The organism is Enterobacter cloacae complex sp. SHL012 (genome assembly GCF_049237505.1).
GTDB lineage: Bacteria > Pseudomonadota > Gammaproteobacteria > Enterobacterales > Enterobacteriaceae > Enterobacter > Enterobacter kobei.
In genome coordinates this window covers 512,227-569,897 of the sequence record NZ_JBMKIZ010000002.1, presented here as the reverse complement: position 1 = coordinate 569,897, position 57,671 = coordinate 512,227, and the positions used below count along the sequence as shown (strand labels likewise).

Sequence of the window (57,671 nt, the reverse complement as noted above, 5' to 3'; positions counted from 1 at the left end):
TGATCATCTCTGGATCGAGTGCCGATGTTGGCTCATCAAACAGCATTGCCACCGGATCCATACACAGCGCGCGGGCGATCGCGACACGCTGCTGCTGACCACCCGAAAGCTGCGCCGGGAACTTATCGGCATGTGCAGAAAGCCCAACGCGCTCCAGAAGCTTAAGGCCTTTCTCACGCGATGCTTTTTTATCGCGCTTAAGCACTTTCACCTGCGCTAGCGTCAGGTTCTCGATGATGGAGAGGTGAGGGAACAGCTCAAAGTGCTGGAACACCATACCAACGTGAGAGCGAAGCTGGGCAAGGTTGGTTTTTTTGTCGTTTACTTTGGTGCCGTTAACAACAATTTCGCCCTGCTGCACAGGTTCCAGACCATTAACGGTTTTGATCAGCGTGGACTTACCGGAACCGGACGGGCCGCACACCACCACCACGTCGCCTTTTTTCACTTCCGTGGAGCAGTCGGTCAGCACCTGAAAGTGCCCATACCATTTAGAAACATTTTTCAGGGAAATCATTATACCGTCCTTTTCTTCAGCCAGCTGACCAACAGCGACGCGCTTAAACTAATCACAAAATAGACCGCGCCCGCGAAGAGCACCATCTCGACCTGCGTACCATCACGTTCACCGATGGTTGACGCGGTACGGAAGAAGTCTGCCAGACTCAGGACATACACCAGCGAGGTATCCTGGAACAGCACAATGCCCTGGGTCAGCAGGAGCGGAACCATGGCGCGAAACGCCTGCGGCAGAATAATCAGCTGCATGGACTGCCAGTGCGTCATCCCCAGCGCCAGCGCGGCGCTGGATTGCCCGCGGGAGATGCTCTGAATGCCCGCGCGGATAATCTCTGAGTAGTAAGCGGCCTCAAACATCGAGAACGCCACCATCGCCGAGATCAGGCGGATATCGGTTTTTGGTGACAGCCCCAGGACGTTTTGCAGAAAGCCGGGAACAATCAGGTAAAACCACAGCAGCACCATCACCAGCGGGATGGAGCGGAAAACGTTAACGTAGGCGGTCGCAAACCAGGCGAGCGGCTTAAAGCTCGACAGGCGCATCACCGCCAGCAGGGTGCCCCAGACGATACCAATGATGATGGCAATAACGGTGATTTTTAAGGTAATCACCAGGCCATCCAGCAGGTAAGGCATGGAAGGAACGATAGAACTCCAGTCAAATTCGTACATTATTTGCCCCCCAGATTGCCCGGCAGGCGTACTTTGCGTTCAACCAGGTTCATCACCAGCATGATGAAAGCGTTAATCAGAACATACGCGAGCGTGATCGCGGTGAAGGATTCCCACGCGTGAGCGGAGTAATCCAGCAGCTTGCCCGCCTGGGCCGCCATATCGACCAGGCCGATAGTGGAGGCGATGGCCGAGTTTTTCACCAGGTTCATCATCTCCGAGGTCATCGGTGGCACGATAACGCGGTAGGCATTAGGCAGCAGCACGTAGCGGTAGGTTTGCGGCAGGGTCAGACCCATCGCCAGACCCGCATTTTTTTGTCCGCGGGGTAATGACTGAATGGCGGCACGCACCTGCTCACAAACGCGCGCAGCGGTAAACAGCCCCAGACACATCATGGAGGAGACAAAGAACTGCACATTTGGATCCAGCTCCGACTTGAACCACATGCCAATATTTTCCGGCAGCAGTTCCGGGATAACCAGATACCAGGTAAAGAATTGCACGATGAGCGGAACGTTACGGAACAGTTCCACATAGAGCGTGCCCAGTGTTGAAAGAAAACGGTTAGGGACGGTGCGCAGAATACCGAACAGCGAACCGACAAGAAACGCGATAATCCACGCTGTTATCGATAGTGCCACGGTGACCTGGAAGCCGCTCCACAGCCAGCCAAGATAGGTGGTGTTGCCGAACGGGGCTTGTTGCAGGAATATGCCCCAGTTCCAGTCTATTGACATAATAAACTCCAGAAAAAAAAGGGTAGCAGCGCTACCCTCGAAGATTGGTGAGAAGCTCATTTTTCGCGCTGAGTGGGGAACGACCACTCAACGTATAGTCTGTCCATGCTTCCCGACAATCGAGAGGGCAGGAGATCCCGCCCCTGTTGTTCTAATTAGTTAAGAGCCTTGTCATTTGGAGATTTGAACAGCGCTTTCATGTCATCAGACAGTTCAAAGTTCATGTTGAGATTTTTTGGTGGAATCGGGTTCTTGAACCATTTGTCGAACCATTTTTCCGCTTCGCCGGAAGTCTGTACCTGGGCGATAGTGTCATCGATCAGCTTCTTGAACTGCGGATCGTCTTTACGCAGCATGCAGCCGTAAGCTTCTTTTGACTGCGCGGTGCCGACGATATCCCAGTTGTCTGGTTTTTTCGCTTTCGCACGCTCACCCGCCAGCAGGGCATCATCCATCATAAACGCGACGGCACGGCCACTTTCCAGGGTGCGGAAGGAGTCGCCATGGTCTTTCGCGCTGATGATGCGCATATCCATTTTCTTCTCGTCGTTCAGCTTGTGCAGCAGCACTTCTGAGGTGGTACCGGACGTTACGACGACCGCTTTGCCTTTCAGGTCAGCAAAATCTTTGATATCACCGCCTTTCTTCGTCAGCAGACGGGTGCCCACGACGAAGATGGTGTCAGAGAAAGCGGCCTGTTTCTGGCGCTCGAGGTTGTTGGTGGTCGAGCCACACTCAAAATCAAAGGTGCCGTTTTGCAGCAGTGGAATACGGTTCTGTGAAGTTATTGGGATCAGCTTCACCTGCAGGTCAGGTTTGTTCAGCTTTTTCTTCACAGCTTCAACGATGGCGTTGGAGTAATCCTGTGAATAGCCCACGACTTTTTGCGTGTTGTCGTAGTAAGAGAACGGGACGGAAGATTCACGGTGGCCGACCACGATGACGCCGTTTTTGGCAATCTTGTCGAGAGTACTGCCTGCTGCTGGAGCATCTTCAGCGTGAACCACGCCGGCAGACATTCCCATAACCAGCATTGCTGTGGCCAGTTTACGTAATTGCATACCCAACTCCTTTCTTATCAGCGCCAGTGACGCATTGATACCCATTGTGATGTTGTTATATCTCGCGCGATGCGAGTGCAGTGTTATGCAAGCTTGTTAACATTTAGTCTGGCTTAATGTAAAGATTTTGCTGCGTTATTGTTTATTTTTGCGAAGCGCGCCGCACCATTCAGAGGCAAATATCTCCCATTGCACCGTTTCGGTGCTACCGATGATCTACGCTGGTGCGACAAGGTTGCACGTTAAGCCAAACTGCGTTTGCGTGAATATACAAAGCAACTGGCGTGCCAGATTTGGCACTGGAAGGAATTTGTCGGGTGGCGGCTACGCCTTACGCGACCTACAGGAGTCAAAATGTAGGCCGGGTAAGCGTTAGCGCCACCCGGCAACAGAAGGTAAGATTAGCGACGACGCTGACGCAGGCTCATCAGCACGGCACCGAAACCGAACAGCGCGGTCAGGATCCACAGCGGCCAGTTACCGGTGCGTGCATACGGCGTCAGGCCGGTGGTTGGTGTGACTTTTGTGGTCAACACCTCACGGGTGAACTGCGGGATCATGGCCTGGATTTCACCCTGTGGACCAATCACGGCGGTGATGCCGTTGTTGGTGCTGCGCAGCAATGGGCGCGCCAGCTCCAGAGAACGCATACGCGCCATCTGGAAATGCTGCCACGGGCCGATAGATTTACCGAACCACGCATCGTTGGAGATGGTCAGCAGGTAGTCGGTATCCGGGCGGAAGTTATCGCGAACCTGCTCGCCGAGAATGATTTCGTAGCAGATGGCCGCCGTCAGGGCAAGGCCGTGCGCATGCAGCTGGGGCTGTACGTACGGGCCACGGCTGAAGGAGGACATCGGCAGATCAAAGAACGGCGCCAGCGGGCGCAGAATCGACTCCAGCGGAACAAATTCACCAAACGGCACCAGGTGGTTCTTGTTGTACCGATCCGTGGAGTTGTAGCTGTATTCGCTGTCTTTGCCGAGCGTAATGATGGTGTTGTAGGTGTCATAACGGTTCTGCTGATTCAGACGCGCATCGACAATCCCGGTAATCAGCGTGCTGCCGCGAGCCAGCAGCAAGTCGTTCATCATGTTCAGGAACGGCTGCTGATTGATCTCCAGATCGGGAATGGCGGATTCCGGCCAGATGATCAGCTGCGATTTACCCATCACCTCTTCGGTGGCGTTGGCGTAGATCTTCAGCGTGTTCAGCAGCTCTTTTTCATCCCACTTCATAGATTGCGGGATATTTCCCTGTACCATAGAAACCTGCATGGTGCGCTCAGGCTCAGGCGTGAACCACTGGATATACCGCAGCGGGAAGGGCAGGGCAAACAGCACCAGCGCCACGGCCAGCGGTTTCCAGCAACGCGTGACCAGCGCCAGGATCAGCAGGCCGCTCACCACCATCAGCAGGAAGTTGATTGTCTCAACGCCCATGACCGGGGCCAGGCCTTTCAGCGGGCCATCAATCTGGCTGTAGCCGAACTGCAGCCACGGGAAGCCGGTCAGCACCCAACCGCGCAGGAATTCGGTGATCTGCCAGACCACCGGCGCGGCAATGGCGACGCGCAGCCAGGTGGTTTTAGGCCACAGGCGGGAAAGGATCCCTGCGAACAGACCAGTATACAGTGAGAGATATGCCGCGAGCAGGACGACCAGGAAGACGTTAACCGGGCCCGGCATACCGCCAAACTGGGCGATGCTGACGTAGACCCAGTTAATGCCGGAGCCAAAGAGCCCCAGTCCCCAGAAGTAACCGATGGCGGCAGCCTGTACCGGACGCCGGTTCAGGGTCAGACCCTGAAGCCCCATCAGGGAGAGAATAGCCGCAGGCCAGATATCGTAAGGAGAAAAAGCCAGCGTACCGCTGGCTCCGAGTAACAGCGCCAGCAGCAAACGGACGCGCTGGCGTTCAAGTAATGGGGCAAATGCCATTTACATTAATCTTCCAGTTTTGGCACCGGTGAGTCGTCCGGCGTTCTGACATGAACCTGTATAATACGGCGGCTGTCGGCCATTGCCACTTTGAACTGGTAACCGTCGATGTCAACGGTTTCACCGCGCGCCGGAAGGTGGCCAAAGGCCTGCATCACCAGCCCGCCAATGGTATCGACCTCTTCATCACTGAAGTGAGTGCCGAAAGCGTCGTTGAAGTCCTCGATCGAGGCCAGCGCGCGCACGGTCCAGGTGTGGCGGCTGAGCTGACGGAAGTCGATATCTTCCTCTTCGTCATACTCATCTTCGATTTCACCCACGATCAGCTCAAGAATATCCTCGATCGTGACCAGTCCGGAAACGCCGCCAAATTCATCAATAACAATCGCCATGTGGTAACGCTGAGAGCGAAACTCTTTCAGCATCCGGTCCACACGTTTACTTTCCGGCACAACCACGGCCTGGCGTAACACTTTTTCCATGCTGAAGGCTTCGGCATCACTGCGCATAAACGGCAGCAGATCTTTCGCCATCAAAATCCCTTCGATGTGATCTTTATCTTCGCTGATGACCGGGAAACGCGAGTGGGCGGATTCGATGATCACATCGAGGCACTCGTCCAGGGTCTGGTTACGTTTCAGGGTGATCATCTGCGAGCGGGGGATCATGATATCGCGAACACGCTGGTCAGCAATGTCCATCACCCCTTCGAGCATTTCGCGCGTATCTTCGTCGATAAGGTCGTTTTGCCCGGAATCACGAATCAGCTCCAGCAGTTCATCACGGTTCTTGGGTTCGCCGTGGAAAAGCTGGTTCAGAATGAGGGAGAAAAATCCCTTTTTAGTGTTTGTCGTGTCGCTACTGTGTGAATTGTCGTCGCTCATGGCGTTTGTTAAGGGTTCTCTTGTTAGTTCAACATTTACCGCCACGCGAATTCCCTGCGCGGCGGCATAGTCGTCAGTAAGTTAACTGACTATTCTTTCTCGGCAATGTACGGATCCTCATAGCCCAGAGCAAGCATTATCTCTGTCTCGAGGGACTCCATCTCTTCCGCTTCGTCATCTTCAATATGATCGTAGCCAAGCAGATGCAGGCTGCCATGCACCACCATATGCGCCCAGTGGGCTTCCAGCGGCTTTTGCTGCTCTTTGGCTTCCTGTTCAACCACCTGACGGCAGATGATCAGATCCCCCAGCAGCGGCATCTCGATACCCGGCGGGGCTTCGAACGGGAAAGAGAGCACGTTGGTTGGCTTATCTTTCCCACGGTAAGTCAGGTTAAGCTCATGGCTTTCTGCCTCATCCACCAGGCGAATCGTCACTTCTGATTCTTCCTGAAACTGGGGGATAACGGCATCCAGCCATTTCTGAAACTGTGCCTCATCTGGCATACCGGAATTGTCTTCACAGGCCAGCTGTAAATCGAGGATCACCTGACTCATTTCTGTTCTTGCTCCTGCGCGTCGCGCTTACGTTCTGCGGCCAGTTCGGCCCTGCGTTTTTGATCCGCCTCTTCCCAGGCTTCATAGGCGTTAACGATGCGCGCAACCACCGGATGGCGTACCACGTCTTCACTGTGGAAGAAGTTAAAGCTGATTTCATCGACTTCGGCCAGCACTTCAATGGCGTGGCGCAGGCCCGATTTGGTGCTGCGCGGCAGGTCGATCTGGGTAACGTCACCGGTGATGACCGCTTTCGAGTTAAAGCCAATACGCGTCAGGAACATCTTCATCTGTTCGATGGTGGTGTTCTGGCTTTCATCAAGAATGATGAACGCGTCGTTTAACGTGCGACCACGCATGTAGGCGAGTGGGGCCACTTCAATCACGTTACGCTCAATCAGCTTTTCGACCTTCTCAAAGCCGAGCATCTCGAACAGCGCATCGTATAAAGGACGCAGATACGGGTCGACCTTCTGACTCAGGTCGCCCGGCAGGAAGCCCAGTTTTTCACCCGCTTCCACCGCCGGACGGGTCAGCAGGATACGGCGGATTTCCTGACGTTCAAGCGCATCCACCGCCGCGGCAACGGCCAGATAGGTTTTACCCGTACCCGCCGGCCCCACGCCGAAGGTGATGTCGTGGTCGAGAATATTGGCGATGTACTGCGCCTGGTTTGGCGTACGCGGCTTAATGACGCCACGCTTGGTCTTGATGTTGATGGCCTTACCGTAGTCCGGCACACTTTCCGCGCTCTGCTCAAGCACGCGCGCCTCTTTAATGGCGAGGTGAATTTGTTCCGGTTCGATATCCTGAATTTCGCCGCGCATCGGGGCGGTATCGACATACAGGCTGCGCAGGATATCTGCAGCCGCATTGACGCAGATAGGGCGTCCGGTAAGTTTGAAGTGATTATCGCGACGATTGATTTCGATACCCAGACGTCGCTCCAGTTGTTTGATGTTGTCATCAAACGGTCCGCACAGGCTCAGCAGGCGAGCGTTGTCTGCGGGCGTTAGGCTGATTTCACGCGTATCTATGTTCAAACTGTTCCTCTTTGATTGGTTAGCTGACCCGCTGCCACCCGGCGTAATAAAACGGTCATTACCGAAATTATTCACGCCATAGAATAAAGGCGCAAGCATTGCAGATGATATTGGGGACGATGAGAGGAAATACAAGGCCTGCCGAAGCGGCAGGCCCGAAGGATTAAGGCTGGTAAATCCCCACGCCAGAATCGTTTTCTTTGCGGGTACGCGAAATGACGGATTCCGGTGACTCGGCAATACGCAGGCCCATTTCGTCTTCAGTGCGGACCACTTTCGCACGCAGTGAGTTGGTGAGCACTTCGACAATCTCAACGTCCACAAATTTACCGATCATATCCGGGGTGCCTTCAAAGTTCACCACGCGGTTGTTTTCTGTACGACCGGAGAGTTCCATAATGCTCTTGCGCGAGGTGCCTTCTACCAGTATGCGCTGGACGGTGCCGAGCATACGGCGGCTCCAGGCGTTGGCCTGCTGGTTGATGCGCTCCTGCAGAATATACAGACGCTGCTTTTTCTCTTCTTCCGGCACATCGTCAACCATATCGGCCGCAGGGGTTCCAGGACGCGCGGAGAAGATGAAGCTGTAGCTGACGTCAAAATTCACTTCACCAATGAGCTTCATGGTGCGCTCGAAGTCATCCGCGGTTTCACCAGGGAAGCCGACAATAAAGTCGGAGCTTATCTGGATATCCGGACGCGCTTCACGCAGCTTACGGATGGTGGATTTGTACTCCAGAACCGTATGCGGACGGCCCATCAGGTTCAGAACGCGGTCAGAGCCGCACTGAATCGGCAGATGCAGGAAGCTCACCAGCTCTGGCGTATCGCGATAGACATCAATGATGTCATCGGTGAATTCCATCGGATGGCTGGTGGTAAAGCGAATACGGTCGATACCGTCAATCGCGGCCACCAGGCGCAGCAGTTCAGCAAAGGTGCCGGTGGTGCCGTCGTAGTTTTCCCCACGCCAGGCGTTAACGTTCTGGCCCAGCAGGTTCACTTCGCGAACGCCCTGCGCGGCAAGCTGCGCGATTTCAAACAGAATATCGTCTGCCGGGCGGCTGACTTCTTCACCACGGGTGTAAGGCACCACACAGTAAGTGCAGTATTTGTTGCAGCCTTCCATGATGGAAACGAAAGCGGTCGGGCCATCTGCGCGCGGTTCTGGCAGACGGTCAAATTTCTCGATCTCCGGGAAGCTGACGTCAACGACCGGGCTACGATTACCGCGAACCTGGTTGATCATCTCCGGCAGGCGGTGCAGGGTCTGCGGGCCAAAGACGATATCCACATAGGGGGCTCTCTGGCGGATCAGCTTACCTTCCTGTGATGCGACGCAACCGCCCACGCCGATGATCAGGTCCGGATTTTTTCGTTTGAGAAGTTTCCAGCGGCCTAACACGTGGAAGACTTTTTCCTGCGCTTTTTCACGAATTGAACAGGTGTTCAGCAGCAACACGTCGGCTTCTTTCGGATTTTCAGTCAGCTGGTATCCGTGGGTGGTGTCCAGCAGATCGGCCATCTTGGATGAATCGTATTCGTTCATCTGACAGCCCCAGGTTTTTATATGGAGTTTTTTAGTCATCGACTTGCTCAGCTCAGGATTGCAAGCCGCGTATTGTAATGCTTTGGTGGGGTTGTGACCAGTATGAAGGTTATGTGTCTCAGGACTGCAAAAATCCGGTAAACTTAAGGGATTCTCCAATAAGGAAAAATGACCATGACACTCCAACACACCGAAGTTGCCGTTGTCGGCGGCGGTATGGTCGGCGGCGCACTGGCGCTGGGGCTGGCGCAGCAGGGATTTGAGGTAACGGTAATTGAACAGGCTGCACCGCCGGCATTCGATCCCGCCAGCAAGCCGGATGTGCGCATTTCTGCTATCAGCGCGGCGTCGGTCGATCTGCTGCGCGGTCTGGGCGTCTGGGAAACGGTGCAGGCGATGCGTGCGCATCCCTACAGCCGTCTTGAAACCTGGGAGTGGGAAAATGCCCACGTTGCGTTTGATGCTGCGGAGCTGAAGCTGCCGCGCCTGGGCTACATGGTGGAAAACAATGTGCTCCAGCTGGCGCTCTGGCAGGCCCTGGAGGCGCACCCGAAGGTGACGCTGCGTGTTCCTGCGTCACTTAAGGCACTTCATACTCACGAAAGCGGCTATTTGCTGACGCTCGACAGCGGTGATGAGCTGGCTGTGAAGCTGGTCGTCGGGGCGGATGGTGCCAATTCTCAGGTCAGACAGATGGCAGGTATTGGGGTACATGCCTGGCAGTATGAGCAGTCTTGTATGCTGATTACCGTCCAGTGTGAGAATTCGCCGGGTGAGAGCACCTGGCAGCACTTTACGCCGAATGGCCCGCATGCCTTTTTACCGCTATTTGATCATTGGGCGTCACTGGTGTGGTACGACAAACCGGCGCGCATTCGCCAGCTACAAGGGCTTTCAATGGAACAACTGCAGCGCGAGATCCTGCTGCACTTCCCGAGCCGTCTGGGGCATATCACGCCAGTCGCCGCTGGCGCATTCCCGCTCACGCGACGTCACGCTTTGCAGTATGCCCGTGACGGGCTGGCGCTGGTGGGGGATGCGGCACACACCATACACCCGCTGGCCGGGCAGGGGGTAAATCTTGGGTATCGTGACGTTGACGCGTTACTGGACGTTTTAAGTCATGCGCGCGGGCATGCGGAAGCGTGGTCCAGCCATCAGGTACTGAAGCGTTACCAGACGCGACGTATGGCGGATAATTTTATTATGCAGTCGGGAATGGATCTGTTCTATGCCGGGTTCAGCAATGACTTAGCGCCAGTACGTATTCTGCGTAACATTGGCCTCATGGCGGCGGAACGTGCCGGTGGGTTGAAACGTCAGGCCCTGAAATACGCTCTCGGACTTTAATCGCTGCTTCGACTATTCCCTCGCCCCTTTGGGGAGAGGGGTAGGGTGAGGGGGCATCAGGCCGCACAAACAACAAAAACAAAAAAGCCCGCAGAGCGGGCTTATTTGTTTTTAAGTGGCTGGGGTGCAGGGATTCGAACCCCGGAATGCTGGTATCAGAAACCAGAGCCTTACCGCTTGGCGACACCCCAATTGCGTTAAACAAACTGCTTAACGACTTTTTAAATTGGCTGGGGTACGAGGATTCGAACCTCGGAATGCCGGAATCAGAATCCGGTGCCTTACCGCTTGGCGATACCCCAACAATTTGTCTTGATTACCGAAAAATCGACAATCTTAATTTGGTGGCTACGACGGGATTCGAACCTGTGACCCCATCATTATGAGTGATGTGCTCTAACCAACTGAGCTACGTAGCCAGTACTGCAATCTTCGATGGCTGGGGTACCTGGATTCGAACCAGGGAATGCCGGTATCAAAAACCGGTGCCTTACCGCTTGGCGATACCCCAATACCGCGGAGAACCGCAAAATCGAAGAAATATGGCTGGGGTACCTGGATTCGAACCAGGGAATGCCGGTATCAAAAACCGGTGCCTTACCGCTTGGCGATACCCCATCCGTGCAACGCTTACCTGGGAATGGTGCGGGAGGCGAGACTTGAACTCGCACACCTTGCGGCGCCAGAACCTAAATCTGGTGCGTCTACCAATTTCGCCACTCCCGCAAAAAAGATGGTGGCTACGACGGGATTCGAACCTGTGACCCCATCATTATGAGTGATGTGCTCTAACCAACTGAGCTACGTAGCCATCTTTTTTCGCGTTACCTTATCGGCGTTGCGGGGCGCATTATGCGTATAGACCCTTGCAGCGTCAACACCTTTTTCAACGAAAATAGCCGGAATGTGACTGTTTGGTTAGGTTGCGAACAGCGTGACCGAATATTCGGCAATTATTGGTTATTAATCGTTTTTCGAGAGTGAAATGCAAGGCAAAAAAAAGGCCCCAGAGGGGCCTGATTAGAATCGTCGCGATTATTTGTAGGCAGACTGGTGAACGCCTACCGCGCGGCCTGATGGATCGTTCATCGCTTTGAAAGATTCATCCCATTCAATCGCTTTAGCAGACGAGCAGGCGACGGATGGGCCACCCGGAACACACTCTGCCGCACTCGGCACCGGGAACAGCTCTTCAAAGATTTCACGGTACAGATACGCTTCTTTAGAGCCCGGCGTGTTGTACGGGAAGCGGAAGCTTGCCGTTTCCAGTTGCTGGTCGGAAATCTGTTTTGCTGCCACCTCTTTCAGGGTGTCGATCCAGCTGTAACCTACACCATCAGAGAACTGCTCTTTCTGACGCCACGCCACGCTCGCGGGCAGGTATGATTCAAAACATTCGCGCAGGATATGTTTTTCCATTTTACCGTTGCCGCACATTTTGTCCTGCGGGTTGATACGCATCGCCACGTCGAGGAATTTCTTATCCAGGAACGGGACACGCGCTTCTACTCCCCATGCCGACATTGCTTTGTTGGCACGTGCACAGTCAAACATATGCAGTGCCTGCAATTTACGCACGGTCTCTTCATGCAGTTCTTTGGCGTTTGGCGCTTTATGGAAGTACAGGTAGCCGCCAAACACTTCGTCAGAACCTTCACCGGACAGCACCATCTTGATGCCCATCGCTTTAATCTTACGCGACATCAGGTACATCGGCGTGGAGGCACGAATGGTAGTAACATCATAAGTTTCAATGTGATAGATCACATCGCGGATTGCATCCAGGCCTTCCTGCACGGTGAAGTGAATTTCATGGTGCACGGTGCCCAGATGGTTTGCCACTTCCTGCGCAGCTTTCAGGTCAGGTGCCCCTTCAAGACCCACGGCAAAGGAGTGCAGCTGCGGCCACCAGGCTTCGGAGCGCTCCTGATCTTCCACGCGGCGAGCGGCGAATTTCTTGGTGATCGCGGAGATCACGGAGGAGTCCAGACCGCCGGAGAGCAGCACGCCATAAGGTACGTCTGACATCAGGTGGCTTTTCACGGAATCTTCCAGCGCCTGACGCAGCTCGGCTTTATCCGTCACGTTGTCTTTAACCGCGTCATAATCGAACCAGTCGCGCTGGTAGTACGGACGGATCACACCGTCTTTACTCCACAGATAGCTGCCTGCCGGGAACTCTTTAATGGTGCGGCAGACCGGTACCAGAGCTTTCATTTCAGAGGCAACATAGAAGTTGCCGTGTTCATCGTGGCCCATGTACAGCGGGATAATGCCGATATGGTCGCGGCCAATCAGATACGCGTCTTTTTCGCTATCGTACAGGGCGAAGGCAAACATACCCTGCAGGTCGTCCAGGAATTCCGGACCTTTCTCCTGATAGAGCGCCAGAATCACTTCACAGTCAGACCCGGTCTGGAAGGCGTAGCGGTCGCCGTACTCGGCGCGCAGTGCCTGATGGTTATAGATTTCACCGTTAACAGCCAGCGCGTGCGTTTTTTTCTCGTTATACAGCGGCTGTGCACCGGCGTTGACGTCTACGATAGACAGACGTTCGTGAGCCAGAATCGCTTTATCACTGGCGTAAACGCCTGACCAGTCCGGGCCGCGATGGCGCATCAGGCGGGACAGTTCGAGTGCTTTTTTACGCAGTTCGCCCGCGTCAGTTTTAATATCCAGTACGCCAAAAATTGAACACATAACCTTCTCCGTTAACCCTGTTGCTTTGTAATGTTGCTTGCTTATGAAAATGCCGCAAAGGGAGAAGGGGCGCAAGAGATTTACGGGCGAAAACGGAAATAGTGCAATGGTGATTGCGGAATAGTGAAAAAAGAGTACGTCACGGACGCTTTTATTGATGATTATGCAATAAAGTGCACTTTTTGTTAGATATGGTTTTATTTGTAAGGGCTAAAAATGAAAAACCACGCCCTGAGCGTGGTTTGGTATCAGATAATGTCAATTTCATCGACGGAGGGGTAAATCCAGCTTGGTCGGAACGGCATCGAATCAATGTCATCAAGCTGCGAGACGCCGGACAGCACCAGAATGGTTTCCAGACCCGCCTGGAAGCCGGCCAGAATATCCGTACGCAGGTTATCGCCGACAATAACCGTTTCTTCCGAGTGGGCCTGCATTTTATTGAGCGCGGCGCGGATGATCCACGGGCTTGGTTTGCCGACATAGAATGGCTTGCGCCCGGAGATTTTTTCAATACCGGCACACAGCGCGCCACAGGCCGGATAAAAACCTCGACCGTGGGTATCCGGGTTGGTGGCAATGAAGCGCGCGCCGTTGGCAACGAAGAACGAGGCTTTATGCATCATCTCCCAGTTATAGGAGCGCGTTTCACCCACAATCACGAAGTCCGGATTGACATCGGTAATCGTAAAGCCCGCTTTATACAGCTCGTGGATCAGCGCGCCTTCGCCGACCACGTACGCTTTTTTGCCTTCCTGACGTTTCAGAAAATCCGCCGTTGCCATCGCCGAGGTGTAAAACACACTGTCCGGGACGTCGACGCCCGCCGTCGCAAAGCGGTTTGCCAGATCCTGACCGGTCTGAGAAGGGTAGTTCGTGAGAAGAACCAGAGGCATTCCTTTGTCGATGATGCGGTGAAGAAACTCCGCAGCACCTGGTACGGCAACGTTGTCGTGCATCAGCACGCCGTCGATATCACAAATTACATTCTTAATGGTCATGGACGTTCCGACATCAAAAAAAGAAGGCGTTACTATAAGGTCCGATCAACTTTCCAGCAAATGCTGCAGCAGAATACCGTTGAGCATGGCGCGTTTCACCAGCGCAAAAGCGCCAATTGCCGAGCGATGGTCAAGTTTTGAACGAACCACAGGGAGATTCTGGCGGAATGCTTTCAGCGCCTGGGTGTTAATACAGCCTTCAATCGCGGGGAGCAGCACCTTTTCCGCTTCAACAATTTCTCCGGCTATCACCACTTTCTGTGGGTTAAACAGGTTAATGGCGATGGCGATAGTTTTCCCCAGATGGCGCCCAACCTGCTCGATCACCTCACAGGCCAGCGCGTCGCCTTTATTGGCGGCTTTGCAGATGGTGCCTATCTTGCAATCAGCCAGCGTGACGCGACTCTGGTAACCTTGTTCAAGCAGATGGCGAACGCGCTGCTCAATGGCCGTGTTGGCGGCAATGGTTTCAAGGCAGCCGAAGTTACCGCAGTGGCAGCGTTCGCCCAGCGGCTCGACCTGAATGTGGCCGATCTCGCCGACGTTACCGTTGCGACCAATAAAAATCCGACCGTTAGAAATAATACCTGCGCCTGTCCCGCGGTGGACACGCACCAGAATAGAGTCTTCGCAGTCCTGACTCGCACCAAAGTAGTGCTCTGCCAGTGCCAGAGAACGAATATCGTGGCCGACAAAACAGGTCACTTTAAAGCGTTTTTCCAGCGCATCGACCAGCGCCCAGTTTTCCACCTGAATGTGCGGCATGTAGCGAATCACGCCGCTTTCCGGGTCGACCAGTCCGGGTAAAATCACTGAAATTGCAATGAGCTCGCGGATCTTACGCTGACAGCTCTCAATAAAGTGCGCGATGGTATTCAGCAGCGCGTGCTCCAGCGTCTCCTGGGTGCGCTCGGGAAGGGGATAGTGCTCTTCCGCAATTGCTTTGCTGCTCAGATCGTAGAGCGTGAGCGTGGTGTCATGACGGCCGAGCCGAACGCCAATCGCCTGAAAATTGCGGGTTTCGGTAATAATGGAGATAGCGCGGCGGCCCCCGGTAGAGGCCTGCTGATCGACTTCTTTGATCAAACCGCGCTCAATAAGCTGGCGGGTAATTTTTGTCACGCTGGCGGGAGCAAGCTGGCTTTGTTCGGCTATCTGAATTCGAGAGATTGGCCCGTGTTGGTCAATCAGGCGATATACCGCCGCACTGTTAAGTTGTTTAACGAGATCGACATTACCGATTTGAGCTTGTCCGCCTGGTGTCATACTTTTACTTACTCAGTGACGACCTCGTTACCATTAACGATGGTCTTAATAATTTTATAATCGTGTGTGAATGCCGTCAGGTTTGCAACCATACCCGGTGCAATTCCGCCAAGCTGTTTATCCACGCCGATTGCGCGAGCCGGATAAAGGGTAGCCATACGCAGGACTTCATCAAGCGCAATCCCACAGTGCTCAACCAGGTTACGCACCCCTTCAATCATGGTTAAAGAGGAACCGCTCAGCGTACCGTTTTCATCCACACACAGTCCATTGCGGTAGTATATTGTTTTACCGGCAAAAATGAACTGCTCAATATTTGCACCTGCTGGTGCAGTGGCATCGGTAACCAGGCAAAGCTTGTCACCTTTCAGGCGCTTGGCATTACGAATGTTGGTATAATCCACGTGCATACCATCAGCAATAATGCCGCAGTAGACGTCTGGCTCGTCCAAAATCGCCCCGACCAGACCCGGTTCGCGACCGGTGATATAAGGCATGGCGTTGTAAAGGTGCGTGGCGAAGGTAATGCCCGCGCGGAAGCCCGCTTTGGCTTCTTTCAGCGTGGCGTTTGAGTGTCCTGCTGAAACCACAATCCCGGCGGCAGCCAGTTTGCTGATCACGTCAGTGCCGGTCATCTCTGGTGCCAGCGTCACTTTTGCGATCACATCGGCGTTCGCACACATGTAGTCGACCAGTTCAGCGTCAGGCTTGCGCACGTAATCCGGGTTATGGGTGCCTTTTTTCACGATATTCAGCCATGGCCCTTCCAGGTGCAGACCGAGCGCCTGATTAGGATGTTTGGCGAGGTATTCGCGCATCACGCGGATACCCTGTTTCATCAGGTCATCACTGCTGGTGATGAGCGTTGGCAGATAGCTGGTGCAGCCCGATTTCTCGTTGGCTTTCTGCATGATTTCCAGCGTTTCAACCGTCACCGCCTCGGCAGTGTCATTGAATTGCACACCGCCGCAGCCGTTCAGCTGTACGTCGATGAAACCGGGGGAGATTACTGCTCCATTGAGTGAGCGCTGTTCAATCCCTGGCGGCAGCTCTGCCAGCGGACAAACACGTTCAATCAGGCCATTGGCGATAACAATCGCATGGTCATCCAGAATTTCGTGGCCGGTATAAATCCGACCGTGGGTTAAAGCGTACATAACGACCCCCGGTTAAAAAAAGCGGCCGCCTCTTAGAGAAGAGGCGGTTAATCAATTACAGACCTTTGATGTTCTCGGCTTCTAACTCGTTGAAGTATTTCAGCGTTTTCACTTTCAGCTCCATCGTGGACGGTTCGTCGCAGACGATGACTGATTTTGGATGCAGCTGCAGGCAGCTGATGGTCCACATGTGGTTAACGTTGCCTTCAACGGCAGCCTGGAGTGCCTGCGCTTTCACGCCACCCAGCACCAGAATCATCACTTCTTCGGCATCCAGCAGGGTGCCTACGCCAACGGTCAGGGCGTATTTTGGAACCTGGTTCACATCACCGTCAAAGAAGCGGGAGTTTGCCACGCGGGTGTCATGGGTCAGCGTTTTAATACGCGTGCGGGAAGCCAGGGACGATGCCGGCTCGTTAAACGCGATATGACCATCGTTGCCCACGCCGCCCATAAACAGGTGGATTTTACCGTAAGAACGGATTTTTTCTTCGTACTGACGGCATTCTGCGTCAATATCAGGCGCATTTCCATTCAGCAGGTTAATATTTTCCGCTGGGATATCAACGTGATCAAAGAAATTCCGGTGCATAAAGCTATGGTAGCTTTCCGGGTGGTCTTTTGGCAGGCCGACATATTCATCCATATTGAAGGTCACAACATGTTTGAAGCTAACCTGGCCCGCTTTGTGCATTTCAACCAGGGCTTTATACGCCGTCAGCGGAGTACCGCCGGTTGGCAGGCCAAGAACGAAAGGACGATCGGCGGTAGGCTTGAAGGCATTAATGCGGTTAACGATATGGCGAGCGGCCCATTTACCGACTTGTTCAGCAGTTGCCAGGGGAATCAGTCTCATTGTTCACCTCAAGAGTTAAAGTAGAAGAGTGGGCGGATGGCTACCGGAACCTGATACTTAAGCGTAACCTGGAACCTTTCAGGCTGGATCAATCCGTCTTGATTTTTTGAATGATAAAATAAGTTTTCGCTGTTAGCCAGTGAAAGGGAGGGCTTAATACGATATTTGGTGACAAAAATCACAAAAAATGGGTGTTTAATTTGCGATACGAATTAATTTTTCACACACTCACACTGCCAGTGAATTATCGACGGTACTTATCGTTAGCAACACAATAAAAACATAGTTAATGCGCGAGCCTGGAAAGGGTCTCGTAGGGGGAATAGGATGAATATTTTAGGTTTTTTCCAGCGCCTCGGTAGGGCTTTGCAGCTCCCTATCGCCGTGCTACCGGTTGCAGCGCTGCTGCTGCGATTCGGGCAACCCGATCTTCTCAACGTGCCGTTTATCGCCCAGGCTGGCGGCGCAATCTTTGACAACCTGGCGCTGATTTTCGCCATCGGCGTTGCTTCCAGCTGGTCTAAAGACAGTGCAGGGGCCGCAGCGCTGGCAGGGGCGGTTGGTTACTTCATCCTGACGAAAGCGATGGTAACGATTAACCCGGAAATCAACATGGGCGTACTGGCGGGTATCATTACCGGTCTGGTCGGCGGTGCGGTATATAACCGCTGGGCAAACATCAAGCTGCCAGACTTCCTCAGCTTCTTTGGTGGCAAACGCTTCGTGCCAATCGCGACCGGCTTCTTCTGTCTGGTTCTCGCCGCGATCTTTGGCTACGTCTGGCCGCCAGTGCAGCATGCTATCCATGCGGGCGGCGAGTGGATCGTCTCTGCGGGTGCGATGGGTGCGGGCATCTTCGGCTTCATTAACCGTCTGTTGATCCCAACCGGTCTGCATCAGGTTCTGAACACCATCGCCTGGTTCCAGATTGGTGAGTTTACCAATGCGGCGGGTACCGTTTTCCACGGCGACATTAACCGCTTCTACGCGGGTGATGGCACCGCGGGCATGTTTATGTCCGGCTTCTTCCCAATCATGATGTTTGGTCTGCCGGGCGCTGCGCTGGCCATGTACCTGGCTGCGCCGAAAGCGCGTCGTCCAATGGTCGGCGGTATGCTGCTGTCAGTCGCCATTACCGCATTCCTGACCGGTGTGACCGAGCCTCTGGAATTCCTGTTCATGTTCCTGGCTCCGCTGCTGTACCTGATGCACGCGGTGTTAACCGGTATCAGCCTGTTCGTGGCGACTCTGCTGGGCATCCATGCGGGCTTCTCCTTCTCTGCAGGCGCGATCGACTACGTGCTGATGTACAACCTGCCAGCGGCAAGCAAGAACGTCTGGATGCTGGTGGTGATGGGGGCGGCCTTCTTCGTTATCTACTTCGTTCTGTTCAGCGCGGTTATTCGTATGTTTAACCTCAAAACGCCGGGCCGCGAAGATACCACTGATGACGTCGTGACCAGTGAAGCCAACAGCAATACCGAAGAAGGTTTAACTCAGCTGGCAACCAGCTACATTGCCGCAGTCGGCGGTACCGACAACCTGAAAGCCATTGATGCCTGTATTACCCGTCTGCGTCTGACCGTGGGTGACTCCGCTCGCGTAAGCGATGCAATGTGTAAACGCCTTGGCGCATCTGGCGTCGTTAAACTAAACAAACAAACTATCCAGGTTATCGTGGGCGCCAAAGCGGAATCCATCGGTGACGAAATGAAGAAAGTGGTTGCGCGTGGCCCGGTCGCAGCGGCAGCAGCTGACAGCGCAACTGCGGCAACGGCGACTCCGGCCGCGAAGCCACAGGCCGTGCCTAACGCCGTGACGGTGGCGGCTCTGGTCTCTCCGGTAACGGGTGAGGTCGTTGACCTTGAACAAGTGCCTGACGAAGCGTTCGCCAGTAAAGCGGTAGGCGACGGCGTGGCGGTGAAACCAACGGACAAAACCGTCGTCTCTCCTGCTGCGGGTACTATCGTGAAGATTTTCAACACCAACCACGCGTTCTGCCTCGAAACCGAAAATGGCGCGGAGATTGTTGTCCACATGGGCATCGATACCGTTGCGCTGGAAGGTAAAGGCTTTACTCGTCTGGTGGAAGAGGGCGCTGAAGTGGTGGCCGGGCAGCCGATTCTGGAGATGGATCTGGACTTCCTGAACGCCAATGCACGCTCCATGATCAGTCCGGTTGTTTGCAGCAACATCGACGACTTCAGTGGCCTGGTTATTCAGGCAAAAGGTCAGGTGGTTGCAGGTCAAACGCCGCTGTATGAGATTAAAGGCAAGTAATCGCTCCTGAGTAGAGTCATGCCTTAAGCGGCGGGGGATATCCTCCGCCGCTTTTTTTTGCAGCAAATGCCCCCATTATTTTCATCTGATACGTATTTTCCGTAACTAAGGGTTGTCACTACGTCCGGCTTATAAGATCATATGCCGTTATACGTTGTTTACGCTTTGAGGAATCCACGATGAGTGAGGCTGAAGCCCGCCCGAGTAACTTTATTCGTCAGATCATCGATGAAGATCTGGCCAGTGGTAAGCACACCACGGTGCATACCCGCTTCCCGCCGGAGCCGAACGGCTACCTGCATATTGGTCATGCGAAATCCATCTGCCTGAACTTTGGCATTGCGCAAGACTATCAGGGGCAGTGCAACCTGCGTTTCGATGACACCAACCCAGTAAAAGAAGACATCGAATACGTTGAGTCCATCAAGAACGACGTGCAATGGCTGGGCTTCAACTGGTCTGGCGATATCTGCTACTCCTCTGACTATTTTGATCAGCTGTACGCTTACGCGGTTGAGCTGATCAACAAAGGTCTGGCGTACGTCGATGAACTGTCCGCGGATGAAATCCGTGAATACCGCGGTACGCTGACGCAACCTGGCAAAAACAGTCCGTTCCGCGATCGCAGCGTGGAAGAGAACCTGGCGCTGTTTGAAAAAATGCGTGCGGGTGGTTTTGAAGAAGGCAAAGCCTGTCTGCGTGCCAAAATCGACATGGCTTCTCCGTTCATCGTGATGCGCGATCCGGTACTGTACCGCATTAAGTTTGCTGAACACCACCAGACCGGTAACAAGTGGTGCATCTACCCGATGTACGACTTCACCCACTGCATCAGCGATGCGCTGGAAGGCATTACCCACTCGCTGTGTACGCTTGAGTTCCAGGACAACCGTCGCCTGTACGACTGGGTGCTGGATAACATCACCATCCCTGTGCATCCGCGTCAGTACGAGTTCTCTCGTCTGAATCTGGAATACACCGTGATGTCCAAGCGTAAGCTGAACCTGCTGGTGACTGACAAGCACGTTGAGGGCTGGGACGACCCGCGTATGCCGACCATTTCTGGTCTGCGTCGTCGTGGCTACACCGCTGCTTCTATTCGTGAGTTCTGCAAGCGCATCGGCGTGACCAAGCAGGACAACACCATTGAAATGGCGTCGCTGGAGTCCTGCATTCGTGAAGACCTCAACGAAAATGCCCCGCGCGCGATGGCAGTTATCGACCCGGTAAAACTGGTTATCGAAAACTATCCTCAGGGTGCGAGTGAACTGGTTGCCATGCCTAACCATCCGAACAAACCGGAAATGGGAAGCCGTGACGTACCGTTCAGCGGTGAAATCTGGATCGACCGCGCTGACTTCCGTGAAGAAGCCAACAAGCAGTACAAGCGTCTGGTGCTGGGTAAAGAAGTCCGTCTGCGTAACGCCTACGTGATCAAAGCCGAGCGCGTAGAGAAAGATGCAGAAGGGAATATCACCACCATCTTCTGTTCATACGATGCCGAAACGCTGAGCAAAGATCCTGCCGATGGTCGCAAGGTGAAAGGCGTTATCCACTGGGTAAGCGCTTCTCACGCGCTGCCGGTAGAAATCCGTCTGTACGATCGTCTTTTCAGCGTGCCTAACCCGGGTGCGGCGGAAGACTTCCTGGCGACGATCAACCCGGAATCTCTGGTGATCAAACAGGGTTATGCTGAGCCATCGCTGAAAACAGCTGAAGCAGGTAAAGCGTTCCAGTTCGAGCGTGAAGGTTACTTCTGCCTGGACAGCCGTTACAGCACTGCGGAAAAACCGGTATTTAACCGTACCGTCGGTCTGCGTGACACCTGGACCAAGATCGGCGAATAATAACGCCGCTCTGGTCAATGAGAAACAAACGCCGCTTATTGCGGCGTTTTTTTTATTAATGATCATATCGTTAAAGTGGCGTTGTAAAAATGTCCGCCGTTATTTTTGGTCAATGTGGTGCTACTTATTTTTTTTAAAAAAGTTTGTCTGTTTTTGAAAATGGCAAATTTCGCAAAATACGCGATTTCTAATGTTCTAATACCCTGAAATACGCTGCTATACCCCCGCCAAATCACGCTTCAGGCCAAATGTTACAAAGCACTACCAATTATGTGCACTTCGTCATAATCCTGACTTTTGCCTGATGAAAAGCATTGATAATTCGCGTCGCGAAAAATAACCTAAAGACGGTAGTTAATTCGAGGGTATTTATAACTACCCCTGACCGCCTGGTCTTTTTTATTTTCGCCGTTTTAGGCGCTTTAATTCGTCAAAGAGGAATAATCTATGCGTACGTTCAGTGGCAAACGTAGTGCGCTGGCGCTGGCTATTGCCGGTGTGACAGCAATGTCTGGCCTGGTTGTTACACCTGAGGCGAAAGCTGCGGGTTTCATCGACGATTCTACCCTCACGGGCGGCATCTATTACTGGCAGCGTGAACGTGACCGTAAAGACGTCGCCGAAGACAAATATAAAACCAACCTTTCTCACTCCACCTGGAACGCCAACCTGGACTTCCAGTCAGGCTATGCCGCAGATATGTTCGGCCTGGATATCGCTGCATTCACCGCGATCGAAATGGCGGAAAACGGCGACAGCGGCCACCCTAACGAAATTGCCTTCTCCTCCAGCAACAAAGCTTACGATGAAGACTGGTCCGGTGATAAGAGTGGTATCAGCCTGTACAAGGCCGCAGCGAAATTTAAATACGGCCCGGTCTGGGCGCGTGGAGGGTATATTCAGCCAACCGGCCAGACGCTGTTAGCACCACACTGGAGCTTCATGCCAGGTACCTATCAGGGCGCAGAAGCCGGGGCGAACTTTGACTATGGTGATGCGGGTGCGTTGAGCTTCTCCTATATGTGGACCAACGAGTATAAGGCTCCATGGCACATTGAAATGGACAAGTTCTACCAGAACGATAAGAAAACCAAAGTCGATTATCTCCACTCGCTGGGCGCGAAATACGACTTTAAAAACGATCTGGTACTGGAAGCCGCATTTGGTCAGGCGGAAGGTTATATCGATCAGTATTTTGCTAAAGCCAGCTACAAATTTGATATCGCAGGAAGTCCGCTGAGCACCAGCTACCAGTTCTATGGTACGCGTGACAAGGTCAGCGATGGCGGCGTCAACGACATTTATGACGGCACCGCGTGGCTGCAGGCGCTGACTTTCGGCTATAAAGTGGGCCAGGTTGATTTACGCCTGGAAGGGACATGGGTGAAGGCGGAAGGGCAGCAGGGCTACTTCCTGCAACGTATGACGCCAACTTACGCGTCATCTAACGGTCGTCTGGATATCTGGTGGGATAACCGCTCAGACTTCAACGCCGATGGTGAAAAAGCGGTCTTCTTCGGCGCAATGTATGATCTGAAAAACTGGAACCTGCCGGGTTGGGCAGTGGGCGCTTCTTACGCTTACGCCTGGGACGCAAAACCTGGCGACATGGCCACGCCGGATGCGTACTACGATCCAAACTATCGCCTGAAAGAGTCCTCCTACAGCCTGGATGCTATCTATACCCTGCAGGATGGGCGCGCGAAGGGCACGATGTTCAAACTGCACTTCACTCAGTATGACAACCACTCCGATATCCCGAGCTATGCGGGCGGTTACGGCAACATCTTCCAGGATGAACGTGACGTGAAATTCATGGTTATTGCCCCATTCACCATCTTCTGATGAATCATCCGGCGGGTTAAGGCCCGCCGGACCGGAGACTGCACATGATGAAAAAAATCGTAATTGTCGCGATGCTTGCATCGGGGCTGGTGGCCTGCGCTCAGCCTCAGGCACCGAAGGAAGATTCCAGGCTGAAGGAGGCTTACAGCGCCTGTATTAATACCGCACAAGGCTCGCCGGAGAAAATTGAAGCCTGTCAGAGCGTACTGAATGTGCTGAAGAAAGAGAAGGCGCATGAGCAATTCGCGACGCAGGAGAATATTCGTGTGATGGATTATCAGGCCTGTATCCAGGCGCGTAAAACGGGTAACGATCAGGAAGTCGCGAAGCGTTGCGATAAGATCTGGAACGAGATACGCAATAACAATAATTAAGTTGCTTTACGCCCGGTGGCGCTGCGCTTACCGGGCCTACAAAGGCGTCATAGTCCGTAGGCCCAGGCGCAGCGCCACCGGGCTTTTTAAGGCAAAAAAAAGCCAGCCTTACGGCTGGCTCAGAGTATGAACGTGACTTATTTTGCGTCGTGCGCGTGTTCATTTTCGCGGCAATCACCTTCAGCGCAGTGACCATACAGGTACAGGCTGTGGTTGGTCAGGCGGATGCCATGACGAGCGGCGATTTCACGCTGCCGCGATTCGATGGAATCATCGCTGAATTCAATGACCTTGCCGCAATCGAGGCAGATCAGGTGATCGTGGTGATGCTGCTGGGTCAGTTCGAATACAGATTTACCGCCTTCGAAATTATGACGGGTAACAATGCCCGCGTCATCAAACTGGTTCAGCACGCGATAAACGGTGGCCAGACCAATCTCTTCACCCATGTCGATAAGACGTTTATAGAGGTCTTCCGCACTGACATGGTGGTTGTCTGGACCCTGAAGCACTTCGAGGATTTTTAACCGAGGAAGCGTTACTTTCAGGCCAGCCTTCTTTAATGCGGTATTGTTGTCAGTCATGCGGAATCTGTCCTGTTGCTAAACGATTCACTTCTGAAAGAAGTGACAGAAAATGCACCTTGGATATTGCGTCTCATTATAGAACTGCCACGGCTAAATGAAAACTGCAAGTCTCAGGCAAAGTATGCTTATAAAAATGGGGTATCACCGACAAACTTGTGAAATGAAAACCACATTTTACCAGGGAAACATTGTACAGGTCTGAGCGAAAAAGTTAAAAGTTTGTAGCAATTAATTTAATCGGTTTTACCTGGAAAACGGGCGCAACCGCCGTTGCGCCGCGAAAATCAGGCGTTGAGAATATCGTCCAGGTGCAGTTCTTCACGGATCTGCTTAACCCACTTCTCTACGCGCTCAGCGGTGAGCTCAGGCTGACGGTCTTCGTCGATGGCCAGACCCACGAAGTGATCGTCATCGGCAAGACCTTTGGAGGCTTCAAAGTGGTAACCGGCAGTGGGCCAGTGACCGACAATAACGGCGCCGTTCGGCTCAATGATGTCGCGGATGGTGCCCAGCGCGTCGCAGAAGTACTCGGCATAGTCTTCCTGATCGCCACAGCCAAACAGGGCAACCAGCTTGCCGTTGAAGTCCACCTCTTCCAGCGTTGGGAAGAAATCATCCCAGTCGCACTGTGCTTCACCGTAGTACCAGGTTGGAATACCCAGCAGCAGAATGTCGTAGCCCTCGAGATCTTCTTTGCTGCTCTTGGCGATGTCATGCACATCAGCAACGTCTTTACCGAGCTGTTTCTGAATGTTTTTTGCGATATTTTCGGTATTGCCGGTATCACTGCCGAAGAAAATGCCGATGATTGCCATGAGTAAAATAACCTCTTGAAACTTAATGGTATGGTGGCGCAATTCGGCCACGGATAAGGGCAATAATAGCAGAACAGGCAACCCTGCGGAAACCGCTATCGCGCAGGACTGCACTCTGTGCTACATGAAAAGGGTAAAAAAGGGGTTTTTCAGACTTATGCCTGGCTGCGCAATGTCTCAAGCTGGGCGATCAGCATCTCTTCAATGAGCTCGCTGCGGCTGATATTACGCGCTTCCGCCAGCTCGTTAAGCGCATCGACAGCGTCAGCGTTGAGCTTCAATTCGACACGCTTAAGCCCACGATTTTTATCGCGTTTAAGCTGGTTGCGTTTATTAATACGCAGCTGTTCGTCGCGCGAAAGCGGATTCGTTTTCGGTCGTCCCGGTCGACGCTCATTCGCGAACAGATCTAGTGTCGTACGGTCCGTTTGTTCTTTGGCCATGATTCAGAGACTTCGGGGGAAACACGCCGCCCTGCTAATGCCCGGGCGATAAGCGCGCCATCATACATCAGCAAAAACGGCACGCCAACGACTGGAAGCCCGTCGTCTTCCAGTCGCTCTCTTTTTAATCAATTTGCCGTATCAGTGAGATAGCGACGAATGGCGCGCAGGACTGCATCAGGTTTTTCCGCATGTACCCAATGCCTGGCACCGGCAATTACATGGGCGCGCGCCTGCGGGAATTGTGCCAGCAGCGTGTCGCGGTAAGCATCAGTAACGTAAGGCGAGTTACCGCCGCGAATGAAGAGGGTAGGATGCGGCCAGGCGGGGACGGCCTCCCAGCCAACGATGTTATTATACTGGTCCCACAGCACCGGGACGTTAAAACGCCATTGCCCCTCAACAAACGACTTCAGCAGGAATTGCACCACGCCTTCTTCATCAAGATGCTCACGCATCACGGCTGCTGCCTGCTGACGGGTGGAAACGCCGGCCTCCGTCACCGCATTAATTGCCGCGAAGATCTCATCGTGACGGCGAACGTCGTAATCCACTGGGGCGACATCAATCACCACCAGCCCGGAAATTCGCTCAGGTGCCAGTGCCGTGAGCGCCATGACCGCTTTACCACCCATCGAATGCCCGATGAGGGTCACTTTCTGCAGGTTGTGGGCGTCGAGCGTATCCAGGAGATCCTGCGCCATTGCCGCGTAGGTCATCTCGTCTGCGCGCCCGGAAAGTCCGTGGTTGCGCATATCGACCTGTAAAATATCGTGATCGGTAACCAGATCGCGCGCCAGCACGCCCAGGTTATCCAGGCTGCCAAAAAGTCCATGAACCAGTACGATGGGAGAATTATTGTTCGGCGATTGTGCAGTTTGCGCTCGGGTATTCAATTTCATGGCAAAGTTCTTTTTTTACGTTTGTCAGGTTAGGGTATCATGTTGACCATTCTGCCGCCCGGCCGCAAGGTTCCAGTTTAATCTGACTTTTGCCGCCAACCTGGTTTGACGCTATCCGCTGTTGGGATTTGACCTTATAATCCCAATGACTTGTATTCAGATAAGATATCGCACTGGATTAAGATGAAAACAATCGAAGTTGATGACGAACTCTATCAGTATATTGCCAGCCAAACGCGGCATATCGGGGAGAGCGCGTCCGACATTTTACGGCGCATGCTTAAAATTTCCGCCGCTTCACAGCCTGCTACCCCAGTCACCAAAGATGTCGTGTCTCAGCCGAGCGTTGTTGCACAAGCAAAGCCTGCCGTGACGCCGGTAAAAGATAAAGTACGCGCGATGCGCGAGCTGCTGCTGTCCGACGAGTATGCGGAGCAGAAAAAGGCGGTTAACCGCTTTATGCTGGTGCTGTCTACACTTTACTCCCTGGATAACAAAGCGTTTGCTGAAGCGACCGAGTCGCTGCACGGTCGTACTCGCGTCTATTTCGCGGGTGACGAGCAAACGCTGCTGCAAAATGGCAACCAAACCAAACCTAAACATGTCCCTGGCACCCCATACTGGGTGATCACCAATACCAATACGGGCCGCAAGTGCAGCATGATTGAACACATCATGCAGTCCATGCAGTTCCCGGCGGAATTGATTGAAAAGGTTTGCGGTACAATTTAACCCTTGCATCAGAAGGACCCGGTAATGGCAAATCACAGCCGTGCAGGCCAACCTGCACAACAAAGCGATTTGATTAACGTCGCTCAGCTGACCGCGCAGTATTACGTGCTGAAACCGGTCGTGGGCAACGCAGAACACGCAGTGAAGTTTGGTACATCTGGTCACCGCGGTAGCGCGGCACGCCATAGCTTTAACGAACCGCACATTCTGGCCATTGCTCAGGCCATTGCGGAAGAGCGCGCTAAAAACGGCGTTACCGGTCCGTGCTACGTGGGGAAAGATACCCATGCGCTGTCTGAACCGGCGTTCATCTCTGTGCTGGAAGTGCTGGCGGCAAACGGCGTCGACGTGATTGTGCAGGAGAATAACGGCTTCACGCCAACGCCGGCGGTGTCTAACGCTATCCTGGTGCACAACAAAAAAGGTGGTGCGCTGGCTGACGGGATTGTTATCACTCCATCCCACAACCCGCCGGAAGACGGGGGCATTAAATACAACCCGCCTAACGGTGGCCCGGCAGATACTAACGTCACCAAAGTGGTAGAAGACCGCGCAAACGCGCTGTTGGCTGACGGTCTGAAAGGCGTGAAACGCATCTCTCTGGATGCGGCAATGGCGTCCGGTCACGTAAAAGAGCAGGATCTGGTTCAGCCGTTCGTGGAGGGGCTGGCGGATATCGTCGATATGGCGGCGATTCAGAAAGCAGGCCTGAAGCTGGGCGTGGACCCGCTGGGCGGCTCCGGTATCGAGTACTGGAAACGCATTGCCGAGCATTACAAGCTGGATCTGACCATCGTGAACGATCACGTCGATCAGACCTTCCGCTTTATGCACCTGGATAAAGACGGCGCGATCCGTATGGACTGCTCCTCCGAGTGTGCGATGGCGGGCCTGCTGGCGCTGCGCGACAAATTCGATCTGGCATTTGCGAACGACCCGGATTATGACCGTCACGGTATCGTCACCCCTGCCGGGCTGATGAACCCGAACCACTATCTGGCTGTGGCGATCAACTACCTGTTCCAGCATCGTCCGCAGTGGGGCAAAGAGGTGGCTGTTGGTAAAACGCTGGTCTCTTCCGCGATGATCGACCGCGTGGTCGACGCGCTGGGCCGCAAGCTGGTGGAAGTGCCGGTGGGCTTCAAATGGTTTGTTGACGGTCTGCACGACGGTAGCTTCGGCTTCGGTGGTGAAGAGAGCGCCGGGGCATCCTTCCTGCGTTTCGACGGCACGCCATGGTCAACCGATAAAGACGGTATCATCATGTGCCTGCTGGCGGCGGAGATCACCGCGGTCACCGGTAAGAACCCGCAGGAACATTACAACGACCTGGCGGCACGTTTTGGTGCGCCAAGCTACAACCGTATTCAGGCGAGCGCGACCTCAGCCCAGAAAGCGGCGCTGTCTAAACTCTCTCCGGAGATGGTCAGTGCTAACACCCTGGCAGGTGATCCGATCACCGCGCGTCTGACGGCTGCACCGGGTAACGGCGCGTCTATCGGGGGGCTGAAAGTAATGACCGACAACGGCTGGTTCGCTGCACGTCCATCCGGTACGGAAGACGCGTATAAAATCTATTGCGAAAGCTTCCTCGGCGCTGAGCACCGTCAGCAGATTGAGAAAGAAGCCGTAGAGATTGTCAGCGAAGTGCTGAAGAACGCGTAAGTGCGTTATCGGTGCGGGCTGATGCCCTCACCCCGGCCCTCTCCCACGGGGAGAGGGAGAAAACAATAAAAACGGCAACCCTCGGGCTGCCGTTTTGTTTTTACCTAACTATGCTTATTCTTCAATTCAAACCGTGGTGACACCAGACCGTACAGCGTCCAGCCCATAAAGGTCACCATTGCCCCATAGAGCATCGCTTCCTGACCGGAAGAGTAGAGCGCATAGAAGCTGTAAATCGCCCCAATGAGCGCCACGATATTCGCTGCTCGTGCTTTACGCGGATCCACCTTCGCGACCTTCTGAATAATCACCAGCGCGGCCATCGACAGAATGTACGGAATGATGTTCGTCACCACCGCCAGGTTGACCAGCACGTTGAACTGGCTGTTCAGCGACGGGCTAATGGTCATCAGCGACAATCCACTCTGGAAAATCACGATGGCCAGCATGCCCTGCACCGGTGCGTCCGCTTTGGTGACGCGGGAGAAGATTTTGGGGAAATAACCTTCGTCAGCCGAGGATTTAAACACCTGCGCGATGGTGAACTGCCAGCCGAGAAGCGAACCGCAGCAGGACATCACCATCAGACCCATAATCACCTTCCCGACTTCCGGGGTGAACATCTGGGCGAAAGCCAGCCCGAACGGTGCCGTGGAGTTAGCCAGATCCATATTCGGCACAATCCCGGCAATCACGTTGGTTGAGACGATATAGATCACCGCCGCCCCCAGCGTTCCGCCAAGTACCGCAATCGGCACGTTCTTTTCCGGGTTCTCAACCACTTCCGCGTTCGCGCAGGCCGATTCCAGTCCGAGGAAAGCCCACAGCGTCATGGCGATAGAAGAGCCCACGGCGGTAAAGAACGGCACATGATGCGGGTTCCAGGAGTTGGCGTAGAGCGTAGGACTAAACCAGAACCAGCCGATGATGCATAAACCGACGACCGGGATAATCACGCCCCAGACGGTGATGCTGCTCAGTTGTCCGGTGATACGCGCGCCGCCGAAGTTCGCCACGGTGCAGATCCACAGCACCCCGATGGTCGCCAGCCCAATTTGTACTGGGGTGAGCGTGGCGCCAAACAGTTCCGTCCCGTAACCCACGGCGGAAATGGCAATCGCCACGTTGGCGATCAGCAGCGATACACCATAGGTATAGTTGGCCATAAAGTTGCCGGACTTGCCAAAAGCGTATTCCGCATAGCCGCCCATCCCGCCGGACTTGCGGCTGAACATCCCGCATTTGGCGAATGCCCACGCCAGCGCCATTGACCCCACCGCCGTCACCAGCCAGGAGATAATCGAAATGGTGCCCACTTCGGCAAGCTTGGTGGGCAGCATGATGATCCCGGACCCCATCATGTTGACCATGGTGAGGATGGTCAGCTGCACCACGCCCATCTTATTGGATTTACTCATAATGTCTCTCCTTTCAGCAGCGCGGGCTGAGCAGCGGGTTGTTTGATGACGTTACAGCGAACCTGTTTGCGACCCTCACACTCTTCAACGTATACGCCCTGCAGCTCAGGCGCGAAGCCTGGTAGCAGGTTGATACCGTCTTCCAGCGCGGCAAAGTAGCGCAGCACGGAGCCGCCCCAGACTTCGCCCGGGACAACGCACAGCACCCCAGGCGGATAAGGCAGGGCGCCTTCAGCGGCAATGCGGCCTTCCGCGTCGCGCAGGGAGACCAGTTCGACTTCACCCCGCAGATACGCATAGTTCGCCTCCTGCGGGTTCATCATCACGCGCGGGAAGTGAGACTTGCGGAACATCTCTTTTTGCAGTTGCTTCACGTTATGGCGGGCATAGAGATCGTGCATCTCCTGGCAAATCTGGCGCAGCGTGTAATCCGCGTAACGCTCCGGATGCTGTTTGTAGAGAGAAGGCAGGACCTCTTTCAGCGGAACATCGCTCTCGAGCAGTTTTTCGAAGCGCACCAGCTGCGCCACCAGCTGCTGCAGTTTGCCCATATCTTCCGCAGGGGTGAGCAGGAACAGGATCGAGTTGAGATCGCATTTCTCCGGCACGATGCCGTTTTCACGCAGGAAGTTGGCGAGGATGGTGGCGGGCACGCCGAAATCCTCATACTCGCCGGTGCGGGCGTTAATACCTGGCGTGGTCAGCAGGAGCTTGCACGGGTCGATAAAGTACTGGTGCTCGGCATAGCCCTCAAAAGCGTGCCAGTTTTCACCCGGTACGAAGTGGAAGAAGCGCAGATCGGTGGCAATTTCCGCTGTGTCGAAGCTTTCCCACGGACGGCCATCCACCGTCTCCGGCACAAACGGACGAAGGTACTGGCAGTTCTCCAGGATCAGTTTGCGCGCTTCAATACCGTTAACCACGCAGTCCATCCACATGTTGCGACCGCTCTGACCTTCATGCATACGGGCGTTAATATCCAGCGCAGCAAACAGAGGGTAGAACGGGCTGGTTGAGGCGTGCATCATAAAAGCATTATTCAGCCGCTTGTGGGGTACATAGCGCTGCTGGCCTTTGATATGGCTGTCCTTTTTGTGGATCTGCGAGGTCTGCGAGAAGCCTGCCTGCTGTTTATGTACCGACTGGGTGACCAGAATTCCCGGGGCGTTTTCGTTCAGCTCCAGCAGCAGCGGCGAGCAATCTGCCATCATCGGGATAAACTGCTCGTAACCTACCCAGGCCGAGTCGAACAGGATGTAATCACACAGATGCCCAATCTTATCCACCACCTGACGGGCGTTATAGATGGTGCCATCGTAGGTACCCAACTGGATCACCGCCAGACGGAACGGGCGTGCATCGCGTGCACGACCTGGCGCCACCTCGGCTACCAACTCGCGCAGGTAGCTTTCCTCAAAGCAGTGCGCGTCAATACCACCAATAAAGCCGTACGGGTTGCGCGCGGTTTCCAGATAGACCGGTGTCGCGCCAGCCTGAAGAAGGGCGCCGTGATGATTCGATTTGTGGTTATTACGGTCAAACAGCACCAGGTCGCCAGGGGTGAGCAGAGCGTTTAACACCACTTTGTTGGATGAGGAGGTTCCATTCAGCACAAAGTAGGTCTTATCGGCATTAAAGACCTTTGCGGCATGTTGCTGCGCAATGCACGGGGCGCCTTCGTGGATCAGCAGATCGCCCATCGCCACATCGGCGTTACACAGGTCGGAACGGAAAAGCGTTTCACCAAAGAAATCGACAAACTGATTGCCCGCAGGATGACGGCGGAAGAATTGCCCCCCCTGATGCCCCGGGCAGTCAAATGCGCTGTTACCCTGTTTCACGTAGTCTACGAGGGCACGGAAAAACGGCGGTCGCAGCTGGGTTTCGTACTTCTGGGCCGCCGCTTCCAGCTGGCGGCCATAAAAATCGTTGCTGGTGTCTGAATGCTCAAATACGCCGTGAATGCGCGATAAATAATCTGCCGGAATGATCTCTTCTTTATGCGTTGCGACAAAGACGGGAATGCCAAATCCGGTGGCTTCTATTTCTTCCAGTATGCCGCTGGAAATATCGCTAACGGCCAGAACAATGGCCGCGACGTCGATATAATCAGAAGCGCGGACATCCACAAGCTCACGCTGGGTGGTAAAGCAGTCCGGACATGCACGGCTGGCCGCGATTTTTAAACTTTTCATCTTTCTCTCTTTATTTTAGGTAATAAGCGTCCTTCGATTTCTTGTCAGAAAGAAATCGATAATTTTCCGGAAAAAAAGCAAAGTGTGGCCGCTGATTAAAATCAGTAAATTGCTTTTTGATGATTGAAATTCAGTCCGCCCGGTTGAAGATGAGTCTGAATTAAATTGAATGAGCGCACGAGTTCACAGGCAATGGCCTGTAAAATAAAGTGTTTCAGGATAACCTGTAAGCGAGTGCGCCAGAAGTCGAAGGACTACCGGGCATTAAAGAGGTGAAAGTCAAAGCAGTTTCGGTGGGCAAACATCATGATATGTGTTGTCCGCCTTATATGGGGCATTAAGCGATTGTTGTTTTCCATGTTTCATTTTCCTTTCAGTAATTGAAAGCATGGTCATTTTATCCAGGAAAAAGGGATTAACTGTGAATCAGATCACCCTTAACCGATCATTTCAGAAATAATTAGTCGTTTTTGATGAATAACTCAGATCAAAATGCTGATTTGTTGTTGAAGTGTTAATGATTGGTTTTGTTAATGTTTTAAACGAGCAAAAATAATCCATGGAATAATGTATTGATTATTTTTTTAATATTTATCGGGAGGGTTTTTGATTATTTAGAAAATAATATGAATAGTTATTCAAAGCATAAACCGATAACCGATACCGGTTTCAGTTAATAAATGGCGAGGGCGAGCGGGGTCGACTTCCAGTTTCTGACGAAGGTGACCCATATATATGCGCAAATAGTGACTATGTTCCACCGCGTTGGGTCCCCACACCTGACTCAACAGTTGGCGCTGTGTGAGAACCTTGCCGTGGTTATTAAGCAGCACGGCGAGCAGGCGGAATTCGATGGGGGTAAGATGGATTTCCTCTTCACCGCGCACAATGCGCCGTGCGGCGAGGTCAACCCGAATATCACCAAACGTGTAGGTTGGGTCGGCAGGCGTGGTGGCGCTATGACGACGCAGCGCCACACGCAGGCGAGCCTGCAATTCGCCAATGCCAAAGGGTTTAATCAGATAGTCATCGGCGCCGGCATCCAGCGCGGCGATTTTATCCGTCTCTTCAGTACGGGCAGAGAGCACGAGAATCGGCATCTGGCTCCACTGACGAACCTCACGAATAAAATCGATGCCGTCGCCATCCGGCAGCCCAAGATCGAGGATCACCAGGTCCGGCTTGCGGGTGGCGGCTTCAATTAAACCCCGTTGAAGCGTACCCGCATCGTGAACGCGCAGACCGTCTCCTTCCAGCGCAGCGCGCAGAAAACGGCTAATGGCGATCTCATCTTCGACAATCAGAACGTTAATCACAAATCCTCGGGTAATTCATTCAGTTCTGGCGGGGTTTCCAGAGGAAGTGTAACACAAAAACGCGCGCCGCCTTCCGGACGATTCTCTGCGGAAATGGTTCCGCCATGGACGTCAACGATCGCCTGACAAATCGCCAGCCCGAGCCCAACGCCCGGAATGGCCGACTCCTTGTTCCCGCGCGCGAATTTTTCGAAAATAGCCAGCTCCTGCCCGGCAGGAATGCCCGGTCCGGTATCCCAGACGTCAAGGTGAAGCGTGCCATCCTCTACCATTGCATCCACGCCAATCCTGGCACTTGAGCCGGCATATTTACCGGCATTTTCCAGCAGATTGATCAGCACCCGTTCAAACAAGGGGCCATCGACGTGAATTAAGGTCAGGGGTTCAGGCATGTTCAGCGCGATATGCCGCCCACCGAGGCCGGGCTCCAGCATTTTCAGGGCGCTGCCTACCACTTCTTCCAGCGTGAGCCACTCTTTTTTGAGGTTAAACCCGCCCGACTGAATGCGCGCCATATCGAGCAGGTTATTCACCAGACGGGTGGTATTCAGCACGTGCTGGCGGATTTCGCTGGCCTGAAGGGCGTGTTTAGACCCTTCCGCGGCCAGGTCCAGCGTCAGGATTTCTGACTGACCAAACAGAACGGTCAGCGGTGTCCGCAGGTCGTGCGACAGCGCCGCCAGCAGCGAGTTACGAATGCTTTCACGCTCGCTGGCCAGTCGGGCCTGTTCTTCACTGGCGGTAAGCGCCAGCCGTTCCAGTGCGCTGGCAACCAGCAGCGTAAAAGTCTCCAGCAGCCGCTGCTGCTCGGGGATCATCAGCTGACGCAGGTTTGAGGGCTCAACAATCACCAGCCCCTGATTTTTATCGGCGCTGCGTAGCGGCAGAATTTGATAGGGCACGCCGGGCAGGGTGTCGGTACCTGCGCCCGCAGGTAACCCTTTATCAAAGCTCCAGCGCGCGATGGCTTCGTCCCAGGGCGTCATGCCGGAGGCCGAGGTTAGCGGGCGCAGCTTACCGTGTTCGTCCGGGAGTAAAATCAGGTTGCTGGCATGAAACGTCGAGCGAATAAACTGCTCGCTGGTCTGCACGATATCCAGCGGCGTGCGTCCCACCGCCAGCGATTTCGACATTTCATACAGATGCCGCGTGCGCTGTTCGCGGTAGCGGGCGATGCGCGCCTGGTAGCGCACGCCCGCCGTCAGATTGCCGATCACCAGCCCGACGGTGAGCATCACGGCAAAGGTCAGGATGTACTGTACGTCCGACACGGCGAGCGTCCCGCGAGGGGCAATAAAGAACAGATCAAAGCTGATGACGTTAATCACCGTTGCCAGCACCGACGGCCAGCGTCCGTAAAAGAGCGCCACCACCACCACGCCAAGGAGGTAGATCATCACCAGGTTGGCCGCGTCGAAGGCAATCAGCCATTTGCTGGCAATGATCGTGATCAGGGCGCAGAGCACGACGGCCACCAGGCAGCCGCGAAGCTGAATGCGCCATTTATCACTGAAAGTACGGCTGTCCGGGGCGCGGCTGGGAAGGGGCGTGGGTTTATCATCCAGCGCCACGATCACCAGGTCCAGATCCGGCGCGCGGCGGGCCAGTTTGTCGGCAAAGGATTCACGGCTAAACCAGCGACGATGCTGGCGACGGCCAATGACGATTTTCCCCAGGTTATGCTCCCGGGCGTAGCGCAGAATGGCTTTATCTTCCTGAGGATCGGAAAGGGTGGCGGTTTCGGCACCCAGCTCCTGCGCCAGGCGCAGCGAACTCAGAATCGCGCGGCGCTGGTTTTCGGGCAGGGCATGAAGCTGCGGCGTTTCGACATACACCGCATGCCAGACGCTGCCAAATTTGGCGGCCAGACGCGCGGCGGTGCGGACAAGTTTTTCGTTACCGCTGCCGTGCCCCACGCACAGCAGGATGGCATCCCGCGTATGCCAGACGCGTTCCTGGCCCTGCAAATCGCGCCAGGCACGCATCTGATCGTCAACGCGATCGGCAGTACGGCGCAGAGCCAGTTCGCGCAGGGCAATCAGGTTGCCTTTGCGGAAGAAATGTTCGATGGCGCGCTCGGCCTGTCCGGCAATATAGACTTTGCCTTCGTGCAGGCGCTGGCGCAAATCATCGGGGGGCAGGTCGACTAGCACCACCTCGTCAGCGGAATCGAAGAAAGGGTCGGGCACCGTCTCGCGCACCTGAATGCCGGTCACGCCGCTGACCACGTCGTTCAGGCTTTCCAGATGCTGAACGTTAACCGTCGTGAAAACATCAATGCCAGCTTCGAGTAATTCTTCCACATCCTGCCAGCGCTTGGGGTGACGCGAGCCTGGCGCATTGCTGTGCGCCAGTTCGTCCATCAGGATAAGCGCCGGACGGCGGGCGAGGGCGGCATCAATATCAAACTCCGTGACTAAACGACCCCGATGGCTGATGCGGCGGGGCGGCTGGGTGGCAAGCCCCTTCAGCAACGATGCCGTCTCTTTACGTCCGTGGGTTTCAACCACGCCGATCAGTATATCGAGCCCCTGCGCCCGAAGCCGCTGGGCTTCCGTCAGCATGGCGAAGGTTTTCCCGACACCCGCGCAGGCGCCAAAGAAAATTTTCAGTTTGCCGCGATGGGCTTCAGCCGTCTGTTCAAGCAGCCTGTCCGGATCCGGGCGCATGGGCTCGTCGGTCATTTAGTTTTTCCTTAGCGCGTCCAGCGCCAGATTCAGCTCAACAATATTCACTACCGGCATGCCGATATAGCTGACCAGCGGCTTTTGTGTGTGTTCTGCCACCAGCTTGCTCACCTGTTCAACACTCAATTGACGGGCGGCGGCAACGCGCGGGATCTGCCACGCCACCGCTGCCTGCGTCAGGCTATAGTCCAGCCCGCTGGCTGAGGCGGTGACCAGCTCCACGGGAACCTCGCGGCTGGCCTGTGGATTGGCGGCGCGCAGGGCGGCCACGCGCTCGGCGACGGCTTTGTCCAGCGCCGGGTTGCTGCCCGCCAGGTTACTGCCGCCGGATGCCATCGGATTATACGGGCTTTCGGCAGTGGCGGAAGGGCGTCCCTGGAAGTAGCGAGCGTCCGTAAAGCTCTGGCCAATCAGGCGCGAACCGCGGTTTTCACCGTTTTGCATAATCAGCGAGCCGTTAGCCTGATCCTTAAACCACCACTGGCCCAGGGCGGTGGTGACCAGCGGGTAGAGGCCGCCGGTAATCAGCGACAGCAGAATAAACAGAAGTATAGCGGGGCGTAACATCGTCATTTGATTCACCTTTTAAACCAGCCCGAACAGGGTCAACAGCAGATCGATAGCCTTGATACCGATGAAGGGCACCACCAGCCCACCCAGGCCGTAAATCCACAGGTTGCGGCGCAGCATGGCGGCCGCCGTGAGCGGCTTGTAGCTCACACCTTTCAGCGCCAGCGGGATCAGGAAGACAATAATCAGGGCGTTAAAGATTACCGCGCTCAGAATGGCCGATGCCGGGGAGTGCAGGTGCATTACGTTCAGGGCGTTTAATTGCGGATAGGTCGCAGCAAACGCGGCCGGAATGATGGCGAAATATTTCGCCACATCGTTAGCGATGCTGAACGTGGTCAGCGAGCCGCGCGTCATCAGCATCTGCTTACCAATGTGCACGACTTCAATCAGCTTGGTCGGGTTAGAGTCGAGATCGACCATGTTGCCCGCCTCTTTTGCCGCCTGGGTACCGGAGTTCATTGCCACCGCCACGTCGGCCTGCGCCAGAGCAGGGGCATCGTTGGTCCCGTCACCGGTCATCGCGACCAGACGCCCTTCCGCCTGATACTGACGAATCAAGGCCAGTTTGGCTTCCGGTGTGGCTTCGGAAAGAAAATCATCCACGCCCGCTTCGGCAGCAATCGCCGCGGCGGTCAGACGGTTATCCCCGGTGATCATCACCGTTTTGATCCCCATTTTACGAAGCTGGGCAAAGCGTTCTTTGATGCCGCCTTTGACGATATCCTTCAGCGCAATCACTCCCAGCACATTTGCGCCTTCAGCCACCACCAGCGGCGTTGCCCCCTGACGGGCCACGCTTTCCACCAGGCTATCCACTTCGGATGGGAAGTGACCGTTATTAGCCTCAATGTGGCGACGGATGGCGTCAACCGAGCCTTTACGGATCATCCGGTCCTGAATATTAATGCCGCTCATCCGGGTCTGTGCCGTGAAGGGCACGAAAGTGGCATGCAGGCTCTGAACGTCGCGCTGGCGCAGGTTAAAGCGCTGTTTGGCAAGAATCACAATGCTGCGACCTTCCGGAGTTTCGTCGGCAAGCGATGAGAGCTGTGCGGCATCTGCCAGCGTTTTTTCATCCACGCCAGGTGCGGGTAAGAAGTCTGATGCCTGACGGTTACCGAGGGTGATGGTCCCGGTTTTATCAAGCAGCAGAACGTCTACATCGCCCGCCGCTTCAACGGCACGTCCGCTGGTGGCGATGACGTTGGCACCGAGCATACGGCTCATACCGGCGACGCCGATGGCCGACAGCAGGCCGCCGATAGTGGTGGGGATCAGACAGACCAGCAGCGCCACCAGCACCGTGATGGTGACCGCCGTACCGCCATAGGCGGAGAACGGCCACAGGGTCGCGGTTGCCAGCAGGAAGACGAGGGTCAACGCGACCAGCAGGATGGTCAGGGCAATCTCGTTGGGGGTTTTACGACGCTGGGCGCCTTCCACCATGGCGATCATCCGGTCAAGGAAGGTTTCACCTGGGTTAACGCTACACTGGATCACCAGCCAGTCGGAGAGTATGCGCGTCCCCCCCGTTACGGAGGCGAAATCGCCGCCGGATTCACGGATAACCGGGGCGGATTCCCCGGTGATGGCGCTTTCGTCCACCGACGCGCCACCTTCAATCACTTCCCCGTCGCACGGGATAATATCGCCAGCTTCGACCAGCACCACATCGCCTTTACGCAGTTCATCCGCCGGAACGTGGTCCATCTGCGCACCGTATTTTGGTTCACGTAACTTGCGTGCGAAGGCGGTCTTTTTTACCCCTTTCAGGCTGTTGGCCTGGGCTTTACTCCGGCCTTCCGCCAGCGCTTCCGCAAAGTTGGCAAACAGCACGGTAAACCACAGCCACAGGCTAATGGCGCCGGTAAACATCGCATTTCCCGGCATGTGGCCCGTTCCCATGGCAATCGCCAGTGCGGTGGTCAGGACGCTTCCCGCCCAGACAATAAACATCACCGGGTTGTGCCACTGCACGCGCGGGCTCAGTTTTTTCACCGCATCCATGAGCGCCTGACGAACTAATGACGGTTCGAACAGGGCCAGTTGTTTACGACTCATGACAAATTCTCCGCAAAATCAGCGTAAAGAGAGGTATTCCGCGACCGGGCCTAACGCGAGGGCGGGGATAAAGGTCAGGGCACCAACCAGTAACACGGTGCCTGTGAGCAGGCCGATAAACAGCGCGCCGTGGGTTGGTAATGTTCCGGTGGTGGTCGGTTGAATTTTTTTATTCACCAGCGATCCGGCAATCGCCATGACCGGCACAATGATCCCGAAACGACCCACGAACATGCAGAACGCCAGCAGACAGTTCCAGAACGGTGAGTTGGCACTTAAGCCTGCAAAGGCACTGCCGTTGTTGTTGGCGGCAGAGGAGACGGCATACAGCACTTCGCTAAAGCCGTGAATACCCGGGTTAAAGATGCCGCTGCGTCCGGCCTCGGTCATCAGCGCCAGTGCGGAGCCGAGCAGTACGAGGGCAGGGGTTACCAGAATCGCCAGCGCGGTTAATTTCATCTCGCGGACGTCGATTTTTTTACCGAGGTATTCCGGGGTACGACCAATCATCAGACCGGCAATAAACACCGCCAGCATCACGAACAACAGCATGCCGTAAAGACCTGAGCCCACGCCGCCAAATACCACCTCGCCAATCTGCATCAGCCACATTGGGATCATGCCGCCCAGTGCGGTGAAGGAGTCATGCATGGCATTCACCGCCCCGCACGAGGCCGCCGTGGTGACCACCGCATAGAGGCTGCTGGCGAGAATGCCAAAGCGGCTCTCTTTACCTTCCATATTGATATTGCTGTTAGCCCCAAGCTGCATGAAATGGCTATTGCCGTTCCATTCAGCCCACATCACCAGCGCAACGCAGACCACGAAGATTAACGACATGGTCCAGAGCAGGGTGCGCCCCTGACGGCGATCGTTGACGACATCACCAAAGGCAAAGCAGAGTGCGGTGGGGATCAGGAAAATCGCCAGCATCTGCACAAAATTGGTCAGGGCAGTCGGGTTTTCAAACGGATGCGATGAGTTGGCGTTGAAGAAGCCGCCGCCGTTGGTGCCGAGCATCTTTATGGCTTCCTGCGACGCCACGGGCCCCATCGGCAGGAGCTGTTTTGCCCCTTCCAGCGAGGTATAAGGGGTGTATGGCAGCAGGTTTTGCAGGCTACCTTGCTGAATAAAGAACAGCGCGATCAGCAGCGCAATTGGCAGCAATATCCACAGCGTGATGCGCGTCAGATCCACCCACGCGTTACCCAGGGTACTTATTTTCTGACGAGCAAACGCGCGCGTCAGCGCGAAGATCACAGCGATACCGCTGGCGGCTGAGAGGAAGTTCTGAACGGTTAACCCAACCATCTGGCTGAAATAGCTGAGCGTGGTTTCACCCGCATAGGACTGCCAGTTGGTGTTGGTGACAAAGCTGACTGCCGTATTCAGCGCAAGATGCCAGGACAGACCCGGTAATTGTTGCGGATTCAGCGGCAGACTCCCCTGCAGCATCAGCAGGGTAAAAAGTGCAATCAGCCCAACAATATTCAGCAGCAGAATGGCAAACAGATATTCACGCCAGCTCATCTCGCGATCGTCTATTCCCAGTACACGCCAGATCCCTTTTTCAACGCTTCCCGTACCAGGCAGGGGGACGTTGTTGATAAGCCTTGCCAGCCCCATTCCCAGTGGCCTTGCCAGAACGAACAACGCCAGTAAGAAGCTGGCAATAAGCAAAAACGCCTGAGCAGCCATCAGAATGCCTCCGCATTAATCAGGGCATAAACCAGATAACCCAATAACAGGAACACCAGCACGATGCCGGCAATAAGACCTGCACTCACAATCCACCTCCGGGTGACTTTTGTTGTTGGGTTAACGGTAGGATTTATGGCGCAAAGATTTCGCAAAAATGAGGAGAGAGGGTGTAAAAAAAGTATAAAAATGGCAAAGCCCACAATTTAACTATTGGTAAGTAAATTGTTAACTTTTTTGTAACTAAATTACGGCGCGAGTGTAAATATTCACTAAATGGATGAAAATAAGTGGTCGGATGAGTAGTAAAATTACACACAAAGCGATATTATTTTATCCAGGTCACAGATTTTGAATTTTCCGGATGACGTTTCCGGCCAACTATAGGGGAGAAAATATGGATCTGTATAAAGCGTATCCAGCTCATATTGTGTTCATGCGTCGCACTTTCGCCGTAGTGGCTGGCGTGCTGGCCCTGCCGGTGATGCTGTTCTGGAAAGATCGCGCTCGTTTTTACAGCTATCTGCACCGCGTCTGGGCGAAAACCAGCGAGAAGCCGGTATGGATGGATCAGGCCGAGAAAGCGACCTGCGACTTCTACTAAAAAAAGAAAGACTACACATAGCAATAAAAAAACCGCCTACAGCAATGTGGCGGTTTTTTTTGTCCCTCGGGATTCGCGGTCCGTTGGGATGGTCTTGCAGCCCCTACCCGGGATTTTCATCATACCCTCCTGTAAGCAGATGACAATCCCTCTAAGTCTTTATAAATTCCTAATTTTATTTGAGTATCTTACCTTAGCAGCGAATGTTAATTATGATGCTGCGTCCCTTTCCGCCATCTCGCAAATGGGCATCGGTCCCGGGAAAGGTGTATTTACAGCCGTAAAGCAGCCCGCCTACCCGGGCTTGTGTCCACCGATTTATCACCGGTGGTGAACGGTGGAGCGGTTAGCTGCAGGGACCGCATAATGAAACGCTATTTTTGCATCGCGTTCATTGTCGCCAGCGTACTCGTTGTTAAGAGCGATGAACCGAACCAATTTGTCGCTTTTACCACGATAGTGCAGGACAAGTAGCGTTAAGGCCGCCCCGGGCGGCCTTTTTTATTTCATCCCGTCTACACTTCATGGCAAAGTACAGTAAAAGCCCGCCACTTTTTCCTTTGGTGGCGTGCCCTTACGGACATAATGGATATTTGCCTGGAGTTTTATGCCCACCCATCTGGTTTGGTTTCGCGCAGATCTGCGCGTACATGACAACATCGCTCTCGCGGCAGCCTGTCGTTCTGAGGATGCCAGCGTGCTGGCACTATTCATCGCCACGCCCGAACAGTGGCAGCAGCATGATATGGCACCGCGCCAGGCGGCTTACCTCAAATCACATCTGAACGTTCTGCAACACGCGCTTGCTGAAAAAGGTATTCCGCTGATCTACAAAGAGGTCAGTGATTTTGCCGCGCAGCTTCAGATGCTGCAGGCGATCTGTCAGCAAAACGGCGTCACACACCTTTTTTATAACTATCAGTACGAGCTGAACGAACAGCGGCGGGATCGCCAGCTGGAAAACATGCTGGACGGGGTAGTTTGTGAAGGATTTGATGACAGCGTCATGCTGGCGCCGGGCAGCGTCATGACCGGCAGTCACGAAATGTACAAAGTGTTTACGCCGTTTAAAAATGCGTTTGTTAAACGCCTGAAAGAGGCGCTGCCTGAGTGCGTGGCCGCGCCCGCTGTTCGGGGCGATGCCATAACCGATCTGCCTGAATTAACGTTTAACTATCCCCAACAGACGTTCGACGATCTTCTGTTCCCTGCCAGTGAGAAATCAGCGATTGCGAAGCTGCGTCAGTTTTGCAAGCAGGGCGCGGGAGAGTACGACGCGCGCAGGGATTTCCCGGCGGTTGAAGGGACAAGCCGATTATCGGCCTGCCTGGCATTGGGCGTGCTCTCTCCCCGCCAGTGTCTGCATCGTCTCCTGGCCGAGCAGCCGCAGGCGCTGGACGGCGGGACGGGGTCGGTGTGGCTGAACGAACTGATCTGGCGTGAGTTCTATCGCCATCTGATGACTTATCATCCCGATCTCTGCAAGCATCGCCCGTTCATTCCCTGGACCGATAACGTAAAATGGCAGCACGACGAGGCGCGTTTACTGGCCTGGAAAAAGGGGGAGACGGGCTATCCGATTGTTGATGCCGCGATGCGCCAGTTGAATGAAACCGGGTGGATGCACAACCGTCTGCGAATGATTACCGCCAGCTTCCTGGTGAAAGATCTACTTATCGACTGGCGTGTCGGGGAGCGTTATTTTATTTCTCAGCTGATCGATGGCGATCTGGCAGCGAATAATGGTGGATGGCAGTGGGCGGCCTCTACCGGTACCGATGCGGCTCCCTATTTCCGGATTTTCAATCCGACCACTCAGGGACAAAAATTTGATGCTAACGGCGACTTTATTCGTCGCTGGTTGCCTGCGCTCAGGCATGTTCCTGCGAAAGCGATCCACGACCCGTGGGCATGGGCGGATAAACAGGGCGTAAAGCTCGATTATCCCCGCCCGATTGTTGACCATAAACAGGCGCGCGTCGCCACGCTGGCGGCCTATGAAGCCGCCCGTAAAGCTTAAGAGAGTGATGATGAAAAACAGCGAACTGGAAAGCCTGATTAACGAAAAACTCAATACCGCCGCCTTCAGCGATTACGGCCCGAATGGGCTGCAGGTGGAAGGCCGTGAGACAGTGCAAAAAATCATCACCGGTGTGACGGCAAGCCAGGCATTGCTGGATGAAGCGGTGCGTCAGGAGGCCGATGCGATCATTGTTCACCACGGTTATTTCTGGAAAAACGAATCACCGATTATTCGCGGTATGAAGCGCAACCGCCTGAAAACGTTGTTGGCCAATGACATCAACCTGTACGGCTACCACCTGCCGCTGGATGCACACCCGGAACTGGGGAATAACGTCCAGCTGGCGCAGCTGTTGGGGATCACTGTGATGGGCGAAATCGAGCCACTGGTCCCGTGGGGAGAGCTGTCGATGCCGGTTCCGGGTCTGGAGCTGGCCTCGTGGATCGAAGCACGTCTCGGGCGTCGTCCGCTGTGGTGTGGCGACACGGGGCCGGATACCGTTAAGCGCGTTGCCTGGTGTACCGGCGGCGGTCAGGGCTTTATCGACAGCGCCGCGCGTTTTGGTGTTGATGCGTTTATTACCGGTGAAGTCTCTGAGCAGACGGTTCACTCAGCCCGTGAACAGGGGCTGCATTTTTACGCGGCAGGCCACCATGCTACCGAGCGTGGCGGTATCCGCGCCCTCAGCGAATGGCTGACGGAAAATACCGATCTGGATGTGACCTTTATTGATATCCCTAATCCCGCCTGATGAGAGGTGCCCGAGTGCAGAGAGCGCGTTGTTATCTTCTGGGTGAAAGCGCAGTTGTACTGGAACTTGAACCGCCGGTCACGCTTGCCACGCAAAAGCGTATCTGGCGGCTGACACAGCGTCTGGTTGACATCCCGGAAGTGGTAGAAACCATTCCTGGCATGAATAACATTACCGTCGTGCTGCGCAACCCGCAGACAAAGGCGCTGGATGCTATTGAACGTCTTCAGCGCTGGTGGGAAGAGAGCGAAGCGCTGGAGCCGGAATCGAGAATGATTGAAATCCCGGTCGTCTATGGCGGCACGGGTGGGCCGGATCTTGGCGTGGTGGCGGATCACTGCGGATTAACGGAGAAGCAGGTAGTTGAGCTGCACAGTTCGGTGGATTACGTGGTCTGGTTTCTGGGGTTTCAACCCGGCTTTCCGTATCTTGGCGGATTATCCCCCCAGCTGCATACGCCGCGCCGGGCCGAGCCACGCCTGAGCGTTCCCGCGGGAACGGTGGCAATTGGCGGCGAACAAACCGGAATTTATCCGCTCACCTCACCGGGCGGCTGGCAGCTTATTGGGCACACCGCCATGCCATTATTTGAACCGGGGCAGGAGGCACCCATTCTCCTTCGTCCTGGCGATACCCTTCGCTTTATCCCGCAGAAGGAGGGGGTATGTTAACGTTACTTCGCGCAGGGCTTTATACCTCGGTACAGGATGCCGGCCGCTTTGGCCTGCGCCAGTCTGGCGTGAGCTACTGCGGTGCGCTTGATCGTCCTTCGCTGGAGATTGCCAACCTGCTGGTGGGTAACGCAGGCAGCACGGCGGCGTTAGAAATTACGCTGGGTCAGTGCGTGATTGAGTTCGGTCAGGAAACCTGGTTTGCGTTGACCGGCGCAGGTTGTGACGCCACGCTAGACGGCAAAGCGGTGTGGACCGGCTGGCGGTTGCGGGCGAAAGCCGGGCAACGTCTGATGCTGAAACGGCCTCTGCACGGCGTGCGCAGTTACCTTGCGGTAGCGGGGGGCATTGACGTGCCGGAGGTGCTGGGGTCAGCCAGTACCGATCAGAAAGCGGGCATAGGCGGGCATGAGGGACGTTCGCTGCGCGATGGCGATCGTCTGGCGATTAAGCCGTCAACACGCGATTTCTCGACGACGCAGGGCGTAAAACAGTTGCTGTGGGGGAACGTGATCCGCGCCTTACCGGGGCCGGAATATCAGGAGTTCGATGACGCTTCTAAAGAGTCTTTCTGGCGTTCGCCGTGGAAGATTAGCCCGCAGAGTAACCGCATGGGCTACCGCCTGCAGGGGCAGCCGCTGACCCGCACAACCGACCGGGAGTTGCTCTCCCACGGCTTATTGCCTGGCGTCATTCAGGTTCCGGGCAATGGTCAACCCATTGTGCTGATGAACGATGCGCAGACGACGGGCGGTTATCCGCGCATTGCCTGCATTATTGACGCGGATCGCTACCATCTGGCGCAAATTCCCCTCGGTCAGCCGATCCATTTCGTGCAATGTTCGCTGGAGGAAGCGCTGAAAGCGCGACAGGATCAGCAGCGTTATCTCGAACAGCTGGCGTGGAGGCTTGATGGTAAAGATTGATTTAAATGCCGATCTGGGGGAGGGGAGCCGCGCCGACGCAGAGCTGATGACGCTGGTCTCTTCGGTTAACATCGCCTGCGGCTTTCACGCGGGTGATGCGCAAACCATGCTGGAGAGCGTGCGCAATGCCATTAAAAACGGCGTGGCGATAGGCGCTCACCCGAGCTTTCCCGACCGGGAGAACTTTGGCCGTACGGCGATGGACCTGCCGCCGGAGACGGTCTACGCTCAGATGCTTTACCAGATTGGTGCGCTGGAGGCGATAGTGCGCGCTGAGAAGGGCGTACTGCGCCACGTGAAGCCGCACGGCATGCTTTACAATCAGGCGGCGAAAGATCCTGCTCTGGCGGACGCCATTGCCCGCGCGGTGCGGGATTGTGACTCTCAGCTGATTCTGGTGGGCCTGGCGGGCAGCGAGCTGATCCGCGCCGGGCAGCGCCTGGGGTTAACCACCCGCCAGGAAGTGTTTGCCGACCGGGGATATCAGCCTGATGGCAGCCTGGTGCCGCGAACGCAGGCCGGGGCGCTCATTACCGACGAAGGTAAAGCGCTGGCGCAGACGCTGGAGATGGTGTGCGCCGGGCGTGTCATCGCTGTGGATGGTACATCGGCAAATGTTCAGGCCGATACGGTATGCTTACATGGCGACGGCGAGCATGCGCTCCAGTTTGCGCGACGCCTGCGGGCAGCGTTCTCTGATGAGGGTATTCTTGTCAGCGCAGAATAATCATTTAAGGACAATAACATGCCAGAAGGTCCGGAGATCCGCCGCGCGGCGGATAGCCTGGAAGCGGCGATAAAGGGCAAACCGCTGACGGATGTCTGGTTTGCCTTTCCGCAACTCAAACCGTTTGAATCACAGCTGCTGGGGCAGACGGTGACCCATATTGAAACGCGCGGGAAAGCCTTACTCACGCACTTTTCCCATAACCTGACGTTATATAGCCATAACCAGCTTTACGGCGTCTGGCGCGTGGTTAACGCGGGTGAACAGCCGCAAACCACCCGTGTGCTGCGGGTCAGGCTGCAAACGGCGGATAAAGCCATCCTGCTTTACAGCGCGTCGGATATCGAAATGTTAACGCCTGAGCAGTTGCTCGTTCATCCGTTCTTGCTGCGCGTCGGGCCGGATGTGCTGGATATGCGCCTGACGGCGGGCGATGTGAAAGCCCGTTTGCTGTCACCCAAATTTCGCAATCGGCAGTTTTCCGGTCTTTTTCTCGACCAGGCCTTTCTGGCCGGGCTCGGCAACTACCTGCGGGTGGAAATCCTTTGGGAAGCCGGGCTGGCGCCGCAGCATAAAGCCTCGCAGCTCAGCGATGAACAGCTGGAAGCGCTGTCCCATGCGCTGCTGGACATTCCGCGTTTATCCTACACGACGCGCGGCGTGGTAGATGAGAACAGGCATCACGGGGCGCTGTTCCGGTTTAAGGTGTTTCATCGGGCGGGGAAAAAGTGCGAGCGATGTGGCGGGATTATCGACAGGATTATGCTCTCTTCGAGACCTTTTTACTGGTGCCCGCACTGCCAGAAATAAAAGTAAAACGGTAACCCAAGGGTTACCGTTTTTAAGGTTTTCACCCTCTCCCTGTGGGAGAGGGCTGGGGTGAGGGCATCATGCCACACCCAACGTCTGTTAGCGCTTAATATCAGACTTAAAATCACGCTGCTCGTAGCCGGTATACAGCTGACGAGGACGGGCGATTTTCATGCCTTCGCTGTGCATTTCGTTCCAGTGCGCAATCCAGCCTACGGTACGGGCCATGGCGAAGATTACGGTGAACATGGAAGACGGAATACCCATCGCTTTCAGAATGATACCGGAGTAGAAGTCGACGTTCGGGTAGAGTTTCTTCTCGATGAAGTACGGGTCGTTCAGCGCGATGTGTTCCAGCTCCATCGCCACTTCCAGCAGATCATCTTTGGTACCCAGTTCTTTCAGCACTTCGTGGCAGGTTTCACGCATCACGGTGGCGCGTGGGTCATAGTTTTTGTAAACACGGTGACCGAAGCCCATCAGGCGGAAGGAGTCATTCTTGTCTTTCGCGCGACGCACGAATTCAGGAATGTGCTCAACGGTGCTGATCTCTTCCAGCATCTTCAGTGCCGCTTCGTTCGCACCGCCGTGCGCCGGTCCCCACAGGGAGGCGATGCCCGCAGCGATACAGGCGAACGGGTTCGCGCCTGAAGAGCCCGCGGTACGGACGGTAGAGGTGGAAGCGTTCTGTTCGTGGTCAGCGTGCAGGATCAGGATACGGTCCATTGCGCGTTCCAGCACCGGGTTCACTTCGTACTCTTCGCACGGCGTGGAGAACATCATGCGCAGGAAGTTACCGGCGTAGGAGAGGTCGTTACGTGGATACACAAACGGCTGGCCGATGGAGTATTTGTAACACATCGCCGCCATGGTAGGCATTTTGGACAGCAGACGGAACGCCGCGATATCACGGTGACGCGGGTTATTCACGTCAAGGGAGTCGTGGTAGAACGCCGCCAGCGCACCGGTAATCCCGCACATCACCGCCATCGGGTGAGAGTCACGACGGAACGCATGGAACAGACGGGTAATCTGCTCATGGATCATGGTGTGACGGGTGACGGTGGTTTTGAATTCATCGTACTGCGCCTGCGTTGGCTTTTCGCCGTTCAGCAGGATGTAGCACACTTCCAGATAGTTGGATTCGGTGGCTAACTGATCGATGGGGAAGCCGCGATGGAGCAGGATACCTTCGTCACCGTCAATGTAGGTGATTTTGGATTCGCAAGATGCGGTAGAGGTAAATCCAGGGTCAAAGGTAAATACTCCTTTGGAACCCAGCGTACGGATATCAATAACATCCTGACCGAGCGTGCCTTTTAGCACATCCAGTTCAATAGCATCACCACCGTTGAGGGTGAGTTTTGCCTTTGTATCAGCCATTTACGGTCTCCTTAGCGCCTTATGCTTAAGACTGCGCTTTACCGGATTTGCTTTCAGCTGTTAATCACCGTTACCAGATTGTTATTTGGCTTACCGCTCAGCTCACGAGGACAAACCAGGGTACAGAGCTATGGCGCCTTGCAGGTAAACGAATGAAATATCAGTGAAACAACAGCAAATCAGCGTTTTTGCAGTCCGAATTATTCAAACCTGTATATCACTAATAACTGTCCTGATAACTTCGGTCAATACCATCACACTGTTACATAACTATTTGTCAGGTGAAAGAGAGACCTCATAACTTTTGCGCATTATATGCCTTTTCTGATGACGTTTGTAACAATATTGTTTAACATTTGTCAAATCAGATGATTAAAAATTAAAAAGATGTTGTTATCGTGACCCTGATCACTGTTCCAGAGAAAACCCGACAAACTGTATGTAGGTTAATTGTAATGATTTTGTGAACGGCCTATACTGCCGCCAGGTCTCCGGAACACCCTGCAATCCCGAGCCACCCAGCGTTGTAATGTGTCGTTGAAGCATCTGGAAGCATTGTTTTGCATGACGCGCAGTTATAGAAAAGGAACGCTGCTTGACCCGCATCGCAGTCCGGAGGAAGGAAACAATAAGAACAGCATGTGGGCGTTATTCATGATAAGAAATGTGAAAAAACAAAGACCTGTCAATCTGGATCTGAAAACGATCCGGTTCCCCGTAACAGCAATAGCGTCCATTCTGCACCGTGTTTCAGGTGTAATTACGTTTGTGGCGGTCGGCATTCTGCTGTGGTTACTGGGTACCAGCCTCTCCTCCCCTGAAGGATTCCTCCAGGCCTCTGCCATCATGAACAGCTTCTTCGTGAAATTCATCATGTGGGGCATTCTGACCGCGCTGGCGTACCACGTCGTCGTGGGTGTTCGTCATATGCTGATGGACTTTGGCTACCTGGAAGAGACGTTCGAAGCCGGGAAACGCTCCGCTAACATTTCATTTGTGATTACTGTCGTGCTTTCACTTCTCGCAGGAGTTCTCGTATGGTAAGCAACGCCTCCGCATTAGGACGCAACGGCGTACATGACTTCATTCTTGTCCGTGCTACCGCTATCGTTCTCACCCTTTACATCATCTATATGATTGGTTTCTTCGCGACCAGCGGTACGCTGACGTGGGAAATCTGGAGTGGGTTCTTCGGATCCGCCTTCACCAAAGTGTTCACCCTGCTGGCGCTGTTCTCCATCCTTATTCATGCGTGGATTGGTATGTGGCAGGTGTTGACCGATTACGTTAAACCGCTGGCGATTCGCCTTCCTCTGCAGCTGGCCATTGTCGTTGCACTGGTGGTTTACGTTATTTATGGATTCGTTGTGGTGTGGGGTGTGTAATGAAACTGCCAGTCAGAGAATTTGATGCTGTTGTGATTGGTGCCGGTGGCGCAGGTATGCGTGCCGCACTGCAAATTTCCCAGAGCGGCCAGACCTGTGCGCTGCTCTCTAAAGTGTTCCCGACCCGTTCCCACACAGTATCCGCGCAGGGCGGTATTACCGTTGCGCTGGGTAACTCCCATGAAGATAACTGGGAATGGCACATGTACGACACGGTAAAAGGTTCCGACTACATCGGCGACCAGGATGCCATCGAATATATGTGTAAGACCGGCCCGGAAGCGATTCTGGAGCTGGACCACATGGGGCTGCCGTTCTCCCGTCTGGAAAACGGCACCATCTATCAGCGTCCGTTTGGCGGCCAGTCGAAAAACTTCGGCGGCGAGCAGGCGGCACGTACCGCAGCGGCGGCTGACCGTACCGGCCACGCACTGCTGCACACCCTGTATCAGCAGAACCTGAAAAACCACACCACCATCTTCTCCGAGTGGTATGCGCTGGATCTGGTGAAAAATGCCGATGGCGCAGTGGTCGGTTGTACCGCGCTGTGTATCGAAACCGGTGAAGTCGTTTACTTCAAAGCCCGCGCAACCGTGCTGGCCACCGGCGGTGCAGGCCGTATTTACCAGTCCACCACCAACGCCCACATCAACACCGGTGACGGTGTCGGCATGGCAATCCGCGCAGGCGTGCCGGTTCAGGATATGGAAATGTGGCAGTTCCACCCAACCGGTATCGCCGGTGCCGGCGTTCTGGTAACAGAAGGCTGCCGTGGTGAAGGCGGCTACCTGCTGAACAAACACGGCGAACGCTTCATGGAGCGTTATGCCCCGAATGCGAAAGACCTGGCGGGTCGTGATGTGGTGGCGCGTTCCATCATGATCGAAATCCGTGAAGGCCGCGGCTGTGATGGCCCATGGGGTCCACACGCGAAGCTGAAACTCGACCATCTGGGTAAAGAGGTGCTGGAATCCCGTCTGCCGGGCATTCTGGAGCTGTCTCGTACCTTCGCACACGTCGACCCGGTGAAAGAGCCAATTCCTGTTATCCCAACCTGCCACTACATGATGGGCGGTATTCCGACCAAAGTGACCGGTCAGGCGTTGACCGTGAACGAGCAAGGCGAAGATGTGGTTATTCCTGGCCTGTTCGCCGTAGGTGAAATTGCCTGCGTATCCGTTCACGGCGCAAACCGTCTCGGCGGCAACTCGCTGCTGGACCTGGTGGTATTCGGCCGTGCAGTCGGTCTGCATCTGCAGGAATCCATTGCCGAGCAGGGCGCGCTGCGTGACGCGACCGACGACGAAATTGATGCCTCTCTTGAGCGCCTCAACCGCTGGAACGGCAACCGTAACGGCGAAGATCCGGTGGAAATCCGTAAAGCACTGCAGGAATGCATGCAGCATAACTTCTCGGTATTCCGCGAAGGTGACGCAATGGCCAAAGGTCTTGAGCAGCTGAAAGCGATCCGCGAGCGTCTGAAAAATGCCCGTCTGGATGACACCTCCAGCGAGTTCAACACCCAGCGCGTTGAATGCCTGGAGCTGGATAACCTGATGGAAACTGCGTTCGCGACCGCGATGTCGGCAAACTTCCGTACCGAGAGCCGTGGCGCGCATAGCCGCTTCGACTTCCCGGATCGTGATGACGAAAACTGGCTGTGCCATTCCCTGTATCTGCCAGAGTCGGAATCCATGACGCGTCGTAGCGTCAACATGGAACCGAAACTGCGTCCGGCGTTCCCGCCGAAGATTCGTACTTACTAATGCGGAGACAGGATAATGAAACTCGAATTCTCAGTTTATCGTTATAACCCGGATGTTGATGATGCTCCGCGTATGCAGGACTACACCCTGGAAGCGGAAGAAGGTCGCGACATGATGCTGCTGGATGCGTTAATCCAGCTGAAAGAAAAAGATCCGACACTGTCGTTCCGTCGCTCCTGCCGTGAAGGGGTCTGCGGCTCTGATGGCGTGAACATGAACGGCAAAAATGGCCTGGCCTGCATCACGCCCATTTCCGCGTTGCAGCGTCCTGGTCAGAAAATTGTTATCCGTCCTCTGCCAGGCCTGCCGGTCGTGCGTGATTTGGTGGTAGACATGGGGCAATTCTATGCACAATATGAGAAGATTAAGCCTTACTTATTGAATAATGGGCAAAATCCACCCGCTCGCGAGCACTTACAGTCTCCTGAGCAGCGTGAAAAACTCGATGGGTTGTACGAGTGTATTCTCTGCGCATGTTGTTCAACGTCCTGTCCGTCGTTCTGGTGGAACCCGGACAAGTTTATCGGCCCGGCCGGTCTGCTGGCTGCCTATCGCTTCCTGATCGATAGCCGCGACACCGAAACCGAGAGTCGTCTGGAAGGACTGAGTGACGCTTTCAGCGTATTCCGCTGCCATAGCATCATGAACTGCGTCAGTGTATGTCCGAAGGGACTGAACCCGACGCGCGCCATCGGCCATATTAAGTCGATGCTGCTGCAGCGCAGTGCGTAAGTAAAAACGCCGGATGGCGCTGCGCTTATCCGGCCTACGTAACAGTAGGCCCGGTAAGCGTAGCGCCACCGGGAAAATTGCAGAAACCTTTAAAAACTGCCCTGAAGTTTAGACAGTTTCTAAAGGTTCCTTCGCGGGCCAAATGAAAAGAGCTCGCAGGTGAACCCCGGCACGTACACGTGGTGTGCGTGGTAGTTTCTACGGCGAAAGTAAGCATAAAAATGCTTAAGGGATCACGATGCAGAACGGCGCAATGAAAGCCTGGCTGGACTCTTCTTTCCTTTCTGGTGCGAACCAGAGCTGGATTGAACAGCTCTATGAAGACTTCTTAACCGATCCTGACTCAGTGGACGCAAACTGGCGTTCCATGTTCCAGCAGTTGCCTGGCACAGGGGTCAAACCGGATCAATTCCATTCCAAAACACGTGATTATTTCCGTCGTCTGGCGAAGGATGCCTCACGTTACTCTTCTGCGATTTCCGACCCTGACACCAATGCGAAGCAGGTTAAAGTCCTGCAGCTTATCAACGCTTATCGCTTCCGTGGTCACCAGCATGCGAATCTCGATCCGCTGGGACTGTGGCAGCAAGAACGTGTGGCCGATCTCGATCCGGCGTATCACGATCTGACCGAGGCCGATTTCCAGGAAAGCTTTAACGTAGGTTCTTTTGCCATCGGCAAAGACACGATGAAGCTGGGCGAACTCATTGATGCGCTCAAGCAAACCTACTGCGGCTCCATCGGCGCGGAATACATGCACATTACCTCTACCGAAGAGAAACGCTGGATCCAGCAGCGTATCGAATCCGTAGCGGGCCATGCGAATTTCTCAGCAGACGAGAAAAAACGTTTCCTTGGCGAACTGACTGCAGCAGAGGGCCTTGAGCGCTATCTGGGCGCGAAATTCCCGGGCGCAAAACGCTTCTCGCTGGAAGGCGGCGACGCGCTGGTGCCGATGCTGAAAGAGCTGATTCGTCATGCAGGCAAGAGCGGTACCCGTGAAGTGGTACTGGGCATGGCGCACCGTGGTCGTCTGAACGTCCTGGTCAACGTGCTGGGTAAAAAACCGCAGGACCTGTTCGACGAATTCGCGGGCAAACATAAAGAGCACCTCGGCACCGGCGACGTGAAGTACCACATGGGCTTCTCGTCTGATATCGAAACCGAAGGCGGTCTGGTTCACCTGGCGCTGGCGTTTAACCCGTCACACCTGGAGATCGTCAGCCCGGTGGTTATCGGTTCCGTGCGTGCGCGTCTGGATCGTCTGGACGAGCCAAGCAGCAACAAAGTGCTGCCAATCACCATTCACGGTGATGCGGCGGTAACCGGGCAGGGCGTGGTTCAGGAAACCCTGAACATGTCGAAAGCGCGTGGTTATGAAGTGGGCGGTACCGTTCGCATCGTGATCAACAACCAGGTGGGCTTCACCACCTCTAACCCGCTGGATGCCCGCTCTACACCATATTGCACCGACATCGGTAAAATGGTTCAGGCGCCGATCTTCCACGTGAACGCGGACGATCCGGAAGCTGTCGCTTTCGTTACCCGTCTGGCGCTGGACTTCCGTAATACCTTCAAACGCGATGTGTTCATTGACCTCTTCTGCTACCGCCGTCACGGCCACAACGAAGCGGATGAGCCAAGTGCAACCCAGCCGCTGATGTATCAGAAAATCAAAAAACACCCGACGCCACGCAAAATCTATGCTGACAAGCTGGAAAGCGAAAAAGTGGCGACGCTGGAAGATGCGACCGAACTGGTCAACCTCTACCGCGATGCGCTGGATGCGGGTGAATGCGTAGTGAAAGAGCTGCGTCCGATGAACATGCACTCCTTTACCTGGTCGCCGTACCTCAACCACGAGTGGGATGAGAGCTACCCGAACAAGGTTGAGATGAAGCGTCTGCAGGAGCTGGCTAAACGCATCAGCACCGTACCAGACGCTATCGAGATGCAGTCTCGCGTGGCGAAAATCTATTCTGACCGTCAGTCCATGGCTGCAGGTGAGAAGCTGTTTGACTGGGGTGGCGCGGAAACGCTGGCTTATGCAACGCTGGTTGACGAAGGCATTCCCGTGCGTCTGTCCGGCGAAGATGCGGGCCGTGGCACCTTCTTCCACCGTCACGCGGTGGTTCACAATCAGTCTAACGGTTCAACCTATACCCCACTGCAGCACGTCCACAACGGTCAGGGTCAGTTCAAAGTCTGGGACTCCGTACTGTCTGAAGAAGCGGTACTGGCCTTCGAATACGGCTACGCCACCGCTGAACCACGCACCCTGACCATCTGGGAAGCGCAGTTTGGTGACTTCGCCAACGGTGCGCAGGTCGTTATCGACCAGTTCATCTCCTCCGGCGAGCAGAAGTGGGGCCGCATGTGTGGTCTGGTCATGCTGCTGCCGCACGGTTATGAAGGCCAGGGTCCGGAGCACTCCTCCGCGCGTCTGGAACGCTATCTGCAACTTTGCGCTGAGCAGAACATGCAGGTTTGCGTGCCGTCCACTCCGGCTCAGGTCTACCACATGCTGCGTCGTCAGGCACTGCGCGGTATGCGCCGTCCGCTGGTGGTCATGTCTCCGAAATCCCTGCTGCGCCATCCGCTGGCGGTATCCAGCCTGGATGAGCTGGCAAACGGCACCTTCCTGCCAGCCATCGGTGAGATTGACGAGCTGGATCCGCAGGCCGTGAAGCGTGTGGTGATGTGTTCTGGTAAGGTTTATTACGACCTGCTGGAACAGCGCCGTAAGAACGATCAGAAAGATGTCGCCATCGTGCGTATCGAACAGCTTTATCCGTTCCCGCATCAGGCGATGCAGGAAGTGCTGAAACCTTACGCTCACGTTCATGATTTTGTCTGGTGCCAGGAAGAGCCGCTTAACCAGGGCGCATGGTACTGCAGCCAGCATCATTTCCGTGAAGTGATTCCATTTGGGTCCGCTCTGCGTTACGCAGGTCGCCCGGCCTCCGCCTCTCCGGCGGTAGGGTATATGTCCGTTCACCAGAAGCAGCAACAAGATCTGGTCAATGACGCGCTGAACGTCGATTAATTAAAGGATACATAATGAGTAGCGTAGATATTCTTGTTCCCGACCTGCCTGAATCTGTAGCAGATGCGACCGTCGCTACCTGGCACAAAAAACCAGGCGATGCCGTTAAGCGCGATGAAGTGCTGGTAGAAATCGAAACTGACAAAGTGGTACTGGAAGTACCGGCTTCGGCGGATGGCGTACTGGACGCGGTGCTGGAAGATGAAGGTACGACCGTCACCTCTCGTCAGATCCTGGGTCGCCTGCGTGAAGGCAACAGCGCGGGTAAAGAGTCCAGCGCCAAGTCTGAAGAGAAAGCCTCTACGCCGGCTCAGCGCCAGCAGGCTTCTCTGGAAGAACAGTCTAACGACGCCCTCAGCCCGGCGATCCGTCGCCTGCTGGCTGAACATAGCCTTGACCCGGCTGCCATCAAAGGCACCGGTGTGGGTGGCCGTCTGACGCGTGAAGACATCGACAAGCACCTGGCGAAAGCACCTGCTCAGGCAGAAGCGAAAGCCCCTGCGGCAGCGCCAGCAGCAGCTCAGCCTGCTCTGGGTGCCCGCAGCGAAAAACGCGTCCCAATGACGCGCCTGCGTAAGCGCGTGGCCGAGCGTCTGCTGGAAGCGAAAAACTCCACCGCGATGCTGACCACTTTCAACGAAGTGAACATGAAGCCAATCATGGACCTGCGTAAGCAGTACGGTGACGCGTTTGAAAAACGTCACGGTATCCGTCTGGGCTTTATGTCCTTCTACGTGAAGGCTGTCGTTGAAGCGCTGAAACGCTACCCGGAAGTGAACGCGTCCATCGATGGCGATGACGTGGTTTACCACAACTATTTCGACGTCAGCATGGCGGTTTCTACTCCACGTGGTCTGGTCACCCCGGTTCTGCGTGATGTGGATACCCTAGGTATGGCTGACATCGAGAAAAATATCAAAGAGCTGGCTGTTAAAGGCCGCGACGGCAAGCTGACCGTAGACGACCTGACCGGCGGTAACTTCACCATTACCAACGGCGGCGTATTCGGCTCGCTGATGTCTACCCCGATAATTAACCCGCCGCAGAGCGCGATCCTGGGTATGCATGCCATTAAAGATCGTCCGATGGCGGTAGACGGTAAAGTTGAGATCCTGCCAATGATGTACCTGGCGCTCTCTTACGATCACCGCCTGATCGACGGCCGCGAGTCCGTGGGCTTCCTGGTTGCCATTAAAGAGCTGCTGGAAGATCCAACGCGTCTGCTGCTGGACGTCTAGTTTTGCAGTCTTGCCCGGCGGCGTATGGCTGCCGGGCCACTAAAAGCACTACCTAACGATTACCTGAAGGATGGATAGAACACATGAACTTACATGAATATCAGGCCAAACAGCTGTTTGCCCGGTATGGCTTACCGGCTCCGGTGGGTTATGCCTGTACTACCCCGCGTGAAGCAGAAGAAGCCGCATCTAAAATCGGTTCCGGCCCGTGGGTAGTTAAATGTCAGGTTCACGCTGGTGGCCGTGGTAAAGCGGGCGGTGTGAAGGTTGTTAAGAGCAAAGAAGAGATTCGTGCGTTTGCTGAACATTGGCTCGGCAAACGTCTGGTGACCTACCAGACAGATGCGAACGGCCAGCCGGTTAACCAGATCCTGGTTGAAGCAGCGACCGATATCGCTAAAGAGCTGTACCTGGGCGCGGTTGTTGACCGTAGCTCCCGTCGCGTGGTGTTCATGGCGTCTACCGAAGGCGGCGTGGAAATCGAAAAAGTGGCGGAAGAAACCCCACATCTGATCCACAAAGTGGCGATCGATCCGCTGGCAGGCCCAATGCCTTACCAGGGTCGCGAGCTGGCGTTCAAACTGGGTCTGGAAGGCAAGCTGGTTCAGCAGTTCACCAAGATCTTCATGGGTCTGGCGACTATCTTCCTGGAGCGCGACCTGGCGCTGATCGAGATTAACCCGCTGGTGATCACCACCCAGGGCGATCTGATCTGCCTCGACGGCAAACTGGGCGCTGACGGCAACGCGCTGTTCCGCCAGCCGGATCTGCGCGAAATGCGCGACCAGTCTCAGGAAGACCCGCGTGAAGCACAGGCTGCACAGTGGGAGCTGAACTACGTGGCGCTGGACGGCAACATCGGCTGTATGGTCAACG

49 protein-coding genes and 7 tRNA genes (2 of these 56 only partly in view) are annotated in these 57,671 nt (G+C 54.8%); 21 read left to right on the top strand and 35 right to left on the bottom strand.

Annotation, left to right across the window (positions count from 1 at the left end; genetic code table 11):
- From ACOTY9_RS10370 to miaB, 9 genes are all read right to left on the bottom strand, one after another.
- Window positions 1–517: the 5' portion of an amino acid ABC transporter ATP-binding protein gene (locus ACOTY9_RS10370; protein WP_014883001.1), read on the bottom strand. Its footprint begins 209 nt before the window's first position; the window shows 517 of its 726 coding nt (coding positions 1–517); it begins with the start codon at window positions 515–517; its stop codon lies beyond the left edge, outside the window.
- On the bottom strand, window positions 517–1,191 hold the full coding sequence (gltK, locus tag ACOTY9_RS10365; protein ID WP_014883002.1) for a glutamate/aspartate ABC transporter permease GltK: 675 nt from the start codon (window positions 1,189–1,191) through the stop codon (window positions 517–519). Before gltK ends, ACOTY9_RS10370 begins: the two co-directional genes overlap by 1 nt.
- The gene (gltJ, locus tag ACOTY9_RS10360; RefSeq protein WP_014883003.1) at window positions 1,191–1,931 is read right to left on the bottom strand and encodes a glutamate/aspartate ABC transporter permease GltJ; all 741 of its coding nucleotides are present in this window, start codon (window positions 1,929–1,931) and stop codon (window positions 1,191–1,193) included. The genes gltK and gltJ overlap by 1 nt, the downstream gene beginning before the upstream one ends.
- A 155-nt stretch (window positions 1,932–2,086) precedes the next feature.
- Window positions 2,087–2,992 carry an amino acid ABC transporter substrate-binding protein gene (locus tag ACOTY9_RS10355; protein WP_014883004.1) on the bottom strand — a complete coding sequence of 302 codons (906 nt, stop codon included), beginning with the start codon at window positions 2,990–2,992 and terminating at the stop codon, window positions 2,087–2,089.
- 401 nt (window positions 2,993–3,393) lie between these two features.
- Window positions 3,394–4,932: an apolipoprotein N-acyltransferase gene (gene lnt / locus ACOTY9_RS10350; RefSeq protein ID WP_348565690.1), complete on the bottom strand. Its 1,539-nt coding sequence runs from the start codon at window positions 4,930–4,932 to the stop codon at window positions 3,394–3,396.
- A gap of 5 nt (window positions 4,933–4,937) precedes the next feature.
- On the bottom strand, window positions 4,938–5,816 hold the full coding sequence (gene corC / locus ACOTY9_RS10345) for a CNNM family magnesium/cobalt transport protein CorC (RefSeq protein ID WP_014883006.1): 879 nt from the start codon (window positions 5,814–5,816) through the stop codon (window positions 4,938–4,940).
- Window positions 5,817–5,905: 89 nt separating this feature from the next.
- The gene (ybeY, locus tag ACOTY9_RS10340; RefSeq protein WP_008501052.1) at window positions 5,906–6,373 is read right to left on the bottom strand and encodes an rRNA maturation RNase YbeY; all 468 of its coding nucleotides are present in this window, start codon (window positions 6,371–6,373) and stop codon (window positions 5,906–5,908) included.
- Complete coding sequence (locus tag ACOTY9_RS10335; protein ID WP_014883007.1) at window positions 6,370–7,416, bottom strand: PhoH family protein; 1,047 nt, start codon at window positions 7,414–7,416, stop codon at window positions 6,370–6,372. Before ACOTY9_RS10335 ends, ybeY begins: the two co-directional genes overlap by 4 nt.
- 163 nt (window positions 7,417–7,579) lie before the next feature.
- Complete coding sequence (gene miaB / locus ACOTY9_RS10330) at window positions 7,580–9,004, bottom strand: tRNA (N6-isopentenyl adenosine(37)-C2)-methylthiotransferase MiaB (RefSeq protein WP_014883008.1); 1,425 nt, start codon at window positions 9,002–9,004, stop codon at window positions 7,580–7,582.
- A 135-nt stretch (window positions 9,005–9,139) separates the two neighbouring features.
- Between miaB and ubiF the strand changes: the two genes are divergently transcribed.
- Complete coding sequence (gene ubiF / locus ACOTY9_RS10325) at window positions 9,140–10,315, top strand: 3-demethoxyubiquinol 3-hydroxylase (RefSeq protein ID WP_048997021.1); 1,176 nt, start codon at window positions 9,140–9,142, stop codon at window positions 10,313–10,315.
- Window positions 10,316–10,431: 116 nt separating this feature from the next.
- Here ubiF and ACOTY9_RS10320 read toward each other — a convergent pair.
- The 12 genes from ACOTY9_RS10320 to nagB form a co-directional block, all read right to left on the bottom strand.
- Window positions 10,432–10,506, bottom strand: a tRNA-Gln gene (locus tag ACOTY9_RS10320).
- A gap of 36 nt (window positions 10,507–10,542) precedes the next feature.
- Window positions 10,543–10,617: transfer RNA gene (locus ACOTY9_RS10315), tRNA-Gln, on the bottom strand.
- Window positions 10,618–10,657: 40 nt separating this feature from the next.
- Window positions 10,658–10,734: transfer RNA gene (locus ACOTY9_RS10310), tRNA-Met, on the bottom strand.
- Window positions 10,735–10,751: 17 nt separating this feature from the next.
- Window positions 10,752–10,826 (bottom strand) — tRNA-Gln (locus tag ACOTY9_RS10305).
- 32 nt (window positions 10,827–10,858) lie between these two features.
- Window positions 10,859–10,933 (bottom strand) — tRNA-Gln (locus ACOTY9_RS10300).
- 23 nt (window positions 10,934–10,956) lie between these two features.
- Window positions 10,957–11,041: transfer RNA gene (locus ACOTY9_RS10295), tRNA-Leu, on the bottom strand.
- Between the two features lie 8 nt (window positions 11,042–11,049).
- Window positions 11,050–11,126 (bottom strand) — tRNA-Met (locus ACOTY9_RS10290).
- 224 nt (window positions 11,127–11,350) lie between these two features.
- Complete coding sequence (gene asnB / locus ACOTY9_RS10285) at window positions 11,351–13,015, bottom strand: asparagine synthase B (RefSeq protein WP_179120629.1); 1,665 nt, start codon at window positions 13,013–13,015, stop codon at window positions 11,351–11,353.
- 248 nt (window positions 13,016–13,263) lie between these two features.
- The gene (gene nagD, locus ACOTY9_RS10280) at window positions 13,264–14,016 is read right to left on the bottom strand and encodes a ribonucleotide monophosphatase NagD (protein WP_008501057.1); all 753 of its coding nucleotides are present in this window, start codon (window positions 14,014–14,016) and stop codon (window positions 13,264–13,266) included.
- Window positions 14,017–14,061: 45 nt separating this feature from the next.
- Window positions 14,062–15,282, bottom strand: a complete 1,221-nt coding sequence (nagC, locus tag ACOTY9_RS10275; protein WP_014883011.1) for a DNA-binding transcriptional regulator NagC — start codon at window positions 15,280–15,282, stop codon at window positions 14,062–14,064.
- A gap of 8 nt (window positions 15,283–15,290) precedes the next feature.
- Window positions 15,291–16,439, bottom strand: coding sequence for an N-acetylglucosamine-6-phosphate deacetylase (gene nagA, locus ACOTY9_RS10270; protein WP_032637190.1), 1,149 nt, complete (start codon window positions 16,437–16,439; stop codon window positions 15,291–15,293).
- Between the two features lie 55 nt (window positions 16,440–16,494).
- A complete protein-coding gene (nagB, locus tag ACOTY9_RS10265; protein WP_008501061.1) occupies window positions 16,495–17,295 on the bottom strand; it encodes a glucosamine-6-phosphate deaminase in 801 nt (266 codons plus the stop codon).
- A gap of 327 nt (window positions 17,296–17,622) precedes the next feature.
- Between nagB and nagE the strand changes: the two genes are divergently transcribed.
- The 4 genes from nagE (at window position 17,623) to chiQ (ending at window position 23,641) form a co-directional block, all read left to right on the top strand.
- On the top strand, window positions 17,623–19,575 hold the full coding sequence (gene nagE / locus ACOTY9_RS10260; RefSeq protein ID WP_221703991.1) for a PTS N-acetyl glucosamine transporter subunit IIABC: 1,953 nt from the start codon (window positions 17,623–17,625) through the stop codon (window positions 19,573–19,575).
- 179 nt (window positions 19,576–19,754) lie between these two features.
- Window positions 19,755–21,422, top strand: coding sequence for a glutamine--tRNA ligase (gene glnS, locus ACOTY9_RS10255; RefSeq protein ID WP_023332403.1), 1,668 nt, complete (start codon window positions 19,755–19,757; stop codon window positions 21,420–21,422).
- A 447-nt stretch (window positions 21,423–21,869) separates the two neighbouring features.
- The gene (chiP, locus tag ACOTY9_RS10250; RefSeq protein ID WP_014883015.1) at window positions 21,870–23,267 is read left to right on the top strand and encodes a chitoporin ChiP; all 1,398 of its coding nucleotides are present in this window, start codon (window positions 21,870–21,872) and stop codon (window positions 23,265–23,267) included.
- A 47-nt stretch (window positions 23,268–23,314) separates the two neighbouring features.
- The gene (chiQ, locus tag ACOTY9_RS10245) at window positions 23,315–23,641 is read left to right on the top strand and encodes a ChiQ/YbfN family lipoprotein (protein ID WP_014883016.1); all 327 of its coding nucleotides are present in this window, start codon (window positions 23,315–23,317) and stop codon (window positions 23,639–23,641) included.
- Between the two features lie 137 nt (window positions 23,642–23,778).
- Here the strand turns inward: chiQ and fur are convergent, their stop codons facing one another.
- From fur to ybfF, 4 genes are all read right to left on the bottom strand, one after another.
- Window positions 23,779–24,225, bottom strand: coding sequence for a ferric iron uptake transcriptional regulator (fur, locus tag ACOTY9_RS10240; protein WP_003858655.1), 447 nt, complete (start codon window positions 24,223–24,225; stop codon window positions 23,779–23,781).
- A gap of 287 nt (window positions 24,226–24,512) precedes the next feature.
- Window positions 24,513–25,043, bottom strand: coding sequence for a flavodoxin FldA (fldA, locus tag ACOTY9_RS10235; RefSeq protein ID WP_008501067.1), 531 nt, complete (start codon window positions 25,041–25,043; stop codon window positions 24,513–24,515).
- A 155-nt stretch (window positions 25,044–25,198) separates the two neighbouring features.
- Entirely contained in the window at window positions 25,199–25,486 is a 288-nt protein-coding gene (gene ybfE, locus ACOTY9_RS10230) for a LexA regulated protein (RefSeq protein ID WP_014883017.1), read from the bottom strand.
- Window positions 25,487–25,614: 128 nt separating this feature from the next.
- Window positions 25,615–26,388: an esterase gene (gene ybfF / locus ACOTY9_RS10225; RefSeq protein WP_348565689.1), complete on the bottom strand. Its 774-nt coding sequence runs from the start codon at window positions 26,386–26,388 to the stop codon at window positions 25,615–25,617.
- A 183-nt stretch (window positions 26,389–26,571) separates the two neighbouring features.
- Here ybfF and seqA point away from each other — a divergent pair, with 183 nt between their 5' ends.
- Together seqA and pgm are read left to right on the top strand one after the other, a co-directional pair.
- Window positions 26,572–27,120 carry a replication initiation negative regulator SeqA gene (gene seqA / locus ACOTY9_RS10220; protein WP_014883019.1) on the top strand — a complete coding sequence of 183 codons (549 nt, stop codon included), beginning with the start codon at window positions 26,572–26,574 and terminating at the stop codon, window positions 27,118–27,120.
- A 24-nt stretch (window positions 27,121–27,144) separates the two neighbouring features.
- Window positions 27,145–28,785 carry a phosphoglucomutase (alpha-D-glucose-1,6-bisphosphate-dependent) gene (pgm, locus tag ACOTY9_RS10215; protein ID WP_014883020.1) on the top strand — a complete coding sequence of 547 codons (1,641 nt, stop codon included), beginning with the start codon at window positions 27,145–27,147 and terminating at the stop codon, window positions 28,783–28,785.
- Window positions 28,786–28,889: 104 nt separating this feature from the next.
- On the opposite strand, the gene potE is transcribed toward pgm, so the two are convergent.
- The 9 genes from potE to kdpF form a co-directional block, all read right to left on the bottom strand.
- Window positions 28,890–30,203, bottom strand: coding sequence for a putrescine-ornithine antiporter (potE, locus tag ACOTY9_RS10210; RefSeq protein WP_022647448.1), 1,314 nt, complete (start codon window positions 30,201–30,203; stop codon window positions 28,890–28,892).
- Window positions 30,200–32,398 (bottom strand): ornithine decarboxylase SpeF, encoded by a 2,199-nt coding sequence (gene speF / locus ACOTY9_RS10205; RefSeq protein ID WP_348565688.1) that lies wholly within the window; start codon window positions 32,396–32,398, stop codon window positions 30,200–30,202. The genes potE and speF overlap by 4 nt, the downstream gene beginning before the upstream one ends.
- Before the next feature lie 254 nt (window positions 32,399–32,652).
- The gene (gene speFL / locus ACOTY9_RS10200; protein ID WP_003858645.1) at window positions 32,653–32,757 is read right to left on the bottom strand and encodes a leader peptide SpeFL; all 105 of its coding nucleotides are present in this window, start codon (window positions 32,755–32,757) and stop codon (window positions 32,653–32,655) included.
- A 279-nt stretch (window positions 32,758–33,036) separates the two neighbouring features.
- Window positions 33,037–33,714: a two-component system response regulator KdpE gene (gene kdpE, locus ACOTY9_RS10195; RefSeq protein ID WP_008501074.1), complete on the bottom strand. Its 678-nt coding sequence runs from the start codon at window positions 33,712–33,714 to the stop codon at window positions 33,037–33,039.
- Entirely contained in the window at window positions 33,711–36,398 is a 2,688-nt protein-coding gene (gene kdpD / locus ACOTY9_RS10190) for a two-component system sensor histidine kinase KdpD (RefSeq protein WP_023336921.1), read from the bottom strand. Before kdpD ends, kdpE begins: the two co-directional genes overlap by 4 nt.
- Complete coding sequence (gene kdpC / locus ACOTY9_RS10185; RefSeq protein ID WP_213782073.1) at window positions 36,399–36,974, bottom strand: potassium-transporting ATPase subunit KdpC; 576 nt, start codon at window positions 36,972–36,974, stop codon at window positions 36,399–36,401.
- 12 nt (window positions 36,975–36,986) lie between these two features.
- Complete coding sequence (gene kdpB, locus ACOTY9_RS10180; RefSeq protein WP_045268239.1) at window positions 36,987–39,035, bottom strand: potassium-transporting ATPase subunit KdpB; 2,049 nt, start codon at window positions 39,033–39,035, stop codon at window positions 36,987–36,989.
- 18 nt (window positions 39,036–39,053) lie between these two features.
- Window positions 39,054–40,733: a potassium-transporting ATPase subunit KdpA gene (gene kdpA / locus ACOTY9_RS10175; RefSeq protein WP_014883026.1), complete on the bottom strand. Its 1,680-nt coding sequence runs from the start codon at window positions 40,731–40,733 to the stop codon at window positions 39,054–39,056.
- On the bottom strand, window positions 40,733–40,822 hold the full coding sequence (gene kdpF, locus ACOTY9_RS10170) for a K(+)-transporting ATPase subunit F (protein WP_014069365.1): 90 nt from the start codon (window positions 40,820–40,822) through the stop codon (window positions 40,733–40,735). Before kdpF ends, kdpA begins: the two co-directional genes overlap by 1 nt.
- 308 nt (window positions 40,823–41,130) lie before the next feature.
- On the opposite strand from kdpF, the gene ACOTY9_RS10165 reads away from it, so the two are divergent.
- The 7 genes from ACOTY9_RS10165 (at window position 41,131) to nei (ending at window position 47,245) form a co-directional block, all read left to right on the top strand.
- Window positions 41,131–41,337, top strand: coding sequence for a YbfA family protein (locus ACOTY9_RS10165; RefSeq protein WP_014883027.1), 207 nt, complete (start codon window positions 41,131–41,133; stop codon window positions 41,335–41,337).
- A gap of 607 nt (window positions 41,338–41,944) precedes the next feature.
- Complete coding sequence (gene phrB, locus ACOTY9_RS10160; RefSeq protein ID WP_023338170.1) at window positions 41,945–43,357, top strand: deoxyribodipyrimidine photo-lyase; 1,413 nt, start codon at window positions 41,945–41,947, stop codon at window positions 43,355–43,357.
- 10 nt (window positions 43,358–43,367) lie between these two features.
- On the top strand, window positions 43,368–44,111 hold the full coding sequence (locus tag ACOTY9_RS10155; protein ID WP_014883030.1) for a type 2 GTP cyclohydrolase I: 744 nt from the start codon (window positions 43,368–43,370) through the stop codon (window positions 44,109–44,111).
- Window positions 44,112–44,125: 14 nt separating this feature from the next.
- Window positions 44,126–44,782 (top strand): 5-oxoprolinase subunit PxpB, encoded by a 657-nt coding sequence (gene pxpB, locus ACOTY9_RS10150; RefSeq protein WP_023336926.1) that lies wholly within the window; start codon window positions 44,126–44,128, stop codon window positions 44,780–44,782.
- Window positions 44,776–45,708, top strand: coding sequence for a 5-oxoprolinase subunit PxpC (gene pxpC, locus ACOTY9_RS10145; protein WP_023332415.1), 933 nt, complete (start codon window positions 44,776–44,778; stop codon window positions 45,706–45,708). Before pxpB ends, pxpC begins: the two co-directional genes overlap by 7 nt.
- Complete coding sequence (pxpA, locus tag ACOTY9_RS10140) at window positions 45,695–46,435, top strand: 5-oxoprolinase subunit PxpA (RefSeq protein ID WP_252070389.1); 741 nt, start codon at window positions 45,695–45,697, stop codon at window positions 46,433–46,435. The genes pxpC and pxpA overlap by 14 nt, the downstream gene beginning before the upstream one ends.
- Before the next feature lie 18 nt (window positions 46,436–46,453).
- Window positions 46,454–47,245 carry an endonuclease VIII gene (gene nei / locus ACOTY9_RS10135; RefSeq protein ID WP_200924992.1) on the top strand — a complete coding sequence of 264 codons (792 nt, stop codon included), beginning with the start codon at window positions 46,454–46,456 and terminating at the stop codon, window positions 47,243–47,245.
- 99 nt (window positions 47,246–47,344) lie between these two features.
- Here nei and ACOTY9_RS10130 read toward each other — a convergent pair whose 3' ends face one another.
- Entirely contained in the window at window positions 47,345–48,628 is a 1,284-nt protein-coding gene (locus tag ACOTY9_RS10130; RefSeq protein WP_014883035.1) for a citrate synthase, read from the bottom strand.
- Between the two features lie 639 nt (window positions 48,629–49,267).
- Between ACOTY9_RS10130 and sdhC the strand changes: the two genes are divergently transcribed.
- The 7 genes from sdhC to sucC all read left to right on the top strand — a co-directional run.
- A complete protein-coding gene (sdhC, locus tag ACOTY9_RS10125; protein ID WP_020684965.1) occupies window positions 49,268–49,672 on the top strand; it encodes a succinate dehydrogenase cytochrome b556 subunit in 405 nt (134 codons plus the stop codon).
- Complete coding sequence (gene sdhD, locus ACOTY9_RS10120; protein WP_008501088.1) at window positions 49,666–50,013, top strand: succinate dehydrogenase membrane anchor subunit; 348 nt, start codon at window positions 49,666–49,668, stop codon at window positions 50,011–50,013. Before sdhC ends, sdhD begins: the two co-directional genes overlap by 7 nt.
- Window positions 50,013–51,779, top strand: coding sequence for a succinate dehydrogenase flavoprotein subunit (sdhA, locus tag ACOTY9_RS10115; RefSeq protein ID WP_014883036.1), 1,767 nt, complete (start codon window positions 50,013–50,015; stop codon window positions 51,777–51,779). The genes sdhD and sdhA overlap by 1 nt, the downstream gene beginning before the upstream one ends.
- A 15-nt stretch (window positions 51,780–51,794) precedes the next feature.
- Window positions 51,795–52,511, top strand: a complete 717-nt coding sequence (sdhB, locus tag ACOTY9_RS10110) for a succinate dehydrogenase iron-sulfur subunit SdhB (RefSeq protein ID WP_014883037.1) — start codon at window positions 51,795–51,797, stop codon at window positions 52,509–52,511.
- A gap of 238 nt (window positions 52,512–52,749) precedes the next feature.
- On the top strand, window positions 52,750–55,557 hold the full coding sequence (gene sucA / locus ACOTY9_RS10105; RefSeq protein ID WP_045281595.1) for a 2-oxoglutarate dehydrogenase E1 component: 2,808 nt from the start codon (window positions 52,750–52,752) through the stop codon (window positions 55,555–55,557).
- 14 nt (window positions 55,558–55,571) lie between these two features.
- A complete protein-coding gene (gene odhB / locus ACOTY9_RS10100) occupies window positions 55,572–56,795 on the top strand; it encodes a 2-oxoglutarate dehydrogenase complex dihydrolipoyllysine-residue succinyltransferase (protein WP_014883039.1) in 1,224 nt (407 codons plus the stop codon).
- Between the two features lie 83 nt (window positions 56,796–56,878).
- Window positions 56,879–57,671: the 5' portion of an ADP-forming succinate--CoA ligase subunit beta gene (gene sucC, locus ACOTY9_RS10095; protein WP_006809579.1), read on the top strand. 374 nt of this gene lie beyond the right edge of the window; only the first 793 of its 1,167 coding nucleotides appear in the window; its start codon is at window positions 56,879–56,881; the stop codon falls past the right edge of the window.

Bases quoted from the DNA above. Each gene is read 5' to 3' on its own strand.
- chiQ (WP_014883016.1), top strand. From the start codon at position 23,315: ATGAAAAAAATCGTAATTGTCGCGATGCTTGCATCGGGGCTGGTGGCC.
- ACOTY9_RS10355 (WP_014883004.1), bottom strand. From the start codon at position 2,992: ATGCAATTACGTAAACTGGCCACAGCAATGCTGGTTATGGGAATGTCT.
- miaB (WP_014883008.1), bottom strand. From the start codon at position 9,004: ATGACTAAAAAACTCCATATAAAAACCTGGGGCTGTCAGATGAACGAA.
- kdpC (WP_213782073.1), bottom strand. From the start codon at position 36,974: ATGACGATGTTACGCCCCGCTATACTTCTGTTTATTCTGCTGTCGCTG.
- seqA (WP_014883019.1), top strand. From the start codon at position 26,572: ATGAAAACAATCGAAGTTGATGACGAACTCTATCAGTATATTGCCAGC.
- phrB (WP_023338170.1), top strand. From the start codon at position 41,945: ATGCCCACCCATCTGGTTTGGTTTCGCGCAGATCTGCGCGTACATGAC.
- sucA (WP_045281595.1), top strand. From the start codon at position 52,750: ATGCAGAACGGCGCAATGAAAGCCTGGCTGGACTCTTCTTTCCTTTCT.
- fur (WP_003858655.1), bottom strand. From the start codon at position 24,225: ATGACTGACAACAATACCGCATTAAAGAAGGCTGGCCTGAAAGTAACG.
- sdhB (WP_014883037.1), top strand. From the start codon at position 51,795: ATGAAACTCGAATTCTCAGTTTATCGTTATAACCCGGATGTTGATGAT.
- pxpA (WP_252070389.1), top strand. From the start codon at position 45,695: ATGGTAAAGATTGATTTAAATGCCGATCTGGGGGAGGGGAGCCGCGCC.
- ybeY (WP_008501052.1), bottom strand. From the start codon at position 6,373: ATGAGTCAGGTGATCCTCGATTTACAGCTGGCCTGTGAAGACAATTCC.
- sdhA (WP_014883036.1), top strand. From the start codon at position 50,013: ATGAAACTGCCAGTCAGAGAATTTGATGCTGTTGTGATTGGTGCCGGT.
- gltJ (WP_014883003.1), bottom strand. From the start codon at position 1,931: ATGTCAATAGACTGGAACTGGGGCATATTCCTGCAACAAGCCCCGTTC.
- potE (WP_022647448.1), bottom strand. From the start codon at position 30,203: ATGAGTAAATCCAATAAGATGGGCGTGGTGCAGCTGACCATCCTCACC.
- asnB (WP_179120629.1), bottom strand. From the start codon at position 13,015: ATGTGTTCAATTTTTGGCGTACTGGATATTAAAACTGACGCGGGCGAA.
- nagD (WP_008501057.1), bottom strand. From the start codon at position 14,016: ATGACCATTAAGAATGTAATTTGTGATATCGACGGCGTGCTGATGCAC.
- kdpB (WP_045268239.1), bottom strand. From the start codon at position 39,035: ATGAGTCGTAAACAACTGGCCCTGTTCGAACCGTCATTAGTTCGTCAG.
- ACOTY9_RS10155 (WP_014883030.1), top strand. From the start codon at position 43,368: ATGAAAAACAGCGAACTGGAAAGCCTGATTAACGAAAAACTCAATACC.
- gltK (WP_014883002.1), bottom strand. From the start codon at position 1,191: ATGTACGAATTTGACTGGAGTTCTATCGTTCCTTCCATGCCTTACCTG.
- chiP (WP_014883015.1), top strand. From the start codon at position 21,870: ATGCGTACGTTCAGTGGCAAACGTAGTGCGCTGGCGCTGGCTATTGCC.
- glnS (WP_023332403.1), top strand. From the start codon at position 19,755: ATGAGTGAGGCTGAAGCCCGCCCGAGTAACTTTATTCGTCAGATCATC.
- ACOTY9_RS10165 (WP_014883027.1), top strand. From the start codon at position 41,131: ATGGATCTGTATAAAGCGTATCCAGCTCATATTGTGTTCATGCGTCGC.
- fldA (WP_008501067.1), bottom strand. From the start codon at position 25,043: ATGGCAATCATCGGCATTTTCTTCGGCAGTGATACCGGCAATACCGAA.
- sdhC (WP_020684965.1), top strand. From the start codon at position 49,268: ATGTGGGCGTTATTCATGATAAGAAATGTGAAAAAACAAAGACCTGTC.
- pxpC (WP_023332415.1), top strand. From the start codon at position 44,776: ATGTTAACGTTACTTCGCGCAGGGCTTTATACCTCGGTACAGGATGCC.
- odhB (WP_014883039.1), top strand. From the start codon at position 55,572: ATGAGTAGCGTAGATATTCTTGTTCCCGACCTGCCTGAATCTGTAGCA.
- speF (WP_348565688.1), bottom strand. From the start codon at position 32,398: ATGAAAAGTTTAAAAATCGCGGCCAGCCGTGCATGTCCGGACTGCTTT.
- ACOTY9_RS10130 (WP_014883035.1), bottom strand. From the start codon at position 48,628: ATGGCTGATACAAAGGCAAAACTCACCCTCAACGGTGGTGATGCTATT.
- ubiF (WP_048997021.1), top strand. From the start codon at position 9,140: ATGACACTCCAACACACCGAAGTTGCCGTTGTCGGCGGCGGTATGGTC.
- sdhD (WP_008501088.1), top strand. From the start codon at position 49,666: ATGGTAAGCAACGCCTCCGCATTAGGACGCAACGGCGTACATGACTTC.
- nagC (WP_014883011.1), bottom strand. From the start codon at position 15,282: ATGACACCAGGCGGACAAGCTCAAATCGGTAATGTCGATCTCGTTAAA.
- kdpD (WP_023336921.1), bottom strand. From the start codon at position 36,398: ATGACCGACGAGCCCATGCGCCCGGATCCGGACAGGCTGCTTGAACAG.
- nagA (WP_032637190.1), bottom strand. From the start codon at position 16,439: ATGTACGCTTTAACCCACGGTCGGATTTATACCGGCCACGAAATTCTG.
- corC (WP_014883006.1), bottom strand. From the start codon at position 5,816: ATGAGCGACGACAATTCACACAGTAGCGACACGACAAACACTAAAAAG.
- nagE (WP_221703991.1), top strand. From the start codon at position 17,623: ATGAATATTTTAGGTTTTTTCCAGCGCCTCGGTAGGGCTTTGCAGCTC.
- pgm (WP_014883020.1), top strand. From the start codon at position 27,145: ATGGCAAATCACAGCCGTGCAGGCCAACCTGCACAACAAAGCGATTTG.
- ybfE (WP_014883017.1), bottom strand. From the start codon at position 25,486: ATGGCCAAAGAACAAACGGACCGTACGACACTAGATCTGTTCGCGAAT.
- lnt (WP_348565690.1), bottom strand. From the start codon at position 4,932: ATGGCATTTGCCCCATTACTTGAACGCCAGCGCGTCCGTTTGCTGCTG.
- ybfF (WP_348565689.1), bottom strand. From the start codon at position 26,388: ATGAAATTGAATACCCGAGCGCAAACTGCACAATCGCCGAACAATAAT.
- nei (WP_200924992.1), top strand. From the start codon at position 46,454: ATGCCAGAAGGTCCGGAGATCCGCCGCGCGGCGGATAGCCTGGAAGCG.
- nagB (WP_008501061.1), bottom strand. From the start codon at position 17,295: ATGAGACTGATTCCCCTGGCAACTGCTGAACAAGTCGGTAAATGGGCC.
- kdpA (WP_014883026.1), bottom strand. From the start codon at position 40,733: ATGGCTGCTCAGGCGTTTTTGCTTATTGCCAGCTTCTTACTGGCGTTG.
- speFL (WP_003858645.1), bottom strand. From the start codon at position 32,757: ATGGAAAACAACAATCGCTTAATGCCCCATATAAGGCGGACAACACAT.